We start from the raw sequence: 55,502 nt of genomic DNA, 5'->3' as shown, positions 1-55,502 counted from the left end.
AGGGATACGTGGCGCGCAACTGGGACGAAATCCGTCACTGCGTCGGCGGATATCAGCTTGAAGCCGAAGGCGTGCGGTTGTTTCACAGCATCGAAGGCGATTACTTCAACGTACTGGGCCTGCCCTTGTTGGAATTGTTGGCCTACCTTACTCTGCGCGGCGACATCGAAGGATAGCGGGCGATATAACTATGACTGCAAAAATACCTCTGGCCGGTGTTATCGGTTCTCCTATCGCGCATTCCAAATCCCCCCAGATCCACAAACACTGGCTGAAGACCTATGGGCTGGCGGGCGACTATGTTCCGATGGACGTGGCCCCGCAGGATCTGCGCGAGGTTCTGCGAACCTTGCCCAAGGCGGGGTTCGTCGGTGTGAACATCACCATCCCGCACAAAGAGGCCGCGTTAGAGATCGCTGATCTGGTCACCGACCGCGCCACGCTGATCGGGGCAGCGAATACGCTGATCTTCCGCAAGGATGGCAAAATTCACGCCGACAATACGGATGGATACGGCTTTATCGAAAACCTCAAAGCAGGCGCGCCGCAGTGGAAACCCTCTGCCGGACCGGCGGCGGTGCTGGGTGCGGGCGGTGCGGCCCGTGCGGTGATTGCGTCGCTTCTGGATGCGGGCGTGCCGGAGATATTGCTGTCCAACCGCACGCGGGTACGCGCCGAAAAACTGGCCGAAGATTTCGGCAACCGGCTTAGCGTCGTGGATTGGGTGCAAGCCGGCAATATGCTGGACGAGGCGCATCTGGTCGTGAACACCACATCCCTTGGCATGATCGGAAAGCCTGCGTTGCGCGTGCCATTAGACGGGTTGCGCAGCGGGTCGATTGTGACCGATCTGGTCTATGCCCCTCTCAAGACTGATCTGCTGGCCGCTGCCGAAGCGGCGGGATGCGCGACGGTCGACGGTTTGGGAATGTTGCTGCATCAGGCGGTGCCCGCCTTCGAACGTTGGTTCGGTGAACGCCCCGCCGTGGACAGCGCGACACGGGCTGCGGCCCTCAGATGAGCTTTAAGCTGGGCCTGACCGGTTCCATCGGGATGGGCAAATCGACAACCGCACAGATGTTTGTCGATCTCGGCTGCGCGCTGTGGGATGCAGATGCGGCGGTGCACCGGCTGTATGGTGTCGGCGGCGCGGCAGTTGCCCCGATGCAGGCCGCCTTTCCTGATGCCGTGCGCGATGGCGAAGTCAGCCGCAGTGCCCTGCGCGACGTGATATCGGCGGACTCTACGGCCCTTGGGCGCATCGAACAGATAGTGCATCCGCTGGTGGCGCAGGACCGCGCGGCGTTTATCGACAGCGCCACGGCGGATATTCTGGTGTTCGACATCCCCTTGCTGTTTGAAACCGGCGGCGACCGCTCCATGGATGCGACTGCGGTGGTTCACGTGCCCGACGAGGTGCAGCAGGCCCGCGTTCTGGATCGCGGCACGATGACCAAGGACCAGTTCCTGACCATCAAGGCCAAGCAGATGCCAAGCGCAGAAAAATGTGACAAAGCCGATTTTGTTATCCACACCGATACGGTTGAACACGCCCGCGCGCAGGTTCATCATATTGTCGAACAGATCAAAAAACGGATCGCACATGCGTGAAATCGTCCTTGATACCGAAACCACAGGTTTTGACCCGCAAAGCGGGGACCGCATCGTTGAAATCGGTGCGATTGAGCTGATCCGTCATATGCCGACCGACAATGTGTTCCACGAATATATCGACCCCGAACGGTCGATGCCGCAAGAGGCGTTCGAGGTGCATGGACTGGGTGATGATTTCCTGCGTGGTAAACCCAAGTTCAAGGATATCGGGCAGAAGTTTCTGGATTTCGTCGGTGACGCCAAGCTGGTGATCCACAACGCTGCGTTCGACATGAAATTCCTGAATGCCGAGTTGAAGTGGCTGGGCCTGCCGCAATTGCCCTATGATCGTGCGATTGATACGCTGGAAATTGCGCGCCGTCGCTTTCCAGGTTCGCCTGCGTCGCTGGATGCGCTGTGCCGTCGCTTCGGGATTGATAACGGGGCGCGGACCTTGCACGGCGCCTTGCTGGACAGTGAAATTCTGGCCGAGGTCTATCTGGAACTGATCGGCGGGCGTCAGCCTGACTTTGGCCTTTCCGGCAACGATCGGCAAAGCAACTCGGCCAGCGGCCCGTCGGATACGTGGACGCCCAAGCCACGGCCCGCCCCCCTGCCCCCGCGCATCAGTGACGCAGAACAACAGGCCCATGCCAAGTTCGTCGCGGGTCTGGGCGACAAAAGCCTTTGGCCAAACTGAAAACACCCGCCGCATCGCTGCGCCGGGTGTTTATTCATAATTTCTGTCAGACTTAGGCGTCTGCGGGCGCGGCCTCGTTCTGGCGGCGCGCGATTTCATTGCGGTAAAGCGAGATGAAATCGATGTTTTCAAGGTTCAGCGGCGGGAAGCCACCGTCGCGGGTGATGTCGCTGACCACGCGGCGCAGGAACGGGAAGATCATGCGCGGGCATTCGATCAGCAGGAACGGATGCATTTGTTCGTCTGGCACGTTTTCAATGTGGAACAGGCCGACATAGTCGATTTCCAGAACGAACAGGACGGTGTCGCCCTCTTTGGCCTTGGACGTGATTTTCAGCTTGATGGCAGATTCAAACTGGTTGTCCCCGCCGCGCTTTTTCGCATCAAGGTTCACCTGAACCTGAACGTCGGGCTGCACGTCAGGCGACGCACCTTTCTGGGCAACAATGTTTTCGAATGACATGTCACGGACAAATTGGCCCAACACACGCATTTGCGGTTGTACTGGCTGGGCTGCTTTTTCTTCGGCCATCAAAATTCTCCCGAGGGCAATTGGATTTCCTGTCTGGTAGCACCTTGGTGCGGTGGCCTCAATGCTTGGTCCATCCGGAGGGGCCGGATTGATCGTTTGCCGGTGGATCAACCTCGGCATATTCGCCTTCGATCACGTCGGAATAGCGTTGTTGTTGATGCGGCTGTTGCGGATGGGTGGTAAAACTCGCGACCTTGACCCGTGTACGCGCCCAACGGAACACGGCCAATCGGACTGCTGGGACGAGCAGGGCAAATCCAACCGCATCCGTAAAAAAGCCCGGCGTCAGCAGCAGCGCGCCGGAAAACAGGATCATCGCGCCGTGTGCCAATGCCTCGCTCGGGTTGCGCATTTCGGTGAATGACGATCTGACCTGCCCAAGCGCCTGTGCCCCCTGTGCACGCACCAGATAGGTGCCGATCACCGCCGTGACGATGACAATCAACAGGGTCATGCCCAGCCCGATTGCACCGCCCACCTGAATAAACAGAGCGATTTCAATCAGTGGCACCATCAGAAACGCCAAAAACAGCCACATGTGCGACATCCTTTCTTATGGCCTGTCAGGCCGTACAGTGGACTTGCCACCATTGGTCACCTACATAGTGACTGGAAGTGGCACTTGCCACCCGACCCCGCTGAACGAGGTATGAATGAACTCTCCTTTGATCCAGTTGCTTGTGCTTGCAGGCATCGCCGTATTCTTGATCCTGCGACTGAAAAACGTGCTGGGCACGCGCGACGGCTTTGAACAGCCCCCAGTGCCCAAGCCCGCCAGCAACCGCCCCGATCTGGAAGTGATCGAAGGTGGCCCCGATCTGGACATCACCGATCACGTGCCCGAAGACAGCGATGCGGCCAAAGCCCTTGCTGGCATGAAGCGTATCGAGCCGTCCTTTAACGTCGCGGACTTCCTGCAAGGCGCACGCGGGGCCTATGAAATGATTGTCATGGGCTACGAACGTGGCGATCTGGCTGAAATCCAGCCGTTCCTCTCCGAAGAAATCTATGAGTCATTCGTTGATGGCGTTGCCGCGCGCGAGGATCAGGGCCTGACAATCGAGGCCGAATTTATCGGCGTGCGTGAACTCAAGCTGGTGGATGCGACCTTGGACGACACCACCAAAGAGGCCGAACTGACCATCCGTTTTGTGGCGGAACTCACCTCGGCGGTGCGGGATCAGGGCGGCGACATTATCGAAGGCAGCCTGACAGACGCGAAACGGCAAAAAGACACATGGGTTTTTGCACGAACCATGGGGGCTGATGACCCGAATTGGCTGCTGGTTTCTACAGACGCTTGATCCGGCATTGTGTTGGTGCGTGTCTTGCGGCGGTTCTCTTGATGAGTGGTGCAGCCGCGGACGTGCGCTATACCGTGGTGGACTACGCCGCCCTTGATGGGTGGGAAAAAGACGACCATGCCGCCGCCTTGTCTGTGTTTCGCAGCACGTGCGGCGACATGCGCGACCCCGATTGGCGGTCGCTTTGTGCCGTTGCAGGCCAGATACCGGACGCCAAGGCGTTCTTTGAGTTGTTCTTTCGCCCAGTGCTGATCGAAGACGGCGCGCCTGCGCTGTTCACCGGATATTTCGAACCTGAATTGCGTGGATCCCGCACACGATCCGCCCGCTACCGCTTTCCCGTTTATGCCATGCCGCGTGAGGCGCGCGTTTCCCGCCCGTGGCACACCCGCCGCGATATCCTAGAAAGCGGCGTGATGGACGGGCGCGGGTTGGAAATTGCGTGGGTGGATGACCCTGTCGAGCTGTTCTTTCTGCAAATCCAAGGTTCGGGCCGGATCAGCCTGCCGAATGGCGACACGATCCGCGTCGGGTATTCCGGATCCAACGGCCACGAATACCGGTCCATCGGGCAGGAACTGGTGCGCCGTGGCACCTATGCCGCCCATCAGGTCAGCGCGCAGGTGATCAAGAACTGGGTGAAGCGGTACCCAGAACAGGGGGCCGAACTGCTCTATCACAACCCTTCTTACGTGTTTTTCCGCGAGGTGAGCGAGGTGCCGTCACATCTTGGCCCGCTTGGCGCGATGAACCGGTCGATCACGACAATGCGTACTGTGGCGGTTGATCCGGCCTTTGTGCCGCTGGGCGCGCCGGTCTGGATTGAAAAGGACGGTAAGAAACCGCTGCGTCAGTTGATGGTCGCGCAGGACACGGGGTCCGCCATCAAAGGCGCGCAACGGGCGGATGTGTTCTTTGGCACCGGTGACAAGGCGGGCCGCGCCGCTGGCCGTTTGCGCGATCCGGGTCGGATGGTTGTCCTGATGCCGATCCAGCGCGCCTATGCCCTGCTGCCCGAGGGCGCGATATGAAGCGCCGCAAGCTCCGCCCCGAAGAAGAAGAACTGTGGCGCAAGGTCGTGTCGAATGCCGAACGGTTGCACCCCGAACGCAAGCTGAAACCGCAGGACTTTGTCACAACACCCGCGCCCAAGCCGCGCAAAAAGGCCGTTTTTGACGGCGCACCGACAAAGATCGTGCCGCAACCGTCGCGCCCGACCACCACGGCCAATCTGACCCCTTCGATCATTGATCAGGTCCGCAGCCAGCCGGTGCAAATGGACCGCAAGGCCTTTGACCAGATGAAGCGCGGCAAGCTGCGCCCCGAGGGGAAGCTGGACCTGCACGGCATGACGCTGGACCGCGCGCACCCTGCCCTGACCCGTTTTATCCTGAACGCGCAATCCCACGGCAAACGGCTTGTTCTGGTGGTGACGGGCAAGGGCAAGCAACGCGACGATGGCGGCCCGATCCCTGTGCGCCACGGTGTTTTGCGCCATCAGGTGCCGCAATGGCTGTCGATGCCGCCGTTGTCCTCGGCCATTTTGCAGGTCAGTCAGGCGCATCTGCGCCATGGCGGGGGCGGCGCCTATTACGTCTATCTACGCAGAGGCCGCTAGGTCCGTCCGGTATTTCCGCACGCCGATCCACATGCACAGGCTCGCGGCCAGAAAATAGATCGAAATCCCGACATATTGCGTCATCAGACCGATCTGCAAATCAATCAGAACCCCCGTAATCCCTGGCCCGATGGCGGAGCCGAGTACCATGACCGCCGCGACCATCGCCTTGATGGACCCAATATGCCGTGTGCCATAGAACTCTGCCCAGAACGCATTCGGCAGGGTCGAATTCGCCCCCGTGGTCAGGGCAAAGAAGAAGAACCCGATCGCGGCATGCACAAGCGATTGCGACGCGGCAAAGATCAGAAAGGCGATAACCAACGGTAGTTGATACAGCGGGATCAGCCGTGCCGTGCCGAACCGGTCCAGCGCAATGCCAGAGGCTACCATCGCCCCAATGGCAACGGCTGTATAAAGCGGGAATAGTGCGACCAGTGACAGGTGGGTCCAACCCTTCAGCTCGGCGAAATAGACCTGATGGAAGAAAAAGGCGGTGTTGAACGCCGACGGCCCCAGCAACGCAGGCACCATGAACCAGAACAGCGGATGGCGCAGCGCCCCGCGCCGCGTCCAATGCGCGGTATTCATACCAAAGCTCTGGTTTTCGTCGGCCATGGATTGCGGCGTGCGTTCGCGTTGCAGCAACAGCAGAATGATCGGAATACCGCAGATCGCAATCAAAGCCGCCACCACCCACAGGGACCGCCAGTGGAACAGGGTCATCAGCGACACAAAGATCAGCGGCAACAGCGCCTCACCCGCGGCAAAGCCGAGCGATGCGATGGACAGCGCACGCCCCCGCGTCGCCACGAACCAGCGCGCCATCGACACCACGGCGATGTGGCTGCACATCCCCTGCCCCGTCAGCCGCAAGGCAAAGATCACCACAGGCAGCAGTACGACATAAGGATTGATCGCCATGGCAATGCACGCCGTTGCCAACAGCGCCAGCACGATGACCCCCAAGCGGCGCGCACGCATTGTGTCCGTCAGCCCACCCGCCCAGATCATGGTGGCCGCCGATGCCGTCGTGCCCAGCGAATAGATACCGCCCCACGCACCATGGCTTAGCCCGAAATCCAACCGGATTTCCGACGCAAAGATCGAGATAAAGTAGGTTTGCCCGAACGAGGACAGCAGCGACAAAAGTGCGCCCGCCGACAGCCAGTTCTTGTTATCGTTCAGAAACGCCCAAAGCCCGTGACGCTGCGCCAGTGCGGTCACTATCGGTCCCCTCCGGACACGCGCACGGGGCGCTTTCCGTTTGACGGGACGGTAATACGCCGCTGCCCCGGTATGACAAGAGAGGTACCATTCCGCCCTTTCATGAACTCAAGGTTCAGATCGGCAGACCGCCGCATCAACTGGATCAAGGCGGGCGATCCACCAGCGACAAAGTGGTTGCCCGATTTGCGGTCCGAGAACTCGCTGACATCGACAATGGTGATCGGCAGGTCGGACACTTCGCTTACGTTCGAGATATTACCAAGCTGCGTCTTCTGGCCCCGCAACCGCGAGGAAATGCGCAGTACCGCATCCTTGCGCGACACGATCACCACAAACGGATCGGGCATCTTCTTGATCCGGCTGATCTGGCTGCGGAACACGTCGACATTCAGATCGGGCGACATCAGGATCACGCCGCGAATGTTGTCTCCCACCCATCCCGGACGGGCGATTTCAAGCTGGCGAAAGGTCTCCATCACCAGCGCGCTGCCCATGGAATGCGCCACCACGATGATGTTCGGCTGACCGGCAGAGCGGACTGTTTCCAGCAGGGCCGCAAGGCCGTCGCGGGCAAACAGGGCGCTGTCGCGGTCATATTCATAGCCCAACGCATTGGCGCGGCTGGGCCAGGAATAGCTGACATGCGCGCCCGGAAGTTCGAGGTCATTGGCCAGTTGCGCCATGCGAAAGGCGGAATCCGCAAAGCTGTTGTTGAACCCGTGCACGAACACGGTGACTTCCTTGCGCTCGGACCCGCGTGCGCTGATTTCCTTTTGCAGATTGCGCGAAAACCCTGAGGGTGTGTCGAACTGGGTCATCGCGGCGATGGCGAAATCGCGGTCGGGGCGCGGCTTGTCATAGCCGTCCGAGACAGTGCCCAGTTCCCGATCCGGCGGGATGGACACAGTCGCCTCCAGCAGGCGCAGCGTTGTGGACCGTTCGATGCCGAATTCGCCCGCATCGTTGATGCCGCGGGTCGTGCCAATGAAGACTTTCTTATTCAGCCCGTAATCCAGCGCCTCTGGCACGATGGGCGCAGCGGTGCGGTCGCTGCACGCGGCCGTCACGAATATCAGCGCAAGTGTGACCCACCGCATAAGCGTTCTCCGTTCAAAACTACCTGCGTTTTAACGGAGAACGCGCGCGCCGACTACAGCACATAACGGCTGAGGTCGGTGGAACGTGAAAGTTCACCCAAATGCGTCTCTACAAAGGCGGCATCGACTGTAATTTCCTCGCCACCACGGTCCGGCGCGGTAAAGGACAACTCTTCGAATACACGCTCCATCACCGTATAAAGCCGCCGCGCGCCGATGTTTTCGACCGACTGGTTCACCTCGGCGGCGATACGGGCCAAGGCGCGGATGCCTTCGGGTTCAAAGGTCACGGTGACCTTTTCGGTCGCCATCAACGCCGAGTATTGCAGCGTCAGCGCGTTATCCGTTTCCTCAAGGATGCGGACAAAGTCGTCTTCGGTCAGGGGGCGCAATTCGACGCGGATCGGCAACCGCCCTTGCAGTTCGGGCAGCAGGTCCGACGGTTTGGCGATGTGGAACGCGCCCGACGCGATGAACAGGATATGATCGGTTTTGACAGGCCCATGCTTGGTACTGACGGTGGTGCCTTCGATCAGGGGCAGCAAATCGCGCTGTACCCCTTCGCGGCTGACATCGGCGCCGCGCGCGTCCGAACGGTCGCAGACCTTGTCGATCTCGTCCAGAAAGACGATGCCGTTTTCTTGTACCGCCTCAAGCGCGGCCTTGGTCACCTTTTCATCGTCCAGCAGCTTGTCTGCCTCTTCGCCGATCAGCACGTCATAGCTGGCCGCGACAGTCAGTTTCTTGCGCGTGGTGCGCCCACCCATGGCTTTGCCGAACAGGTCGCCAAGGTTCATCATGCCAGCGCCGCCACCGGGCTGGCCGGGGATATCCATCATCGGGAACGGGTTCGACGTGTCGGCCAGATCCAGTTCGATCTCGGTGTTGTCGAGTTCGCCGCTGCGCAGTTTCTTGCGGAACATCTCTCGTGTGCCGTCGCGCGCATCGGTGCCGGCAATCGCGGTGATTACGCGTTCTTCGGCGGCATGTTCGGCCTTGGCCTTCACGTCTTCGCGCATCAACTCGCGGGTTTGCGCGATCGAGGCATCGACCAGATCGCGGATGATCTGTTCCACGTCGCGCCCGACATAGCCGACCTCGGTAAACTTGGTCGCTTCGACCTTCAAAAACGGCGCGCGCGCCAGCTTGGCCAAGCGGCGGCTGATCTCGGTCTTGCCGACGCCGGTGGGGCCGATCATCAGGATGTTCTTGGGATAGACCTCGTCGCGCAGGTCATCGCCCAGCTGCTTGCGCCGCCAGCGGTTGCGCAGCGCCACGGCAACGGCGCGTTTCGCGTCCGCCTGCCCGATGATGAACCGGTCGAGTTCCGAGACGATTTCGCGTGGCGTCAGATCGGTCATTGAGCTTTTCCTTTGATCGTTTCCACGGTCAGATTGCCGTTGGTGTACACGCAGATGTCCGAGGCAATGGCCATCGCGTCCCGCGCCACCGCTTCGGCATTCCGGTCGCTATCGATAAGACCGCGTGCGGCGGCAAGGGCAAAGTTGCCCCCCGACCCGATGGCAGCCACGTTATGTTCGGGTTCCAGAACGTCACCCGCGCCGGTGATGACAAACATGTCGGTCCCGTCGGTGACGATCAGCATCGCCTCAAGCTTTTGCAGGTATTTGTCGGTGCGCCAGTCTTTAGCCAGTTCAACGCTTGCCCGCGCCAACTGTCCCGGGGTCGCCTCGAGCTTGGCCTCAAGCCGTTCAAGCAGGGTGAACGCATCCGCAGTCGATCCGGCAAAGCCCGCCACCACGTCAAAGCCGCCAGGGCTAAGGCGGCGCACCTTGCGGGCGGTGCCCTTGATCACGGTCTGGCCCAACGAGACCTGCCCGTCACCGGCAATCACAACCTCGCCGCCCTTTTTGACGCCGATAATGGTTGTCCCGTGCCAGCCGGGAAATTCGGAATTGGCCATGTGATGTCTCCTTGTCCGTTGCGGTCTATATGAGACCTATCGCTGGTGTCTTCAATCCGGCGGGCGCATGTGCTTGGGTATGGGTATGAAAATTATGGGTTCCGATCCGCGGCTGGACCGCGCCCTTGGCGAATGGGCACAGATTGCGCCGACGCTGGGATTTGACCCTGCCGCGTTCAAGGCACGCATCATCTGGCAAAAGGACGACGCACAGCGCAGCCATATCGTTGTGCGCCTTAGGGGCGTGCGCACGCTGATCCTGAAACGGGTGTTTCGCGCACCGGATGATGCGGGGCTTGCCGAGGCGGTGGCGGCCCAAGCGGCGGCGTATGCGCAACTGGCGGACAATCCCAAGGCCCACGCGCCCGAGGTTCTGTACACCGCAGATGACGGTCGCATCGTCGTGATGGCCGAGGCGTCTGGCAAAACACTGAACGATCACCTGAGCGCGGGGCGTCCCCATGCGCAAATGCTACGCCGGACGGGCAGGTGGCTGGCCCGTTTTCACGCATCCGGCCCGACGGAAACACGCACCTATCAGCCGAAATACATGGTCGGTCACGTGGCACGCATGGCGGATGAGGTGGCGGCCGGAAAGCTGCACATCGCGCAACCCGATCTGTTCACCGCCTGTTGTGCCAAAATCCCCGTCATCGCCGAAGGGATGATGCAGCAGCAGACCGTTTCCGCGACCAAGCACGGGGATTTCAACCTGCGCAACATTCTGCTGGGGCCGGACGGGGCGACGGGGCTGGATTTCAAACCTGTTAGCAGTGCGCCTGTCGGGTTCGATATTGCGCGGCTGCTGATGGATTACGCCGAACTGTTCCAGCCGGAAGGCGCGGCTCAGACCGGCGCTTTGCTGTCTGACGACACGCTTGATGCGTTCTTTGACGGGTATGATCAGGTGGGGCGCGATGACCCGTCCGTCAGGTTCGTGCCGTTCGTGCAACTGCTGAACGACTGGCGGCTGATCCCGCCGGACCCTGCGCGGCGCAGTTGGCGGCAGGTTGCGCGTATGGACCGGATCGCCGATCTGGCGCGCACGGGCTTTGGCCTGACATAAAAACGGCCCCCGCAAGCGGAGGCCGTTCTGAACTTCACAACATGGTCGCGCTTAGATGGATTCTTCGATCCAGCTTTGCAGAGCGGCCTTTGGTTTTGCGCCTGCCATGTTCGAAACAACTTCGCCGTTTTTGAAGATGAACAGCGCAGGAATGCCGCGCACACCCATCTGGGCGGGGGAGTTCGGGTTGGAGTCTACGTCGACTTTGACGATTTTGACTTTGCCTTCCATCTCGGCAGACAACTCTTCGAGCGCTGGGCCGATCTGTTTACAGGGGCCGCACCATTCGGCCCAGAAATCTACCACGACGGGCAGATCGGAGTTTTTGACTTCGGCGTCAAATGTTGCGTCGGTTACGGCTGTGGTCGCCATTTTGTGTCTCCTAGACAGGATCTATTTTAAGGCCGCAACCTAGGTACGCACCTCTGCATCGTCAAGATATGGCGTGCCATCCAATGCGCCTGTCACGACATCGTGCGGCAGATCCATCAATTCTCCGGTACGCGTCCACAGGATGCTAAGCTTTTGCGCGCGCTGGGGATAGATTTGTCCGATAGCGTGGGCATAGGCGCCCATTTGCAGCAACACGCCGTCAGGGCATTGTTCCGGCGATGTTGGCACGGTGCGGTTACTTTTGAAATCGATGATGTGCACCAGATCGGGCGTGACGATCAGCCGGTCGATGGTGCCATGCATGCGTCGCAGACCCAGTTGCGCGGTCACGGGCACCTCGGCCAGTGCGGCGGGGGCAAAGATAAAGGCCAGCGCGGGGTTGTTCAGAACCTCTTGGGCCTCTGCAATCGCCGCCTGACACAAGCCTGCCGATAGCTGCGCGGGCAGGTTGGCGGGTGCGGTCCCATGTTCCAGAACATGGTGCACAAGGGTGCCGTATGCCTTTCCCTTTTCCTCATCCAGCCCTTCACCCGGCAGCGCCTTGCTGCCGCCAAGGTCGGAAGGCGACAGGGTTTTGTCCGCCACCACAGGTGTCGGCGCGTCGGCAAAGAAGTGTGCGGGCAGGGGGGCGGGTGTTGGTTCATCTTCGGCACGGGAGTCCGTGCTTTCAAAGGTCCATGACCCATGCTCCAGACGCAGGCCCGGACCAACGGGCGTGTCCAGATTTGTGGCGCCGCCACTGGTCATCGCTGCCTCAACCCGCTGGTGCCAGTCGTCACCGTCTTTTTGCAATTCGCCCGAGGCCCCGACGATCAGCCACTTTTCCGCCCGCGTTAGAGCCACATAAAGCAGTCTTAGGGATTCGCGTTTCTGGGCGTCTTTCATCTCTTCCAGACGGGTCGCCATGGCGGCGGGCTGGTCAGCGGCGGACATCTTCCACACGGGCAAGCCGTCCATCTCGATCACTTCGTCGCGGATTGGCAGGTCGCGTTTGCCGCATTCTGGCAGGACAACAATCGGCGCTTCCAACCCTTTGGAGCCGTGTACCGTCATCACCCTGATCTGGTTTGACGCACTGTCGATCTGGCGCTTTACCTCCAGATCGTCGGTCTCCATCCATGTCAGAAAACCGGTCAGGCTGGGGACCGAGGCGCGTTCGTAAGCCAGCGCCTGCGCCAGCAAGGCGTTGATCCCGTCCTCGGCCTCGGCACCCAAGCGCGCCAGCAGGTTTTTGCGGCCCCCGTGGCGGGTCAAAATCCGCTCGATCAGGTCATAGGGCCGAAGGTAATCGATATGTGCGCGCAGATCGCGCAGCACCGTGATCGTGTCGGGGTATTCTTTCATCTTGTCGCGCAGCGTGGCCCACAGGTGCTCGGTGCTGCGATGATGGGCGAGGGTGAACAGGTCTTGTTCGGACCAGTCGAACAGGGGCGAACGCAGCGCGGTGGCGAGCGACAGACTGTCATCCGGTGTCGCAAGGAAAGATAGCAACGCCGCCAGATCGCGCACCGCCGTTTCCGCGCCGACCTTCAGACGGTCGGCACCGGCGATGGGCAGCTCGGCCTCTTTGCAGGCGCGGATGATGTCGGGGAAAATACCGCCGCGCCGCTGCACAAGGATCAGAAAATCGCGTGGCTGAACAGCGCGGGGCCCGTCGCTGTCCGGGATCATGACCTTGCTGTCGATCATCTGTTTGATCTGCCCCGCGATGGCTTGGGACAGCACGCGGTATTGGTGTTCGGAGTTCAGGCGATCCAGCGGATCAAACCAGTCCTGATCGGCCTCTTTCTCGGGTTTGGGGACAAGCGGCCACAAATCCACACGCCCGGGCATGTCGGAATTGAAGGCAATGTGCTTGCCCTGACCGAAACCGGCATCGGCCTCGTGTTCGAACACGCGGTCCACAAGTTGCAGGATCGCAGGCGAGGACCGGAACGAATAATCGAGCGTTAGAGGGCGCAAATTCTGACCCGATTCCGCCAGTTTAGAGCCGAATTCAGCCTCCATCCGGTCAAACTCGCGCGGGTCAGCCCCTTGGAAGGAATAGATCGACTGTTTCTTGTCGCCCACCACGAAGATCGTGCGCGTTACATCTGCCCGCGCACCTTCGCCGCTGGAAAATTCTTCGGCCAAACGGCGGATCACGTCCCATTGCGTCGGGCTGGTGTCCTGCGCCTCGTCCACCAGAATGTGGTCGATGCCGCCGTCGAGCCGGTAAAGCACCCACGCGGCAACGCGGTCATCAGTCAACAACTGACGTGCCTTCTGGATCAGGTCGTCGAAATCCAGCCACCCGCGGCGCTGTTTTGCGGCGGTATAGGCTCGCGCAAACCGGCGGGCGAATTGATGCAGGGTGACAGTACGTTGTGCGGCGTCTATCGCCAGCAGCGCCTCGCGTGCTTCCAACAGGCGTTCAATCAACGCCTCGATATCGTCCAGCAGATGCGCGGCGTCCTTTTGGGTGCCTTTGGTCGGGAACCGCGCTTTGCGCGTCCCCGATTTCGTCAGAAACGCGTCCATCAAATGGGGGATCGCCTCTGGCCCGTCAGAGGTAATGTTTTTCAGGATCTCGCCGATACCCGCGTCCATCTTGGACTGCTTCAGCAGGATCGGGATCAACGCGTGCAACAGGTCCAGATCGCCCGCGTCCATAACCGAGGCCGCCACCGTATCGCGCGTGGTGCCCTTGGGCTGGCCGAACACTTCCAGCACCTGATCAAGGTCTACATCGTCAAACCCGTCGGACATGCCGACGATGGCCTTGGTCAGTTTCAGAAAATCCTCGCCCGAATACTGGCGGGCCAAGGCGGCAAGGATGTGCCCGTCAGGGCCGTCCGCGATTTGGTCCACAAGCTCGGCGCGCAGCAGGTCGGCGGCGCGGTCCTCGATCTCGGTAAACTGGGGGCTGACACCTGCCTCAAGCGGGAAGCGTCGCAGCAGCGAGGCACAGAACGAGTGGATCGTCTGGATTTTCAAGCCACCCGGCGTTTCGATTGCACGGGCGAACAGGGTGCGGGCGCGGCGCAAATCCTCGGCATCGGGGGTGCGGTCAAGGCCCAGATCGGCCAGCGCGCTGCGCAGGTCCGCATCGTCCAGCATCGACCACGCGCCCAGACGTTTGAACAAGCGGTTCTGCATCTCGGATGCGGCGGCTTTGGTGTAGGTCAGGCACAGGATGTGCTGTGGTTCGACTTCTTCCAGCAGCAGGCGCGCCACACGGTCGGTTAGGACCCGCGTCTTGCCCGACCCCGCATTGGCCGACAACCATGTGGAGGCCATCGGTTCGGCCGCGCTGTGCTGACGGCGGGTGGCTTCGTCCATCGCCGTCATGTCAAAACCTCCGGATTGGGCTCTGCCGTGACATCCCATTCGCCAAGGCGGGCAAGTTGGTCATAGTCACGCTCGTCTGCGTCCTTTTCCATGGCGCGGCGCGAGGTATAGCCCTTGTCGCCCTCAAGATAGGCGGACAGCAGGCTGACCAGTTCGGGCAGGATTTTCGTTGCCGGTTCATCGTCAATCGGGGCATCCTCGGTCTGGGGATTCGACCCTAACCCGATGAATTGAGCCGCTCTGACGGTGCGCGGCCCCAACTTTTCGAACGCCCCCTGTTCCAACATCGCGGCCTCGATCAGCAACTGTTTGTCGAAATGCTTCTGCTTGTCTTTGGTAGGCGGTTTGCCGGTCTTGTAGTCATAGATGATCACGTCGCCCGCGCTGTCCACGTCGATCCGGTCGGCGCGCCCTTCAAGGGTGGTACCGATGGCGGGCAGGACAAGGCGACCAACGGCGTCATTCTCGAACAGGGTCGGCTGGGCCAGCGACTGGCGGATTTCCTCGGTCTCGACAATCCACGCGGCCGCCCGTTCAAACCGTGCAATCCACAGCATCCGGGCGGCAGGCCACGGCACGTTATGTGCCAGAACCTGATGTGCGTGCTCCATCAACGCTTCGACGCATAGCGCATTGGGGTCGGCCAGCGTCGCCTTTACAAAATCCTCCATCACCTCGTGGGACAGGATACCGCGCAGCAAGGCATCGGGGGTCTGTACCAGCGGTTTCAGCGCGCGCAGACGCAAGCAATGTTTGGCATAAATCGCATAAGGGTCTCGGATCAGGGTCTGGATTTCTGTCACTGTGAACCGGCGCGGGCGGGCAGAAACGGGCGGGCAGGGCGACGGGCGCTGTGCCTTTTCCACCTCGGGCGCGGCATCGAGTTGGCGTGCGCGGGCCAGCCAGATATCGCCCCGCGCCCGCATGTCGGACCAGACATCCGGCTTTCCCTGCGCGGCAAGGCCGGACAGCAGGTTTTGCAAACGGTTGATCCAGCGCGACGGCACGGTTTCGGCCTCGTCCGAGCGGATGGCGCGGGTCAGCCAGACCTTGGGCGCGGCGATGGCTTGTTGGAAATCGTGAGCCGACAGGCCGATGCGCCGTTCGGGAAGCAACAATCCCGCATCGGCGCGCATCTTACGGTTCAGCCACGGGTCGGGTTTGGGCGCTTCGGGCCATGTGCCATCGTTCAACCCCGCCAGAATGACCAGATCGGCACCCTGAACCCGCGCCTCCAGCGTTCCCCAAATCATGATGCCCGCATAGGGCGCGTCGCGATCGCGCACCTCGCCCTGAGACAAAACGCTGCCGACCAGCGTCGCGTAGTCAGAGGCGGTCATGGGCGCGCCATGTTCAGCCTCAGCGATCAGCGTATCCATCGCGGCGCGCGCGGCCTCACCCGAGGTTCGCTGCCACAGCAAGCCGCTGTCCGCACCGTTTGGCCCCCCCGAGATCCGTTCGGCAAGGTCGATATGGCGCGCAACCCAGTCCGCAAGCGGCAGTTGCGCGGGAACGGTTTGGGCGCAAATCAGGTTCCCCAGCCATTCGGCCCACGTTTGCATGCCGTCCGCATCGTTCTTGTCGGCATGCCGCGCGCAATCCACGAGGCTGTCTACCTCGGGATAGGGTAGTCCCTGCCGCCGCATCCGCAGTTCCAGCTTTTGAGTCTTGAGGATATGCGTGTTCCGGTCGTGGCCCGAATGGGTCAGCGGATGTTTCAGCAGCGTCAGCAGCGCCTCGGCATCCAGCGTCCGATCAAAAAGCCCCGCAACATGGCGCAGGAACCGTCCGGGCGGGGACAGGTGCAGCGGCATGCCCGCACTGTCATCCGGCAGGATGTTCCAGCGGTCCAGCGCGGCGGTTACCTGTCGGGTCAACATCCGGTCAGGTGTGATCAGCGCGGCGCGCTGGCCATCTTCTGCCGCTTGTCGCAGACGCATGGCGATAGCAATCGCCTCGGCGCGGGGGGTGTCCGCCTCGACCAATGTTATTTCTTGAGTAGCAGGCTCTAACTCGGACAAATCAGGGCCTTCGCGCCGCCATGCATCCGTTACAGGGGCAGGGCGCAGGGCAAGGGATACGATCCTGTTTCGGGCTTGCGATACGGGTATTGAATTAGACCACGACGGGATGGTCGTGGGATCAATACCTAACTGTTCGGCCAGTTTCAGAAAGCGGAACTGGGGATGATCCTCTGCCGTTTTGTGCAGCGCCATCTGACCCCAGACATCGGGCATTTCAAAGTCGAAACCTGGCAGGATGACACAGCCTTGCGGCAAGGCGGCGACGGCCTTCATCAGCAGTTGCGTGGTGCCGCGTGATCCGGTGGAGCCGACCACGATCACCGGATGTTCCAGCGGTTTTTCTGCCCATTGTGCCGCCAGTCGCAGTACGGTTTCGCGCCGCCGTCCTTCGCCGTCGGGTGCACTGCTCGACATGTCGATAAAGGCCTGCGCGATGGCGATGAATTCCTGCGCGCGCGCCCAGTGGCCCGACTGGTCCGACACGTCCAGTTGCGCGATGTCGTCGGCGCTGACGCCTTCGCCCTGCATCTCGTCCATCAGGGTGGCGAGGCTGTCGGCCATATCAAAGCCGGCTGTGTCGGGGGCAAACCCCCTTTGCTGTTCGATCAGCTTATTTGTCAGCGGCACCAGTTCCAACCGCCGTCGCAGGGGCGAGATCGCGGCAGGCAAAGGACCGTCATCCAGCAGATCGTCGAGGTCGGTGATCATGCGGATGCGCGGCAACAGGCGGGGCGGGCCCGCGTCGAACATATCGCGCAACCGGCGGGCCATCCGTTTGGTGTTCACCATCAACGTGATGCGCGCCCAGTCCTCGGGGGCGGCGTTCTGCATGCGTTGCTCAAGGCCGCGCAGCACTGCCTCGGGGAAGTCGACGCCGACCGAACAGCCAAAGACGCGGGGGGTGTCGGACGGTTCAAACACGGTGTTTGACCAGCATATCTTCGGCCTCGGCGATGCCATCCGGATGGCCCACATCGCACCAATGCCCGTCATAAGGCAGGCCGAACAGGCGGTCGTCTTTGGCCATTTCGTTCCAGACAAGGTTCAGAGAAAAGGCGCGCTCGGCTACGTCGTGCAGCCGCTCGGTCTTGATGATTTGCGCCCCGCCATAGACCAGATCGCCGCCCCGCGATAATCGCCCCGCGCTGTCCATGCCAAAGTCCCCCGCGCCGGAGCGCCCATGCGCCTGCGCGGTCGGGATGCAGATCAACAGCGCGTCCATGCGGTCAGGATCCCACGCGTCGATCAGCAGACGCAGCGGGTTCTCCCCAGCCCAGATCGCATCGGTGTTCAGCGTCGCAACAGGGTCGGGGCCAAGCATCGGCAGTGCATGACGCAAGCCGCCGCCGGTCTCAAGAATTTCGGGCTCCTCGCGGATCGTTTTGACGCCGGTGCCTTCCAAATGCGTCTCCAACATGTGCGGATGGTAGTGCAGGTTCGCCACAATGGGCATGGTGCGTGCATCACGCCCCAAGTCGATGGCGTGGTCGATCAACGCCTTCCCCGCCACACGCACCAGCGGTTTAGGCTGATGCGCGGTCAGGTGTTTCATCCGCGTGCCAAAGCCGGCGGCGAACAACATCAGGGCAGGGGGACTGTGGCGCATTGGTCTTTGAGGCTTTGCAATATTTCAGGGGTCGGCGCGGGCAGAGTACCGTTGATCAGGGGTTTGATGTCGGACAGCGCGGGGTGGTTCAGGTTGGTCTGGATATGATTCCAGACGCGTGGGATCAGATCGACGTAATGCGGCTTGCCATAGGCCATGGAAAGCCGCGCAAACACCCCCAGAATGCGCATATTGCGCTGCACGCCCAGCAGGGCATAGGCGGTGGTAAACGCCTCTTCATCCAGCCGCGTGGCCTTGAGATAGCGGTCAGTCATCATGTGGGCCACGTCGCTTGGTACGTCACGGCGCGCATCTTGGGCGATCGACACAAGATCATAGGCGGGATGGCCCAACATCGCGTCCTGATAATCCAGCAGCCCGACCTTTTTCGCGCCATTGCGATCCGGCAGCCAGATCAGGTTTTCGGCGTGATAGTCGCGTTGGATAAGGACCATTGGGGCCGCGTCCAATGGTGCGAGTGCGTCGTAAAAGGCCGCTGAAAACGCCGCTTTTGCTTCTTCGTCCACGCCACCGGTTGCGCCGCGTTGATACCAGTCGAAGGCCAGCGCGGCGAGTGGCGTCATTGTGTCGGCGTCATAGGCGGGCAGGATCGGCGGCATCGCGCGGTGCAAGTGGACCAACACGTCAACCGACGCCTCATAAAGAGGTTGCTCGAGCGCGGGCGTCTTTGCCATGACCCGCGCAAAAAGCGCATCGCCCAGATCCTCGATCAGCAGAAAGCCGTGTTCGACGTCGCGGGCAAAGATGCGGGGCGCGGAAAGGCCGATATTCACCAGATAGTCGGTGATGGCGATGAACGGACGCACGTCTTCGCCTTTCTCCGGTGGGGCGTCCATCAGAATGGCGGTGTCTTGTGCGCCGCGTGTCAGCCGTTCGTATTTGCGGTTTGACGCGTCACCGGCCACGAGGGTGCGCGGTATGCCGCCCCATCCGGCCTGCGTCAGGAATGTTTCGATCTGTGCCGATCTGTCAGACATGCTGCATCACCTTTTTCAGACGCGTGTCCCATTTGTCATCCGACCAGCTAAGTGCCGCGATGCGACCGTCACCGTGCGGGGATATATCGATAGAAAGCGCATCAGCAGGCCGTAACGGGCCCAGACGGTCGGGCCATTCGATCAGGCAAATGCTGTCTTCGAAAGCCTCCACAAGTCCGAGTTCGTCAATCTCGGTATCCGATGTGATGCGATAAAGGTCCGCGTGCCAGATCGCACCGGCCTGCGTGTCATAGGTTTGCACCAGCGTGAACGTGGGGGACGGCACATCTTCGGGCGTGATCAGCAGCGACTGGATCAGTGCGCGTGCGAAATGGGTCTTGCCCGCGCCGACCGATCCGCTCAGCAGGATAACATCGCCCGTTTGCAACGCACTGCCCAACGCCACCGCGTCTTTGGCAGTGGTGTCCGCATCCGGCCATTCAAGGGTAAGCGCGCTTTGGGTCATGCGCCCAAACTATCTGCCCCGCTGGGCGCTGCAAGCACAATGAGATGCCGCAACGCAGTTGGCAAAGTGGCGCGGCGGTCAGGTTTTCAGAAGCAGTGGTTTACGCGCGGGCCGACGCACCAAAGCAAAGCGCACAAGGGTGGAGCCGGACGCGATGGGTGACAGGCGCACGTTGCACACGCCGTCCTCTCGGTGGACCACATCGGCGTTCCACGGGGTGCGGTCCCCGATCTTCATCACGAAGTTGCGCATCCTGCACCACGCTGCATTGTGGGCCGTCTGGTTGCGCCATGATTTCACGGCATCGGTGATGGTGATGTCGGCAAAGGTGCTGTCAGGATCCATCTTCCACATCTTGCGGTAGGCCGCGTTGCAAAAGGTCAGTACCCCCGCCGAAGAGAACACGGCAAGCGCGTCCTCGAACGTGTCCATCAGCGACTGGCCCAGTTCTAGTTCGGCGCGGAAATTGCGGGTTAGCGAGATTTCGGCGGTGATATCTTCGATCAGAAAGGCGACTGCGCCGTCAGGATGGGGGCGACCGTTGATGCGGAATGTGTGTCCGGTGTCCAGCGTCCACGTCTCTTGATAGCTGGCATGGCTTGCGGCGGCGATCATATCAGTGATCTCCTGACGCCATGTGCTGTAATTTTTCGGCTCTGGCATGACGCGATTGTCGCGCAGTCGATCAAAGAAGGACAAAAGGCTGGGCCGCCCGCTTAGAAATTCGACCGGTAGCGAGGTCAGATCGACCATCGCGGGGTTGAACAGGGCCAATTGCCCGTTGCGGTCAAAGATCGCGAGGCCGATGGACAGGTGGGCAAAGGTTTTGGCGAGGGTCTGGACGAAATTGCGCTGGGCGACCTCGGCCTGAATGACCGCGTTTATATCGACGGCGTGATAGATCGTGTTGTCACCCGCACGGGTCGCCGTCACGCTGTACCATTCGGTGGTGACGCTGTCGTTTGTTTTGATCGGGACGCGTGCGGTGCGTTTGTCGCGCAGGTCGTCCGCGTCCAGTTCGAACAGGGGCTGTGTTTTTGTATCCTCATCGGGCAGGGAAATCGCGGCAAGGGCGGCATAGGCTGTGTTGTGCCAGCGCACGGTGCCATCCGGATTGGCCAGCCAGATGGGGTAGGGCGCGTCGGTCGCGGCCAGCCGCAATGTATCCACTTCGGCCTCAAGCGATCTGATCTCATGCACGGCACTGGCGTTTGTCTGGCCGTCATCCTGAATGACAACGCGCGTCATCTCTTCTTCCCGTTCGATGCGCAGCACGGCGGGATCGTCCTTGGCCACAGCGCGCAAGGTCAGCGTCGTGATGCCCCGCAGGCCATCGCCATCGGGCAAGCCGGGAAAGCGGGCGGAAAGCGCGGCGCAAAGCGATTGCCAGTCGGTTTCGCCCTGTTCGCGGATCAGAAGGGTGCGCGCCTGTACCGATGCATGGTTGAGGTCCAGATCGCAGAACAGAAAGTGCAATCCTTGCGCCTGTTGCGTGACGGATGACTTTGCCGGATCGGAGGAATAGCCAAGATAGACCAGTCCGGCGATGACAGCGACAGATGCACATAGAAATACGATGGAAATGTCGATGATGGGCACGAAACTCTTCCTTCCTGAACGCCGGTACCCTGCGATACCAAGGTTAACAGAGGGTTAAGAATCTGCGCCCGCTGGCGAATTACACCTGAATATGACGGTTGTGGCCGTGCATCTCGGGGGCTTCGATCTTTGCGCGTGGCCAGACCACTTTGACGATGGCGCCACGGTGCAACTCGACTCCGGGGGCGTGGGTGTTCGGGTCGGCCCCGTTGGCAAAGGTCAGTTCCGCACCCGTCCTTTCCAGCAAAGTTTTGGCGATGAACAAGCCCAGACCCATGCCCATGTATTCTGGCCGCTGGGTGCTGGTCGTCTTGCGGCGTCGGACAAAAGGATCGCCAATGCGGCCAAGCACCTGCGGCGGAAAACCCTGCCCGTCATCCATGATGCGCAGGGTGATCTGGTCTTCGGACCAATGCGCCTCGACCCAGACGGTGGAATGCGCGAAATCGACAGCATTCTGGATCAGGTTTCTGAGGCCGTGAATGATCTCGGGCTTGCGCAGGATCGAGGGCTGGTTGATCTCGTCGCCCGCGTCGGGATCGTGAGTGTATTGCACGTCTTTGCCACGGTTGGCGTGGGGTTCTGCGGCCTCTTGCACAACGGACATAAGGGGCGCCTGACGCAGATGCAGGTCGTCCTTTCCCGCGCGGCCCATGTCCCGCAGGATATCTCGGCAGCGGTCTGCCTGTTCGCGGATCAGGGCGGCGTCCTCTTGCAAATGCGGCGTGTCCGAAAGTTCGTCCATCAACTCTGCACTGGCCAGTTTGATCGTCGCTAGGGGCGTGCCAAGCTCGTGCGCGGCGGCGGCGACCACGCCGCCCAGATCGGTCAGTTTTTGTTCGCGGGACAGGGCCAGTTGCGTCGCGGCGAGGGCGTCGGACATTGAACTGATCTCGGACGTGACGCGGTGGGAATAGAGCCCGATAAAGCAAATGGCGATCACCAGCCCGATCCAGTTGCCAAAAATGAACAGGGCCGGCACCTCAAGAACCGCGCCCGATCCGGTGCGCAAGGGAATGTAGAATTCGGATAACAGCGTGACGATCACGATGGCCGTGGCCCCGACCAGTACCGTGGACCGCGTCGTCAGCACCGCCGCCGAAATCGTCACCGGCCCCAACATCAGCAGCGCAAACGGGTTGTTCAGCCCGCCCGTCAACGCCAGCAGAAAGCCGAGTTGCAGCAGGTCAAACAGCACCATCAGCAGGTTCTCGGATTCCGCCAGCCGTTTGTTTTCGGGAAAGACAAAGATGGAGACCAGGTTGCCGATGACGGACACGCCCACCACCAGATAGCAAAGCCCCAATTCCAGTTGCAGGCCGAACAGGCGCTGCGCCACGGTCAGTGCGACCAACTGACCCATGATGGCCACCCATCGCAGCAGGATCATCGTGCGCAGCCGTATCCAGTTGGACCGTTTCTGCCCTGCCAGCAGACCGAAGTCGGGTTGCGCCATGTTCTGTCACCATTTCGTTGGTTGCACTGCACCATGATGTTGATAGCAAAGGGCCGGAAGTCAAAGCCCCGAGGAACAACATGACCCGCATCATCGCACCCGTTGCCGCCCTTGTCGCCGCCCTTTTCATGGGTGGCTTGTGGTACATCACCCAATACGGAAGTGCGTCGGGGCCGCAGCAATGTTCGGCCACGAAGATCGCGGGGGACGACAACGGCATTGGTGGCCCGTTCGAACTAGTGAATGCCGAAGGGCAAACCGTCACTGACAAAGATGTGATCACCGAGCCGAGCCTTGTCTATTTCGGCTATACGTTCTGCCCCGATGTCTGCCCATTGGACACGGCGCGCAACGCCGAGGCAACGGACCTTCTGGCCGAGCGCGGCATGTCGGTCACGCCCGTGTTCATCACCATCGACCCCGAACGTGACACACCGGAAGTCGTGGGTGATTTTGCCTATAACCTCCATGAAAAGATGATCGGATTGACCGGTTCGCCCGCGCAGGTCGATGCCGCATCCAAGGCCTATCGCACCTATTACAAAGCGCAGGACAAATCGGACGAGTTCTATCTGGTGGACCATTCCACCTTTACCTACCTCGTCATGCCCGAGACCGGATTTGTCGAATTTTTCCGGCGCGACACATCGGCCGAACAGATGGCCGACCGTGTCGCGTGCTTTATCGAGAACACCTGAACAGCCGGAATGATTTGACCGCACCCATGGTGCGCCCCATATTCAATCCCAGCCGTTTTTGACTGCAAAGCGAACTGGAGCACCTGATGGTTGACGCCGCGCTGCCTGCCATGGGCGAAGACAAGACGTTACTTCTGGTTGATGATGATGAACCGTTTCTGCGCCGGTTGGGCAAGGCGATGGAAAAGCGCGGTTTCGAGATCGAGACTGCCGACAGCGTCGCCGGTGGCAAGGCCATCGCAACGGCCCGCCCCCCTGCCTATGCCGTGATCGACCTGCGGCTTGAGGACGGCAACGGTTTGGACGTGGTCGAAGTGCTGCGCGAAAAGCGCCCCGATGCGCGGGTTGTCGTGCTGACCGGATACGGGGCAATCGCGACTGCCGTGGCGGCGGTGAAGATCGGTGCGACCGATTACCTGTCCAAACCCGCCGATGCCAACGACATCACTAACGCGCTGCTAGCCACGGGCGACGACCTGCCACCGCCGCCGGAAAACCCGATGAGCGCGGACCGTGTGCGTTGGGAGCATATCCAGCGGGTATACGAGCTGTGTGATCGCAATGTGTCGGAAACGGCGCGTCGGCTGAACATGCACAGGCGGACATTGCAGCGCATTCTGGCCAAACGTTCCCCGCGCTGAGAGGGCGGACGGGGGTTTTCCACCCCCGAACCCCCGAGGATTTTTTCAGAACAGAGAAGAGGGACGCGGCGTTAGAGGTCGTAGCGTTTGAGGATCTTGTCGACCTTTTGGCCGTTTGCCATTTCGTAGTTGTCGATCCGCCCGTAATCCTGAAACCCGCGTGATTGGTAGTAGATCAGCCCGCCTTCGTTATCGGCGCGGATATTGGCGTTGATCCACGTGTAACCGAGTGCTTTTGCGGCGGTTCGGGTGGCGTCGAACAGTTTGGAGCCGATCCCCAGACCCGTTTGCCCGATCCGCACGAAGGTTGCGATTTCGGCAGCTTCCGGGGGGAGGTAGTCGGCGGCGTCGATCCATTGAAAACCCATGACGGTTTCCGCCTCGTTCAACGCGACATGCCATGCGGCGCGTCCGTCATTGGCGGCCATCCGGTCCGCGATATCCTTGCCCGTGACGGGGGTGGTGAGCGCGGTGGTGCCACCCTGAGAAATGATCTCGTTCAACAAGCGGGCCATGGAAGGCGCATCGAGGGCGATGGCAGGGCGTACAATCATCATGTGCATTCTGCCAGCAAAGAGGCGTGGCGTGCGGTGAAGTCGCGGCGTGTGTCGAGCGGCGGGCGCAGAACGATAGTGAGGTCGCCAATCATGTCGGCGGGCGGTTCACCGAAGAATTTTGTCGCCTCTTCGCGGGTAAAGCCGGCGATTTGGGTTGCCTCCATCCATGCGCTGATCTTGTCGGCCTTCTTGATCTGTTTCTTTACCGAGGCGGGCACTTTGGCGGGCAGGCCGAACCGGATGTGAATTGCGGCCTCGAGCCTTTCGTCCAGTGCGCCATATCCGGGACCAACTGCGGCTTTTACCGGAGAGATCATATCGCCGATCACGTATTCCGGTGCGTCGTGGAGCAGGGCGGCCAGCCGCCATTTTGGTGGCGCTTTGGGGGCGATCCGCCCGAACAGGGTTTCCACTAGCAGCGAATGTTCGGCCACTGAATATGCGTAGTCGCCCAAGGTCTGCCCGTTCCAGCGCGCCACAAAGGCGAGGCCGTGCGCGATGTCCTCAATCTCCACATCCATCGGCGTGGGATCAAGAAGGTCAAGCCGACGGCCCGACAGCATGCGTTGCCATGCCCGTGGTTGTTTGGCCATGCGGCTTCTCCTGATCTGTGTGGAACCTTTTGTGCCTTGTCGTGTTTTTTCCACGAAGGAGATCTTTATGAAACCCGTTTTCTACGCCGCTATGATGTCGATCATGACCCCGCTTGCCGCTGCTGCTGCGGATGTGTGTATGCCCGTGACCGAGATGGAGGCCGGTTTGGTTGACTGGTACGGTGAAACGCCAGTGGAAACCGATCAGGAAGAATCCGCCCGTATCTGGGCATCCAAGCAGACAGGGACGTGGACCTTGGTGAAATACTTGGTGGACGGAAACGCCTGTGTGATGGCGCAGGGCGAGAACTGGATGCCACAGCGCAACGAGATGCTGTTGTCGCAACTGTCCGAGTGATCCCCGCCATTCGTCTGCGCATCCCTCAAGCGTAGCTTTACCACAAACAAACAGCCGGCCTTCCCAAGGTCGGCTTTTGTTTTACATAGACGTCCATTGTTTCGCGTTGGTGCGACTGATATGCGCTGCGGGAATTTTTTCTCAATCGAAGGCTGGACTCATGGCACACGATTACATCGTAAAAGACATCGCACTGGCTGAATTCGGCCGTAAAGAGTTGGATATCGCAGAAACTGAAATGCCCGGACTGATGGCATGCCGCGCCGAGTATGGCGAAAGCAAGCCGCTGAAGGGCGCGCGGATTGTTGGGTCGCTGCACATGACGATCCAGACGGCGGTTCTGATCGAAACGCTGGTCGAACTTGGCGCCGACGTGCGCTGGGCATCGTGCAACATCTTCTCGACGCAGGACCACGCGGCGGCAGCGATTGCCCAAGGTGGCACGCCTGTGTTCGCGATCAAGGGTCAAAGCCTTGAAGAGCATTGGGATTATCTGGACAAATCGTTCCAGTTTGCCGATGGCCCGAACATGATTTTGGACGATGGTGGCGATGCGACCCTGTATGTCCTGCTGGGCGCGCGTGCCGAAGCGGGCGAGGATATTATCCCCGTGCCACAGTCCGAAGAAGAGGTCGCGATCAAGGCGCAGATCCTCAAGCGGATGGAACAAAGCCCCGGCTGGTTCACCAAAGTGCGCGATCAGATCAAGGGCGTGTCCGAGGAAACCACAACAGGAGTACACCGCCTGTATGAACTGGTGCGCGAAGGTCAACTGCCGTTCCCTGCAATCAACGTGAACGATTCCGTCACCAAGTCGAAATTCGACAACAAATACGGCTGCAAGGAATCGCTGGTGGACGGGATCCGCCGCGCCACAGACACAATGATGGCGGGCAAGGTCGCTGTTGTTCTGGGCTATGGCGATGTGGGCAAAGGCTCTGCCGCGTCTCTGCGTGGCGCCGGTGCCCGTGTGAAAGTGACCGAAGTCGATCCGATCTGCGCCCTTCAGGCTGCGATGGACGGGTTCGAAGTTGTCCTGATCGAAGACGTGCTGGACAGCGCCGACATCTTCATCACGACCACAGGCAACAAAGACGTCATCCGGATCGAGCATATGCGCGAGATGAAGGACATGGCGATCGTCGGCAATATCGGCCACTTCGACAACGAAATTCAGGTTGCCGCGCTGAAGAACCACAAATGGACCAACATTAAGGAACAGGTCGACATGATCGAGATGCCGAATGGCAATCGTTTGATCCTGCTGTCCGAAGGTCGTCTGCTGAACCTTGGCAACGCTACGGGCCACCCGTCGTTCGTGATGTCCGCCAGCTTTACCAACCAAGTGCTGGCGCAAATCGAACTGTGGCAGAACACAGACCAGTACAAGAACGAGGTCTATATCCTGCCCAAGCATCTGGATGAAAAAGTTGCGCGTCTGCACCTCGACCGGATCGGCGTAAAACTGACCGAGCTGAACAGCGAACAAGCGGCTTATATCGGTGTGAAGCCCGAAGGTCCGTTCAAACCGGAACACTACCGGTATTGATCACCACCGGCGCGTTGCCCCGGTTGCATGATTGATTGAGGCCTCGCGAGGAAAATCGCGGGGCCTTTTTTGTTTTTCCATGTCTGCGACGGTCAGACTGCAAGACATGCCGCTATTGGGGCCGTGTGTGGCGAAAAATACTGCCAAGTTTCCGATCAGCGCCGCAAAAAGCGGATTATGCCCGCATGTTCGCGCAGCGAAGCATTTGCGGGGTGTCCATTCGCTTGACGGTGCACAGCGAAATGCGGATGAGACGGAACCAGTAACGATGAAATTAAAGGCCCGAATGGTGCCTTGGAACGAAGGCAGTTCTATCATGCTCAAAGTTGGACTTCTTGGCGCGGGCCGTATCGGTGGCGTGCACGCAAAGGCGATCACCGCCCACCCCGCCAGCACGCTGGTGGCGGTTTCCGATTTCCTGCCCGAAGCGGCGCAGAACCTTGCCGCCCAATACGGGGCAGAAGCGCGCAGCACGGACGAGATTATTGCCGACGCAAACATCGACGCGGTTCTGATCGCCTCCCCCACGGACACGCATTCCGACCTGATCGAGGCAGCGACCGCAGCGGGCAAGGCGGTTTTGTGTGAAAAGCCGGTGGACCTGAGCCTTGAGCGCGCGCGCGCCTGCCTGAAAGTCGCCGCGAAGAACGGCAAACCGGTGATGATCGGGTTCAACCGCCGTTTCGATCCCAGCTTTGGCGCATTGAAATCTGCCCTCGACGCGGGCGAGATCGGCAAGGCGGAACTGCTGTCGTTGACATCCTTCGATCCCGCGCCGCCGCCCGTAAGCTACATCAAGGTATCGGGCGGTCTGTTCCGCGATATGATGATCCACGACTTCGATATGGCGAATTTCATCATGGGTGCCGCCCCTGTTTCGGTGTCCGCCTCGGCATCGTCGATCGTGAACCCCGAAATCGGCGAAGCCGGTGACGTGGATACGGCCGTTGTCACTCTGACCTATGCGGACGGTCGTTTGGCCGTGATCAAGAACTCGCGCCGTGCAGTCTATGGCTATGATCAGCGGCTCGAGGTTCTCGGCTCTGACGGGTTGTTGCAGGCGCAGAACATGCTGGAAAACACTGTGGTGAAATCCACCGTCGATGGCGTAACGGGGGCCAAGCCGACCTATTTCTTCCTCGAACGCTACATGCCCGCCTACACCGCCGAATGGGCTGCGTTTGTGGATGCCGTCACCAATGGCACACCGATGCCCGTCACCCTCGAAGACGGGGTTGCCGCGCTTGCTATGGCCGAAGCCGCAACGCAGTCCTTCAAAACGGGCGCACCGGTGAAACTCGACGCCATCTGACCCATATCTGTGCCGCAACGCCTTGGCACACCTTCGTGAAAGTAGACCGACCTATGACCAACTTCGCCCTTCGTGTTCAGTGCAACAGCTGCCGCGGCATCGTCGCCGCAATCTCTGCCTTTCTGGCGGAACAAGGCTGCAATATTACCGATTCCGCGCAGTTCGATGATGGGGAAACCGGTAACTTCTTCATGCGGATCAGCTTCCGCTCCGAGCAGGGCAAAACCCTTGAGGCGCTTTCGGAAAGCTTCGAGGCGGTCGCGGACCAGTTCGGCATGGACGCAGAGTTCTTTGACGAGGCCCGCAAGCGCAAAGTGGTGGTTATGGTCTCGCGCTTTGGCCACTGCCTGAACGATCTGTTGTACCGTGCCCGCATCGGCGCGTTGCCGGTCGAGATTGTCGGCGTCATCTCGAACCACATGGATTACCAGAAGGTTGTGGTGAACAACGACATCCCGTTCCATTGCATCAAGGTCACCAAAGAGAACAAGCCAGATGCCGAGGCGCAGATCATGGCCGTGGTCGAGGAAACCGGCGCGGAACTGATCGTGTTGGCGCGCTATATGCAGATCCTGTCGGACGCTATGTGCGAAAAGATGTCGGGCCGCATCATCAACATCCACCACTCGTTCCTGCCGTCATTCAAGGGGGCAAACCCCTACAAGCAGGCGTTTGAACGGGGCGTGAAGCTGATCGGGGCGACCTCGCATTATGTGACCGCCGATCTGGACGAAGGTCCGATCATCGAACAGGACATTGTGCGCGTTACCCACGCCCAATCGCCCGAGGATTATGTGTCGCTGGGCCGCGATGTGGAGGCGCAAGTGTTCGCCCGCGCTATCCATGCCCACGCAAATGGGCGCGTTTTTATTAACGGTAACAAGACAGTGGTTTTCCCGCCCTCGCCAGGTTCCTACGCGTCCGAGCGTATGGGCTAAGCGACTTGGGTAAACGACGGCGGGGCAGATAAACTCTAAACGTTCCGCCTAATAGTCCTGACGCGCAATCTCGATGATCAGCACATCCAGTATCTGATCGCCCATATGCTTTTGCGCCGTTTCCCGAAGTGCAGCGCGCAGCACAGCAAGGTTATTTGACTCGGTGAATGCGCCGTTGAATCCGCCGATATTGGCGTGGTCGAACAGCACGCGCAGAAAGGAATCCCGCAGCTTCGGCTCTTGCGCATAGACCGCGTCTTTCTGCCCCGCAGGCACCTCCAAGCTAAGGGACAAAACGGCCAAGGCGGCGACGGATGATCCGTTCACGATGGGAATGACGAACTGGTTGCTCATCTTAACGTATTCGCGGGTCAAATCCGGCGTTTCGTCGACCAGTTCAAGGGCGACTTCCTCTGCCTGTTCAGCAGCGATTTCTTCGGGTTCAGGTTCGGGGCGCAGGAAAATGCCCGCGCCAACGCCCGCACCCAGACCAATCAATAACAGCACCAGAGGAAGCAGTTTTTTCACCTTACGGCACTCCTAAAACGGTAGAACAACATCAAGCACTTGTTGGCCGATGCGCGGTTGCTGCACGTCCGTGATCTGGCCGCGACCGCCATATGAAACCCGCGCGGACGCGATCTTGTCATATGTAATCTCGTTCTGGCGCGAGATGTCCTCGGGGCGGACATAGCCGGTGACCAGCAGCTCCCTAAGTTCGAAATTCACCCGCAACTCCTGCGATCCGGCGATGGACAGAACCCCGTTGGGCAGCACATCGACCACCGTCGCCGCTACGCGCAGGGTCAGTTTTTCGTTTCGCTTGACCGAACCGTCTCCGCTCGAACTGCTGGACGAGTTGATCGAGATAAGCTCCGAACTCGACGCACCGTCGGGCAGCTTTTCATCCAGCCGCTGCGGCAACCCGCCGAACTGGGGAATACCCATGGATTCCGATCCATTGCGGGACCGATCCGTTTCGTTCGAAATCTCCGCACCCTCATCAATCTCGATCACAACGGTCATGATGTCGCCGCGCTGCACTGCACGCCGGTCGCCCAGAAGCGATCCGCGCTGACGGCTCCACAGCGATGCGCGGTCCAGCGCAGACGGTTCTTCGATTATCGTTGGCAAGGCTGCGGTGATCATCGCGGAATGTTCCTGCGTCGTCATCGGGTTCGAGAAAGACGGCGCCTTGCCAAGGTGATCCCCGCGCCCGCAGGCCGTCGCGCCGATCAGACACATCACGGCGAAGACGATACGCGGCGCTGATGGGATTGCTGTGTTGTTCATTCTGTCACCTTGATTGAGCCGTCGGATTGGACAAATCCGAAAAGGGTGGCGCGCGAGCTAAGGTTCATGATCCTGACCCTGTCACCCACACCGCCCCGTTCCAGCGCACGGCCTTCGGTGCTGATGACGATGCCGGCGGTCTGGAACCGCAGGGGCACGATCTGGTTCCGGTTGATCAGCGCGGGGGGCCCAATGGCGTCAAATGGAATGGGCCGTCCGGCATATAGAGCGACACGCGCCTCTTGCCCCGCAACATCCGAAATCCGGTCGAATGCCCCCTGCGCCAAACCGCCCTTGATCGTAAGGTCGGACGGTCCGATCAATGCACCGGGTCGCAATGTCCGCGTCGGCGTGACGATGTCCGCATAGGCCGAGGTGCCAAACAGCATCAGGATTAGGAAAATTCTCATCATCTTACCTGAGTCATCGCCCCCATCATCTGGTCGGCAGCGGAGATCACCTTGGAGTTCATCTCATACCCACGCTGCGCGGCGATCAGTTCGGTGATTTCTCGCACCGCATCTACCGAGCTGTCCTCAAGGTAGCCCTGCCGCAAGGTGCCAAGACCGTCGAGGCCGGGCGTGGTGGTGATCGGCGGGCCCGAGGCCTCGGTTTCGGCGAACAGATTGCTGCCCAGTGCCTCAAGACCCTTGGCGTTCGTGAACCCCGTCAGGTTGAACTGGCCGATCAACTGTCCGGCTGCGGTATCGTTGAAATACGCGTAAACCTCGCCATCGCCATTGATCGAGATGCTGCGTGCGTCGGCAGGGATGACAATTTCGGGGGCCACGGGATAGCCGTCGGAGGTCACGATCAAGCCCTCGCCCGTACGTTTCAGCCCGCCATCGCGCGTATAGGCCGTGACACCGGAGGGCAGAGTGACCTCAAGGAACCCCTTGCCGTCGATGGCCACATCAAGGTCGCCCCCTGTGGCGGCCAATGACCCTTGGGACAGTTGGACCGACACGGCCGCAGGTCGCGCGCCAAGGCCCAGTTGCACACCCGTCGGCACGACTGTGCCGTCAGAGGCGTTGATCGATCCGGGGCGGGTCATTTGCTGATAGTGCAGGTCGGCAAACTCGGCCCGCCGTGCGTTGTATCCGGTGGTGCTCATGTTCGCGAGGTTGTTCGAGATCGTCTCGACTCGCATCTGTTGTGCAAGCATCCCAGAGGCTGCGATTTTCAGGGCGCGCATCGACGTCTCCTCAGTTGGATTTCAACATGGCGTCCATCGCACGGCGAACGCGTTCATCTTCGGAGTCGAGAAAACTCTGACCCATTTCATAAGCTCGCTGGATTTCGATCATGCGGGCCAACTGGCCAATCGGATCGACATTCGATTCCTCGACAAAACCTTGCAGCATTTTGGCTGTTTCAGACGGTTCGAACCCTTCCTGCGCATCAAACAACACACCAGTCTGGCGAGTCATGGCATCAGTATTGACCGGCGCAACAAGGCCGATCTGCCCGACAAGGTTCCCGTCCGCGCTGATCGTGCCGTCCGGTGAAACGGCGATGGAACGCGCATCTGGTGGAATAAAGACAGGCGCCCCGCCCGCGTCCAGAACGCGGTTCCCGTCATGGGTCACTAGGTCGCCTTCGCCATTCGGGGTGAAGCTGCCCGCGCGGGTCAAACGCTCCCCCTCAGGTGTTTCAATCAGGAAATACCCGTCCCCCTCAATCGCGAAGTCATAGGTGCCGCCGGTCTGGGTCAGGCTTCCCTGTTCGTAAGAGGTGTTGCGCACGTTGCCCTGACCCATCGACAATGATGCGCCGCCCCGAACCCCGCGCACATATTCGGAAAACCCGAGGCCTTCTTGCCTGAAACCGGTAGTGGCCGCGTTTGCGATGTTGTTTGCGACGACCTGCATTTCCCGCATCAGGCCGGACTGTCGTGTGAGCGTTATGTACCCTGTGCTGTCCAATTTAACCTCCTATAATCAGTGGGATAATGCGGTCGTGAAAGAACGAAACCATCGTCTGGGTCATGAAACCCATCGACATCCAGAACACCGTCACGATGGCCGCCAGTTTCGGCACAAAGGTTAACGTCATTTCCTGGATGGAGGTCAGCGCCTGAACCAAGCCAATCGAGACACCTGCGACCAGCGCCACCAGCAGGATGGGGATCGAGACGATGACCGCCACCCACAGCCCTTGCCGCATTGTGTCGAAAAAGATGATTTCGTTCAGCATGCTAGACCGGCATCCGCAGGATTTCCTGATATGCTTCAACCACCTTGTTGCGCACAGTAACGGCGGTCTCGACGGCCAGTTCAGTTTGCGCCAGCGCCTGTACCAGGGCGTGCGGGTCCACTTCGCTGATCATGGATTGCTGCGCGACTTGTTCGCCCGCGGCGAGGGTCTGTGCAAAGTCCATCGCGACCCGACCGAACAGGGAATCGCCAGATCCCTTGCCCGGCTGTGTGGCCGCCCGCGATGCGGAATAGTTCTGAACGGCGGAAAGTGCTGCTGAATCCATTCTGGATCTCCTTCTTCAAGCGCCGTTTAACGGCGCAACAGTTGCAAAAGCCCCGAAGACATCTGGCGGGCTTGCTCGAACATTTTCAGGTTCGCTTCGTAGCTGCGCTGCGCCTCGCGCGCGTCGGCGAGTTCGATCAGCAGATCGACGTTGGATCCGTCATAGAACCCGCCTTCGTCCGCCATCGGATGGGCGGGATCGAACACCCGTTCCAATTCGCGATCATCCAGTGACAAGCGACCGACCTCGACTTTGGACACGCCGCTACTAGCGTCGAATTCGGTACGGAACGGCACGGTCTTGCGCCGGTATCCAGGCGTGTCGGCGTTCGAAATATTCTCTGACAAGTGGCGCAAGCGGGAAGATTGCGCTTTCAAACCGCTTGTCGACACGCTCAATGCTTTGGCAAATTCGTTCATTTTCTACCCTCCTTACTGGCGGCCAAGACTGGCGCGCAGGATGGTCAGCGCAGATTTGTAGATGGCGAGGGACCGGTCATGCTGCCGCTTGGCATCGGTTGCGCGCATCATTTCGGTTTCAATAGAGACTGTATTCCCATCAGGTGACGCGAAAGAGCGGTCTTCTATGGCCATGCCGTCCACGCTGGCACTTGCAGCACCATGCAGATGCCCGGCCCGCGTCGCGCGCTGCATCGACACGCCTGCCTCTGCGGGGGCGTATACATCCTGAAACTTCGGCAAATCCCGCGCCACATATCCGGGCGTGTCGGCATTCGCCACATTCTGGGCAATCACGGCTTGCCGCTGTCCAGCATGGACTGCCATAGCATGTGCCGTTTCAAAAACGGTGAGGTTCTGGAACATCGGGGCTTCTCCCTCGGTGATTTCAACCAAGGCTTAACCGTGATTCCTTTAAAAACAGTTTGCAGCCATCAGGAGGATCCGATGCAGCAAGCCGCGCACCTGAAATCTTTTCACAACCGTCTGTCGAAAATCCGCGTCGCGCGCACTGTCGGGCGGGTTCGGCAGGTGCACGGGGGCATTATCCTTGTGACCGGACTGGCGGACGAGGCGCGCATTGGCGACCGTGCAGAGATCATGCGGCGGGATGGATCGTCGCTGCGCGGTGAGGTTGTCCAGTTGACGAGTCAGGGAATTATCGTGCTCCCCGACGCGCCGGTCGAAGGTATCGCGTTGAGTGATCGCGTCATTCTGGACCGCAACAGCGGGATCGCGCCGCACATGTCGTGGATCGGGCGCATCATTGATCCTGATGGTGCGCCGCTGGATGGCAAACCGCTGATAAGTGGCGCCTATCCCCGCCCGCTACAGTCGAGCCCGCCCCCTGCGGCCACGCGGCGTCCGTTGGGCCGTCGTCTGGATACAGGACATATCGTTTTTGACACGATGTTGCCGGTCGTCGGCGGGCAACGGATCGGACTGTTCGCGGGGTCCGGCGTTGGAAAATCAAGCCTTCTGGGACAGATGGCCAAGGTGATGACTGCCGATATTGTGGTCATTGCCATGATTGGTGAGCGTGGTCGCGAAGTGCGCCATTTCGTTGATGACGTGTTGGGCCCTAAGGGGCGTGCGCGCGCAATCGTTGTGGCGGCCACATCGGATCAGGCGGCGCTTGTGCGGCGCAGATGTGCGTGGTCCGCCATGGCCATCGCCGAGCACTTCCGCGATCAGGGTATGTCGGTCCTGCTGCTGGCCGATTCCATCACCCGTTTTGCCGAAGCGCATCGCGAGGTCGCTGTGGCTGCTGGCGAGGCACCGGTTCTGCGTGGTTTTCCACCTTCTACCTCGCACCTGATCATGTCGCTTTGTGAACGCGCAGGGCCGGGAGCGGGGGATCAGGGTGATATCACGGCGGTGTTCAGCGTTCTGGTGGCAGGCTCGGACATGGACGAACCGATTGCGGACATCCTGCGCGGGGTTCTGGACGGACACGTCGTGCTTGACCGTACCATTGCCGAGCGTGGCCGTTTTCCGGCGGTTGATGTACTGCGCTCTGTCTCACGCAGCCTGCCAGCGGCAGCTTCAGACGAGGAAAACAAGATCATCGCCGATGTGCGCAAATACCTAAGCATCTACGCCCAGAACCAGACGATGATCACTGCGGGCCTGTATACCCAAGGGACCGATCCGCAGATCGACACTGCAATTCAGCTTTGGCCGCACCTTGATGAGGCTATTGGCGGGCTGCACGATCAGGGCTGTGCGCATAGCTTTGATCGGCTGCGGTTGATCCTGCGGCGTGCAGGCAAAGCAGGGGGCGGTCGGAAGTAAGCGTAACGAGGCGGGCGCTACGCCCTTCGATCAAGCGCCGACAAGTATTAAACCCGTTTCATCAACCACAGTTTGATTGCATTCGCTAATTGGGCATCACGCTTTTTCTGCTGCCGCATCTTGGCGTCGTCTTCTACCAGCGTTTCCGAAACGATCTTGCGACCATGCGCGCGGACATGCTGCTGCATCAGCCCCTCTTTTTGCGCCAGAACCTGCGCCAGTTCGATATTCAACCGGCGCTGCTCTTTCTCCAGCCACTGCAGCCAGATCACATCACCGCCGATCCCCCGCAATTCCGCCTGTTCGGGTGGTTGAGACTGGGTCTCGTGCGTGAGCGCTCGCAAACGGGCAAGCTCGGCCCGCAAGGCTTGTTCCCGAGACAGGATCGCGGACATAGCCTGTTCGCTGTGGCGGAATTTCAGTGCGGACAGCATCTGCAACTGTGCCAGATCACGGGTCATGGCATTGCTTTCGCTTTGATCCGCATCTCGTCCGCGAAACGGATCGCGGCGGCAACAGCCTCGTAATGATCGGGGGAGATTTCATCCCCGATTTTGGTCACAGCGTGCAAGGCGCGGGCGGTCGGCGGGTTGCTGTGGATCGGAACGGCGGCTTCTTGCGCCACTTCGCGGATACGCAGCGCGATTTCGTCGACACCTTTGGCAATACATACCGGAGCGGTCCCTGCTGACCGCGTCCATCTCAGCGCGACGGCATAGTGCGTGGGGTTAACGATGATCACATCAGCCTCGGGCACCTGCGCCATCATTTGCTGTGTCGCGATGGCCTGACCCCGCGCGCGACGTTCTTGTTTCAGATGCGGATCACCCTCCGCGTTTTTGGTTTCGTCCATGACCTCCTTCCGCGACATCCGGTTTTTGCGGATATGTTCTTGATGCTGCCACAAGGCATCAACCCCGCCCAAAGATGCCGACACCAGAACGACGATCAGCAGGAATGAAGTGCACAACTCGGCCAGCATCATCACCACCGCACCGGGGGCACTGTGGATGACTGAAATCATCTCGGGCATGCGGGCATTCAGGAAGATGGCGAGGCAGGTGGAGTAGATCACCAGTTTCACAAAACTTTTGGCGAATTCAAACAACCCGCCGCGCCCAAATTTCTGCTTTGCATTCTGGAGCAGCGAGATACGCGACAGTTTTGGCTGCAACTTGGTTGGCGCGACCACGAATGCGCGTTGGGCCAGAATGGCACCCAGAACCGCCAAGCCCGGCGATAGAAAGATCGGCGCCAGTGACAATGCGACATTCCAAAAAATACCGCCCATGATCGGTGACGAACCCCCTGCAAAAAGAACGTCCGCCAGTTCCGAAGACCGATCCAGAATCGCCTGTAGGTGCGAAGCAAAAGACGTCACGACCTGCCCACCAACTGCCAGAAAGGCTAGCGTTAGACCCGCATAGCCCGCTGCAGTCTGCAAATCCGTCGATTTCGCAATTTCGCCCTTTTTGCGCGCATCCAAGAGCTTTTGCGGCGTCGGGTCAAAGCTCTTGTCGCTGTCGTCGTCCTGCCCGCTCATCTATGACTTCCCAGCGGGTCCGCCACGAAATGATCAAGCGACGACAGCCAGACCCCCAGCATCGTCGGTGCGGCCAGAAACAGCAAAAACAAGCCGCCGAATGTGATGACCGGCGCACCAACAAAGGCCACCATAAGCTGCGGCATCGCTTTGTTGATGACGCCAAGCGCCAGATTGTACAGCACTGACATCAGCACAAACGGCGCCGCGAGTATAAAGGCTAGGTCGAAGGCATAGGTGATCTGGCTTACCCCCCAATCTGCAACGTCACTGCCAGCGGACAGGAACCCCATCGGGAACAGAGTGTAGGAATGGATCAACAGCGCGGCCGCCTTGGCGTGAAGCCCTGCCATCACCGCTAAGGCAATCGCGCCCACCGTTAACACATAGCCCATCGCGGGCAGAGGTTCTGTGGCGGCACCGCCAAGGATCTGAGATAGGGATGTGGATTGCGCGGCAATCGCGCCAGCGGTTTGCAACGCCAGCATCAGCAACCGTATGCCGATGCCGATCAGAACGCCGGAGAGCGTCTCGGTAACCGCCAACAGGGCGAGTGTGCTGAGCGAGAAGGGTTCCGGCGAGACAGACAGGGCTGGCGCCACGATCATGGTAAACGCGATGGAGATCGCCAGCTTGATACGCATCGGAACCGATTGTTCACCAAAGCCAGGAAGTAATGCGACTGCTGCCGCGACGCGCAAGAAGACGACAAAGCCCAGCCAGAGTTGGGCTTGGCCAAGGGCAATGATCTCGGCTGAAAAGGTCACGCGGCAACGACCCCGACAAGGGCAGGGCGCGCATCCACGCCGATTTCCTCAAAAGACAGCACCGGATTTGTGATCCCCTTGGCCCGCATCAGTGTTTTCACGAAACGCCTGCGCCGCGTGTTTGTCACCACGGCGGGGAAAATGCCTTGCGCGCTTGCGTCTTGCAGCTTGTCCGACATGTTTTCCGCCAACCGGTTGAACAGTTCAGGCGGCAGGGCAACGTCCAGCCCACGGTCGGCATCGACCTGATAGCTGGCAAAGGTATCTTCCCATTCAGGCGCAAGCTGGACCAGCGGTAGGGTTCCGTCCGGCCTGCGCATCTCGGCTACAAGCTGGAAGCCAAGGCGCTGACGCACGATCTCGCAAATCGCCTCAGGTTGTGCGTTGCGCCCCCTCGCCTCGGCCGTCGCCTCAAGAATCAGGGACAGGTTGCGGATCGACACCTGTTCATCCAGCAGTAGACGCAGCACGGAATGCAGGATGTCGATGGGCACCTTGTCCGGTATCAACTCGTCCAGCATTTTGCGATTTGCCTCGGCCCGCGCGGGATCAGAAATGTTTGTCATCTCCTGCAGCAAACGCCGCAGGGATTTCAGCGTCAGCAAGCGCCTGAAGTTACGCTTTATGACCTCAAGGAGGTGCGTCGCCAGAATCTCGGTCGGCGTCACAAGGGTCACACCGGCCAAAGCGGCGGTCTCCTGATCCCTGTCTGAAATCCAACGGGCAGGCGCGCCATAGACCGGTTCGGTTGTGTCCTCGCCTGCTGGCAGTTTGCTGGCATCATCTGGCGTCAGTGCAAGGATATCCCGTGCGTGCAACGTGCCGCGCGCCTGTTCGACCCCTTGGATGCGCAGGATGTAGGATCCGGCCTTCAGCGCAGGGTTATCGGTCAGGCGGATTTCCGGCAGGATCAGGCCAAAGACAGTCGCCACATGGGTGCGCATATTGGCAATGCGTGCGTCCAGACCCGTTCCAGGATCAAGGACCATGTTCACAAGGTCGGGGGCGAATTCCACATGGATGTCGTCAAGCTCAAGCACATCGCCCATAGATTTTTCGGCCTGGATAACGGGGGCCTCATCGGACTGCGCCGTCTTCAGGCTTACCTCCTTCAGATGGCGGTTGATCAGGAACGCGGCAACGAACAGGCCGATACCGCCCAGCATGAACGGGGCCAGCGGCAAACCGGGTACCAGCCCGAACATCGCCATCAGAACTCCGACGGTTGTCAGCGCGGCAGGATGTTTGCCAAGCTGGCTGAACACGGCGAGGTCGGTCGCTCCCTTGGCCCCGCCCCGCGCCAGCAGCAGGGCAGAGGCGATGGAAATCACAACAGCGGGAATTTGAGACACAAGGCCATCGCCCACGGTCAGGATCGCGTAAGTTTCAAAGGCGCTGCCAAGGGGCATCCCGTGCACAACGACGCCCATCACCAACCCCGCGACAAGGTTCAAAAGTGTGATCAGCAATCCCGCGACGGCGTCCCCTTTTACAAACTTCGACGCCCCGTCTAGTGATCCGAAAAAGGTGGTTTCCGCCTGTTCAAGCTCGCGCCGCGTCTTCGCTTCTTGATGGGTGATCGCGCCTGCGGACATGTCGCTGTCGATGGCCAGCTGCTTGCCAGGCATCCCGTCCAGAGCAAACCGCGCGCCGACTTCCGCCATGCGCGTCGCACCCTTGGTGATCACCATGAAGTTGACGATCAGCAGCACGCAAAACACGACAAGCCCAAGGAACACGCTGCCGCCCATGACGAACTGCGCAAAGCCTTGGATCACATCCCCCGCCGCCTGCGTACCGGTATGACCCTGACCGATAATCAGCTTGGTGGACGAAACGTTCAGCGACAGTCGCAGCATCAGGGATGCCAGCAGGATCGTCGGAAAGGCCGAAAAATCCAGCGGTCGTTCAATAAACAGGGTGATGGTGAAGATAAGGATCGCCAACGCAAAGGAGCTTGCCAGACCCACATCAAGCACCCAAGCGGGCATCGGCAGGACCATCATGACAATGACCGCCATGAGGGCAACGGCCAACAATACAGTCGGGTTGAACAATGTCTTGGCGCTGAATTCCAATAGATCCTCCGATCTCGATACGCCGATCAACCCAAAGGCATGGCCACAGAATGCGTCGCGCATTCACGCACCCGATCGCTCTTCCTAAATGATCCAATTTTCCTAATGTTTGGTTTATTAAGCATCTTTGCCGCGCTGGAATTCGCCCGAATGGAACCCGCGTGGCGGCGGATACAAAAAACCCCGCCAGTCAGGCGGGGTTTCAGTTGGTGTGTGGCCCGCAGTCCTGCGGGCCATTTTGTGGTTAATGCGCTGCGATCAATGCACCACCGCGTCGTCAGGGCGCGGCCGGTTACTGCCGCCGACACGGTCCCCGATGATCAGACCATCGGCCCCTGCCGAGACCGAGATGTCATCGCCGTCCTTCACGTCGCCTGCCAGCAGCATCTCGGCCAGCGGGTTCTGCAGCGCAGACTGGATCACCCGTTTCAGCGGGCGCGCCCCGAACACAGGATCGTACCCTTCGTCGGCCAGCCATTTGCGCGCGCCATCGTCCAGCGACAGCGTGATCTTGCGCGCCGCCAACCGCTTGAGAAGGCGGGCCATCTGGATGGTCACAATGCCATCCATATCCGCACGGGCCAGCCGGTCGAACACGATGGTTTCGTCCAGACGGTTCAGGAACTCGGGCCGGAAATGAGCGCGTACCGCATCCATCACGTCCCGCCGCGCATCAGCGGCATCCGCCCCATCGGGCAACTGGCTCAGCGCCTGCGCACCAAGGTTCGACGTCAGGATGATCAGCGTCTGCTTGAAATCAACCGTCCGGCCCTGACCATCGGTCAGCACACCATCATCCAGAACCTGCAACAGCACGTTAAAGACATCCGGATGCGCCTTTTCGACCTCGTCAAACAGCACGACCTGATAGGGCCGACGCCGCACTGCCTCGGTCAGCACGCCGCCTTCGTCATAGCCGACATAGCCCGGAGGCGCGCCGATCAGACGGGCGACGGCGTGTTTCTCCATGAACTCGGACATGTCGATCCGCACCATCGCGCTGTCGTCATCGAACAGGAATTCGGCCACGGCCTTGGTCAACTCGGTCTTACCGACGCCCGTTGGCCCAAGGAACAGGAACGACCCGAGGGGACGGTTTTCATCGTTCAGCCCCGCCCGCGCACGGCGCACGGCGTTTGCAACAGCACGTACAGCACTGTTCTGGCCGATGACCCGCGCATGCAACTGGTCTTCCATCCGCAGCAGCTTGTCCCGTTCACCTTCCAGCATCTTGGCCACCGGAATTCCGGTCCAGCGTTCGACGACTGACGCGATCTGCTCGGGGCGCACAGCCTCAGACACCATCGTGTCTGAATCCTGCCCTTCGGCTTCGGCCAGCTTGCGCTCAAGCTCGGGGATCACGCCGTAGGACAACTCCCCCGCTTTCGCGAGGTTGCCCTCGCGCTTGGCGATGTCCAATGCGGCCCGCGCATGGTCCAGTTCTTCCTTCACGTTGCGCGCCGACGCCAGCTTGTCGCGTTCACCTTGCCATTGGGCGGTCATCTCGGCGCTACGTTCTTGCAGATCGGCCAAGTCCTTTTCCAACGTATCAAGCCGGTCTTTGCTAGCCTGATCATCCTCTAGGCGCAGTGCCTCCACCTCGATCTGCATTTGCAGGATCTGACGGTCCAGCGCGTCCAGCTCTTCGGGTTTGGAGTCGACCTCCATCCGCAGACGGCTGGCCGCTTCGTCCATCAGGTCGATGGCCTTGTCCGGCAGAAAACGGTCGGTGATATAGCGATGGCTCAGCGTCGCCGCAGTGACCAAGGCGCTGTCCGAAATCCGCACACCGTGGTGCAGTTCGTACTTTTCCTTGATACCGCGCAGGATACTAATTGTGTCCTCGACAGTGGGTTCCTCGACGATGACCGGCTGGAAACGACGGGCTAGGGCCGCGTCTTTCTCAACATATTTGCGGTACTCGTTCAGGGTTGTGGCCCCGACACAGTGCAGCTCCCCACGCGCCAGCGCGGGTTTGATCAGGTTCGCCGCATCCATCGCCCCTTCGGACGCGCCTGCACCGACCAGCGTGTGCATTTCGTCGATAAACAGGATGATCTCGCCCGCCGCATCTGTGACTTCGTTCAGAACCGCCTTCAGACGTTCCTCGAACTCGCCGCGATATTTGGCACCGGCAATCAACGCCCCCATGTCGAGCGCGAGCAGACGTTTGTTGCGCAGGGATTCCGGCACGTCACCGTTCACGATGCGCAGCGCCAGCCCTTCGGCAATGGCTGTCTTACCCACACCAGGTTCACCGATCAGGACTGGGTTGTTTTTGGTCCGGCGGCTCAGCACCTGCATCGCGCGACGAATTTCTTCGTCCCGTCCGATGATCGGGTCGATCTTGCCCTCTTCGGCGCGGGCGGTCAGGTCCATCGCGTATTTCTTCAATGCATCATAACCATCCTCGGCGCTTGCCGTGTCGGCGGTACGCCCTTTGCGCACGTCATTGATGGCGGTGTTCAGGGCTTGGGGTGTGACCTTGCCAGCTTCCAGCGCGTCTTTGGCACCGGATTTCACCATGCCAAGCGCCATCAGCACCCGTTCGACCGGAACAAAGCTGTCGCCAGCCTTTTTTGCCAGCGCTTCGGCTTCGGCCAGAACCTTTGCCGTGGCCTGATCCAGATACACCTGCGCGGCGTCGCCTGTGACTTTGGGTTGTTTGGCCAACGTCTGGTCCACATGGGACCGCACCCGCCCCGCATCCCCGCCCGCGGCAGTGATAAGGTTTGCGGCCAGCCCCTGTTCGTCGTCCAGAAGCGCCTTCAGCAGATGGTCAGCGGTCAGCCGTTGGTGGCTTTCGCGTGTTGCGATTGTTTGTGCGGCTTGCACGAATCCGCGCGACCGCTCCGTGAACTTGCTCAAGTCCATGGGTCTTTCTCCTTTTGCAGCGCCCGAATTCGCCGCGCCCTAATTAGGCACGCGGTCAGTATGGGCCTTATGCGTGAAAGATGGGTGCGTCTTGCCGCCTCTGCAAGAGCTTTGGGTGCGCAAAATGCAGGGCGATTTAATCATATCAAAGGCGACGGTTGTCCGGGGGTGCCACCGGCCTGTCCACATGGCCGGATCGTGATTTTCCTTGGACGCTCAACCAATTACGGCAAATTTCCGCCTAATTCGGATCGCGGTGAGCGGGCGTTCCATTTTTGGGTCAAAATGGGAAAATATAACTATTTCAATAATTTAAATGAATTCTTGTGCCTGCCTCACGGTCAGGTACCAAACCTGTGATTTGGTTCCATTAATATTCCCCCTTTTTTTCAAAAGAAATCAATCCACATACTTATCCACAAGAGCAGAAATAAAAATTAGGTGTCAAAATGCAGACTGTACCGTTGCAATTGAACGACGTGATCTACAACGCGGCCACCCAGTCTTTTGAAGCGCTGGTGACCGTACACGATACATCCGGATCCCGCCGTTACGCATGTTCCATCAATGCCCCGATCACAATGGAATTCGAAGAAGCGTCCAAAGGTCTGTCGACCCAAGCGCTGCGCCGCCACAAACACGGGCCGGCCGATTCCACATTCAAACCAGCGGTTGCGCCACAGCGCGCTGGCCGCCTTCAGGAACTGCGGTCGCGTATTCGTGCCCAATTCGCGTTTGAACGTCCGCACGCGGCCTGAACATAGAATACTTTGACGCGGCAGACCGAGCATCCTTTCTGTCCCCGATGCTGCGGAACCGCTTCGAAGTACCCCAGAGACAGGTGCCTGCCTGCTATCGTCTCTGATCACTGGCCCGGATGCTTCGTGCATCCGGGTTTTTTCGTTGATGGATTTCGCACGCAACCTGTCTTATGACCGCGCAGGGACAGTGAAAGAGGGCGCGCAAATGGCAGATGACAGATTGATCGTAGCAATGGACGTGCCGAACGCCGTTGCAGGGCTGGAACTGGCGACCGCGTTGGGAAACAGCGTCAGCTTTTACAAGATCGGTCTGGGCATGCTGACTGGTGGCGGTCTGGCGCTGGCCAACGAGCTTAAGCAGGAACATGGCAAGCGCATCTTTCTGGATATGAAACTGTTCGACATCGGTGCCACGGTCGAGGCCGCAGTGCGCGGGTTGGCCCAGTTCGATCTGGATTTCCTGACCGTTCACGGCGATCCCCATGTGATCCGCGCCGCCAAGGAAGGCGCGGCAGGTTCGTCTCTCAAGATTTTGGCCGTCACAATCCTAACCTCTCTGGACCGTAGCGACCTTGATGACTGCATGATCCAGTCAGGCGATGTCGCGGACCTTGTGCAGGAACGGGCCGGACGGGCGTTCATGGCGGGTGCCGACGGTGTTATCGCATCGCCGCACGAGGCGGCGGCGATCCGCGCCTTGCCCGAAGCGGCCAACCGGTTGATCGTAACACCAGGTGTGCGGCCTGTTGGCGCGGCCTCTGGCGATCAGAAACGCATCGCGACACCGGCAAATGCGATCGCCAACGGGGTGGATCACATCGTTGTCGGGCGTCCGATCTGGCGCGCAACCGATCCGAAGGGTGCGGCGGACTCGATCCTTTCAGAGATGGCGGCCGTCTAAGCGGTCGAACCAAAGCGCTGAAAACGCATGCAAAAGTGACAAAGTGGCGCAATATAGCGCCAAATAAGGCACTCGTTGATAGATCAACAGTTTGTGCCATCTCGGCAACAAGGCCACCGTATATTGCAAAGTATGGTATTCCTGACTGTGCGAAAACACGTCTGGGTGGTACTTTGGTGACAGGTGATACTCCCCGACGAACCGCATCTTCCTGAGGTTCGTCACCTCCCCCCGCTCGCTTTGCGGGGGGGCCTTTTATAAAGGCCCTGCTTTCCCGTCCCACTGAAAATTGACCGATGCGACGCCCGCCAGATAGTCGCCCAAACGCGGCTTGAACTGCGGCACCACGGTGTCGTGCGCCATGAACGCCTCGACCGACATCAGGGCCCATTGTTGCCCTTCGTCGCCAAGGGCAATCGCATCCGCAACTTCCGCCCCGACATGGGCCGCAAAGAACCACGAGATATCCATGCTCGACGTGCCATAGTCGCGGCCCCAGATGACAGCCGCCGGATCAAGTGTCAGGCTTAGTTCTTCTTGCGTTTCGCGCAGCACACACTCAAGCGGCGTCTCGCCCGCCTCGATCCCGCCACCGGGCAGATCCCAGAACCCCGGCCATAGCAATCCGGGTCGGTCGTCGCGCTGCAACGTGGCTAGCTGGTCCCCCACAAACAGCGCCAGCTTTGCACCGATCACCCGACCTGCCATGTTCAAATCCCCGCACGCACTTTACATTGGCCAGCAGTAGCCACAATTCAGACCCATGCCCAGTCTTTGCCGCGAATGCCTGACCCAGTTCGATTCCGCACGGCGCTGCCCCGCCTGTGCCAGTCCGCGTATCGTCAGCCACCCCGAACTGTTCGACCTGAACATCGCCCATATGGATTGCGATGCCTTTTATGCGTCGGTGGAAAAGCGCGACGACCCAAGCCTTGAGGGCAAGCCGGTGATCATCGGTGGCGGGCGGCGCGGCGTGGTGTCCACCGCGTGCTATGTGGCGCGCATCCGTGGCGTCCGCTCGGCCATGCCGATGTTCCAAGCGCTCAAGCTGTGCCCCGAAGCGGTGATCATCAAGCCGCGCATGGACGCCTATGTCGAGGCGAGCAAAGCCATTCGCGCCATGATGGAAGAATTGACCCCCGCAATCGAACCCCTCTCGCTGGACGAAGCATTCATGGACCTGTCCGGCACCACACGCCTGCACGGGGCACCCCCTGCGGTGATGCTGGCCCGTATGATCAAACGGATGCGGGATGAGCTGGGTCTCACCGGCTCCATCGGCCTGTCCCACAACAAGTTTCTGGCCAAGGTCGCCTCGGACCTCGAAAAGCCGCACGGGTTTTCCGTGATCGGCGAAGCGGACACAGCCAGCTTCCTGCGCGACAAACCCGTGCGCCTGATCTGGGGTATCGGGCCGTCGGCGCAGGCGTCGCTGGACAAGGCGGGCATTCGCACCTTTGCCGATCTTCTGCGGTGGGAACGGACGGACCTTGTGGCGCGGTTCGGCTCTATGGGGGACCGCCTGTGGCATCTGGCGCGCGGGCAGGACATGCGGCGGGTGTCGCGGGATTCCCCGATGAAATCCATCAGCAACGAAACCACTTTCCACGACGATACAAACGATCCCGATATTCTGGACGGTCACCTGTGGCGGATGGCGGAAAAAGTGTCGGACAGGGCCAAGGCCAAAGGCCTCGCAGGGCGTGTTGTGACGCTCAAGCTCAAGCGCCACAACCACACCTCGCTGACGCGGCGGGTGTCTTTGCGCGATCCGGCGCAACTGGCAGACACGATCTATCGCACTGCCCGCGCCCTGTTCGATCAGGTCGGTGATGAAGGGCCCTATCGCCTTTTAGGATGCGGTATCAGCGATCTGTGTGCGGCAGATGCCGCCGAAGTGTCGGGCGACCTTCTTGACCCCGACGCCCGTAAACGCGGTCAGGCCGAACGTGCTGCCGACGCAATCCGCAACCGGTTCGGACATAAAGCTATTCTGAAAGGGCGTGCCTTGCGCTGATGCGCCGCTATTCCGCCGCCAGCGGAATACGCATCTGGCCGATCTTGGTGATCTGCGCCACCACATCGCGCAACCGTGCGCGCATGGCGTCAAAATCGCTGTTCGGTCGGATCAGCCGTTCGTCCATATACAGCGACCGGTCGATTTCTACCTGCACAGCGTGTTGATTGCGCAACGGTCGCCCATAGGCTTGCGTCACATAGGCGCCGGCAAAGGGCGCATTGCGCGCCACCTTGAAACCCGCCCCGACAAAGGCCGCCTCGACGCGGTCCATTACCTCGGCCGACGCAGCCGCACCGAACCTGTCGCCCAGAACCACGTTCGGGCGGACCATCCCGCTGCGCGCCACACCGTCCATCGCCTCGTGCGGCATGGAATGGCAGTCAATCAACACTGCCTGCCCGTGATCGCGACTCGCCTCATCCAGCAGCTTTTGCAGCGCCGCGTGATAGGGGCGCCAGTACCGTTCGATCCGCTGCTCGGCTTCGATCATCGACAGCTTGCCGCGGTAAATCGCACGCCCGTTGGCCACGACACGCGGAATAACGCCCAAACCGCTGGCAATGCGAGGATTGTGTCCCTGACGGCGCACCCCTTCGATCAGGGCGGGGTCAAGCTCGTCCGCGCTGCGGTTCAGGTCGACATAGGCGCGCGGTGCCCCCGCCAGCAGCAACGGCGCGCCATTCTGCGGCGCCGAGGCAAAGAGTTGATCGACAAAAGCATCTTCGGACGACCGGATCGTCATCTCGTCCAGAACCGTCCGGCGCAGGAAACTATCCGGATAGTCGCGCGCGGAATGGGGCGACGCAAACACCACGCAACTGGTGCGCCGTTCGGGGTGTATGACCTCGTAAGCGACTTTTGGCATAGGCGCTCCTCCTGACAATCAACATAGACCATGAAAAGACAAAGCCAAAAGCCCTTGATCCCGCTGACGACTCCTTTTATAGCACCCCTCACTTGGCGCGGAATTCCGCGCTCACTTTCTTTGTGGGCGGGACAAGTGTCAGGGCAATGTGCGGGATTAGCTCAGCGGTAGAGCACTTCGTTGACATCGAAGGGGTCACAAGTTCGATCCTTGTATCTCGCACCACCGCATTCCGCCAACGGGCCTTCGTGCCCCGCGGCACCTACACCGGCACAAGGTGCCAAAACGCAACCCGGCGCTGCTTCGCGCCATGAAACATGAGGAAGAAGCGCCATGAAGGTTCGCAACTCGCTCCGCTCGCTGAAAAACCGGCACCGTGATTGCCGCGTTGTGCGTCGCAAAGGCCGCGTATACGTCATCAACAAGACGCAGCGCCGGTTCAAAGCACGTCAGGGTTAAGCCCTAAAAGCACCGCAAAAGTTTACAGGCCGTCCTCTCGCAGGGCGGCCTGATTCGTTTCCGGGCCCCGCTGTTGCACCAGTTGGCCACGGCAGGCGCACACCGGCCCCTTCGTCAAAGCACAATGATCGCCTTGCACCGGCCCGCCGACAGGCTAGGATTTGCGCCAACCCGTCCCAATACCGAAAGGCCAACCGATGAGTGATCCAACCTACACCCCGCCCGCCAAATGGACATGGGACGCAGGATCGGGCGGCAAGTTCGCGTCGATCAACCGCCCCATTGCCGGCCCGACCGCGGACAAGGATCTGCCAATCGGCGACCACCCGTTCCAGCTTTACTCGCTCGCCACGCCAAACGGCGTCAAAGTGACCCTGATGTTCGAGGAACTGCTTGAAGCGGGCCATACAGACGCGGAATATGACGCCTGGCTGATCAATATCGGCGAAGGTGATCAATTCGGCTCCGGCTTTGTAGACATCAACCCGAACTCGAAAATCCCCGCCCTTTTGGACCGCTCCGGCGACACGCCTGTGCGCGTTTTCGAATCCGGCTCGATCCTGATCCATCTGGCCGAAAAATTCGGTGCCTTCCTGCCGACAAGCGGGGCAGGGCGCACCGAGGTCATGAACTGGCTGATGTGGCAAATGGGCTCCGCGCCCTTCCTCGGCGGTGGCTTCGGCCACTTCTATGCCTACGCGCCAGAAAAATACGAATACCCGATCAACCGCTACGCGATGGAAAGTAAACGCCAACTCGACGTGCTCGACCGCGAGCTCGCGAACAAACCCTTTATCGCGGGCGACGACTACTCAATCGCGGACATGGCGATTTGGCCTTGGTATGGCCAACTCTGCCTTGGCCGCCTCTACGACGCGGCAGAATTCCTCGACGTGGAAAGCTATACCAACGTGATGGCATGGGCGAAAAAGATCGACGCACGCCCCGCGACGCTGCGTGGCCGCATGGTCAACCGCGCCTTTGGCGAACCCGAACTGCAACTGCACGAACGCCACGCGGCATCGGATTTCGACACCAAGACCCAAGACAAGATCGGCACGTCCGAAGACAGCTAAAACACCAGCCATCGGGCGCACGTTTATGCCCGCCCGATGGCACACCTCACCCTGTGAACTACACGTCTCATCATTGTTCCAAAAATATGCTGGGGGGAGGGTGCGCAAGCACACGGGGGGCAACGCCCCCGAACCACGCTCAGTGCCGCCCGACCTGACGACAGATCAGGATCACGGGCAACAACCCGACCGCCACAATGACCAGACTGGGCACCGCCGCCCCGTCCAGCCGCTCATCTGCCGCAAGGCGATGCGCTTGTACCGCCAATGTATCGAAGTTGAACGGGCGCATGATCAGCGTCGCGGGCAACTCCTTCATCACATCGACAAACACGATTAACAGTGCTGTCAAAAGGCTCGGCGTCAGGATCGGCAGGTGTACGCGCCGCAAAGTGGCAAAGGGCCCCTTGCCCAGCGACCGGCTCGCCGCATCCATATTCGCATGGACCCGCGCCTGACCGCCCTCGTATGCACCTAGGGCCGCTGCCAGAAACCGCACAACATAGGCAAAGACCAGCAACCAGATTGACCCTGAAATCAGCAATCCAGTCGAGATGTCAAAGGTCGCGCGCATCCATGCATCCAGCGCGTTGTCAAAGGCGGCAAAAGGCACCAGCAGACCCACCGCGATCACCCCACCCGGCACGGCATAGCCCAGCCGCGCCACATAGGTCGCACCGGCAGACAATCGCCCGCCCTCGGTGCGCCGGAAATAACCCAGCAAGATCGCAGCCCCCAGTGTCAGCACCGCCGCCAGCGTGGCCAGCGTCAGCGAATGCCGCAAAAACCCGAGGTAACGCGCACTCAGCAAATCCTGCCCCGACCCCAGCCCTAGGGCCAGCAGCGCAAACACCGGAATGATCGCGCCAAACAGAACGGGCAGACCACACAGCACCGCCGCCGTAACCCCTTGCCATCCGGTCAGGGTGATCGGCGCAAGCTCCCTCTGACCCCTACTGGGATCATGATATCGCGCCTGCCCCCGCTGCTTGCGCTCAAGCACCGCCAACATCAGCGCAAAGGCCAGCAGACACAGCGCCAGTTGCGCTGCCCCCGCCCTGTCCGCCAAGGAAAACCAACTTGTGTAAATACCGGTGGCAAAGGTCTGGACCCCGAAATAGGCCACCGTGCCGAAATCCGCGATCGTCTCCATCACGGCCAGCAGGACGCCGGCGGCAATCGCTGGGCGCGCCAATGGCAAGCTGACCCGCCAGAATGCGGCTAAGGGGCGCGACCCCAATGCCCGCGCGGCCATAAAGGTCGATCCGCTTTGCTGAATGAACGACGCCCGCGCCAGCAGATAGACATAAGGATATAGCACCAGCACCAGCATCAGCGCGGCACCGCCAAGGCTGCGGATTTCGGGAAACCAGTAATCCCGCGGCCCCCATCCCATGGCCGCGCGCAGGGAGGTTTGCGCAATGCCTGGATGGTCCAGAATATGGGTATAGGCATAGGCTAGGACATAGGCCGGAAAGGCCAGCGGCAGGACCAGTGCAATCTCAAGCACCCGCGCAAACGGGAACCGCGTCATAGTGACCAGCCACGCGGTCCCGACGCCGACGAAAAACGTCCCCAAGGATACCAGCACAACCAGCAACCCAGTGTTGGCCGCATACCGCCCCAACACGGTGCCCATCAGATGCGAAATGGCTGATGTTCCACCCAGCATTGCGGCCAGCGTCACCGCAACCATGGGCAGCAAACAGATCGCCGCCACCAGCAGCGCCGACCATGTCAGCACGCGCGGCGACTTGCCCGTGGGCGCAGATGTGGAAATCAATGACAAGCGATCAGTCCCGAACCGTAACGCGCCGCTTATCTTACGTTTTCGCTCGGGTTTCCAGCCCCGCTGCGGCACGTCCCCTGCGACCTATTCGTAGCTGCGCTGGTCCTCGATCACCAACCCGTCTTTGGGCAGCGTGTCAGGCGCATGCACCTCGACCGCCCCCTTCAGCTTGAGCGTATCCGCGACCGACTGGCTGAAATCCTGCGCCGACCCGCTGGTGCACTCCAGTTGAACCACCATCGCATCCTGTTGCCCCTCACGGCGCGCAATAACGCGGGCGCGCAGCACTTCTGGATGTTTGTCGACCAAGGCCGCAACCTGTTCGGGGCGCACAAACATCCCCTTGATCTTGGTCGTCTGGTCGGCGCGCCCCATCCAGCCCTTGATGCGCATATTGGTCCGCCCGCAGGGGCTTTGACCGGACAGAACGGCGCTCATGTCCCCCGTGGCAAACCGGATCAGCGGGTAATCGGGGTTCAGCGTGGTCACAACCACCTCACCCACTTCGCCTTCGGGCACCGGATTGCCTGTACCCGGGGTGACGATCTCGACGATCACACCTTCGTCTACCACCATGCCCTCAAGGCTTGGCGTCTCATAGGCGATGTTGCCCAGATCCGCCGTGGCATAGGACTGCATGCAGGTGATCCCGCGATCCGCATATTCCTGCCGCAGGCTGGGGAACAACGCGCCCCCTCCAACAGCGGCCTTGGTGAAGGACAATGTCACGCCCATCTCGTCCGCCTTATCAAGGATCACCTTCAGATAATCCGGTGTCCCCGCATAAGCTGTCGTGCCGATGTCGCGCGCCGCCGTGACCTGCAACTCGGTCTGCCCCGTACCCGCAGGTAAAACGGCAGCGCCTACCGCCCGTGCACCGGATTCGAATATCATGCCCGCAGGCGTCAGATGGTACCCGAAACAGTTTTGCACGATATCGCCCGCGCCGATGCCGACCGCATGCAGGAACCGCCCCATGCGCCACCAGTCGTGGCTGATCCCGCCGGGCTCATAGATCGGCCCGGGCGATTGAAAGACATGCGCCAGACCTGTCACGGGTATCCCGCCAAACGGCGGCTTTGCCGCCTGCCACTTGGCCAGTTCGGACTTCCGCAATACAGGCAAACGGCGCAACTCAGCCAGATCCTGCAACGTGCCAACCTCTGGCAGGCAACTGTCAGACGCTGCCGCAACACGCGCAATCTGTGCGTTGACCGCCGCCAACTGGTCGCTGGCGCGCGCATCGGCACTGCGGGTTTCCAATGCGTCGTAAAAAGGCGTCGTCGGCATAGCGGGTCTCATCTCGTCCAAGGAAAACGGTCGGCAATGGTGGCGTCAGCTTAGCCAGCGCTTGCGCCGGCGATAGCTGCGCACATCCCGAAACGATTTGCGCCCCTCATCCGACATGCCCAGATAGAACTCTTTCACATCGGGGTTCTCGCGCAGTTCGGCGGCAGGGCCATCCATCACGACGCGACCCGATTCCAGAATGTATCCGTAATGCGCAAACCGCAGCGCGACGTTGGTGTTCTGCTCGGCCAGCAAAAAAGTCACGCCCTCATTCTCGTTCACCGATTTCACGATCTCGAAAATCTGCTCTACCAACTGCGGCGCAAGGCCCATGCTCGGTTCGTCCAGCAGGATCGTCTCGGGGCGGGACATCAGCGCGCGGCCAATCGCCGTCATCTGCTGCTCACCCCCGGACGTATAGCCCGCCTGCGACTTGCGACGTTCGCGCAAGCGCGGAAAATAGTTATAGACCATCTCGAGATCGGCCGCGATCGCGCCCTTGCCATCGGCACGGGTATAAGCGCCGGTCATCAGGTTTTCCTCGACCGTAAGGTGCTCGAAACAGTGACGGCCTTCCATCACCTGCACCACGCCGTGCTTCACAAGGTCCGCAGGGTCCGCATGGGCTGTGTTCACACCGCGATACATGATCGACCCTTTGGTCACCTCGCCGCGCTCGGATGCAAGCAACCCCGAAATCGCCTTCAGCGTCGTGGTCTTGCCTGCCCCGTTGCCCCCCAACAGGGCCGTGATACCGCCCTTGGGCACACTGAGGCTCACACCCTTCAACACGAGGATCACGTGGTTATAAATCACCTCGATATTGTTGACCTCTAGTACGGTCTCGGTCTTGGTCTCGGCGTCCAGCATGGATCACACCTTCATTGTTCCGATAAATATGCAAATCCCCCGGCGGCAACAGGCGCCACCGCCGGGGAAGAAGGGTTTAGTTGCAGCCTGGCGTGATGCCGTTCTCGGCTGCATAGGCACCGCTGTCCTCGTCGATCAGCGGCTGGATGATCCCCATGTCCGATTCAGAGAAATCGGAAACCAGCGTCCATTCTTTCGCTGTCGCATCCCACTGCGTCATGCCCACAAGGCCGGGGCCACCGTGGTTCTCGCAGGACACTTTGAACGATGGACCAAAGCCTGGAAGACCAAGGGCCGCCATCTTCTCTTCGGTGATTTCCAGTGCTTCCATACCATCGCGCATCATGGCTGCTGTGATGTCCGGTGTGCCGTGGATTTCCTGCGCAGTTTTGGCAGCTTCGGCGGCCAGCATCGCGGCATAGAGGCCACGGTTATACAGGACCGTACCAATCTGGTCGCCCGATCCGGCAGCCAGCCCCTTATCTACAACATGTGTCTGGATGTCGTCGAAGACGGGGAAATCGCTACCCACACCGTGGAACGTCAGCGACTTATAGCCGTCTGCCGCCGCACCTGCTGGCAACACGTCATTTTCGGAACCCGACCACCAGATACCGATGAAGTTTTCCATCGGGAAACGGATGTTCGCAGCTTCCTGAACCGCAACCTGGTTCATTACGCCCCAGCCGTACATGATCACATAATCAGGACGCTCACGACGGATTTGCAGCCATTGCGACTTTTGTTCCTGACCGGGGTGGTCAACGGCGACCTGCATCAGTTCGAAACCATGCTTGGCCGACAGTTCTTCCAGCGTGCGGATCGGTTCCTTGCCATAAGCCGAGTTGTGATAAACCAGTGCGATTTTCTTGCCGGAAATATCGCCGTCCTGCATTAGATAGTTGATCGCACCGGACGCGCCGCTCCAGTAGTTCGCAGGGTAGTTGAACACGTGGCTGAACACCGCGCCATTGGCCGCAGATGTACGCCCGTACCCCATCGAGTGGACCGGAATGCCGTCAGCCGTCGCTTTGGGGATCAGCTGGTAGGTGATGCCTGTGGACAGCGGCTGATACACCAGCGCGCCCGACCCTTTGGTCGACTCATAGCATTCCACACCCTTCTCGGTGTTGTAGCCGGTCTCGCATTCCGGAACAGAGACTTTCACCCCGCCGATGCCGCCGTCACGTTCGTTCAGCAGCGTGAAATAGTCGGCATAGCCATCCGCAAAGGGGATGCCGCTCGCCGCATAGGGGCCGGTGCGATAGCTTAGGCTTGGGAACACAAGGTCCGCCAAGGCCGGACTTGCCGCCATGACGGCTGCCGCAACATAGGTTGCCAGTTTCGTAGTCATCGGTTTTTCCTCCCGTTGGTCGTATCCGATATGTGGCCCGTTTCGGACCGTTCGCGCGGCGGTGTTTTTCCCGCCATTTTTGGTGGCTACCCGCGTCAGTGCGGGAAGGGCCACAGTCTCAATTTCTCTTTTGCGACGCGCCACAGTTGCGCGATCCCGTGTGGTTCAAGGATCAGGAACACGATGATCAGCGCCCCGACGACCACCAGCTGCACATGCGCCACAATGTCCGTGGGCCAGCCCAGCAGGTCCACACCCACCAGTTTCAAAAGCACGGGCAGAACCACCAAGAACGCAGCCCCCGCAAAGGCTCCGAAGATGGACCCCAAGCCGCCGATGATGATCATGAACAGCACCAGAAACGATTTCTGGATGCCGAATACTTCGCCCACTTCGACCGCGCCAAGGTAGACCGAAAAGAACAGCGCCCCCGAGATTCCGACAAAGAACGAACTGACCGCAAAGGCCGTCAACTTGGATTTCAGCGGGTTCACCCCGATGATCTCGGCGGCGATGTCCATGTCGCGGATCGCCATCCACTGCCGTCCCACGGACCCGCGTGTCAGGTTGCGCGCGATCAGGGCCGACCCGATGGTGAAGACCAGACAGAACAGATAGGTGGCCCACGCCTCGGTATTGGGGCCGGTAACTTCGATGCCGAAAACGGACCGTTCGGGCGCGTTGATCTGCCCCGAGGCGGAGTAGTTGTAAAACCACGCCACCTTGTTGAACAACCAAACCAGAAAGAACTGCGCGGCCAGCGTTGCAACGGCCAGATAGAACCCCTTGATCCGCAGTGATGGCAGGCCAAATGCCGTCCCGACCAGCGCCGTCACGCCCCCCGCGAGAATGACGTGGAAAAAGATGTTCACATCCGGAAAGGCGGTCATCAGCTTGTAGCAGGAATAGGCCCCCACAGCCATGAACCCGCCCGTCCCCAGCGACACCTGACCGCAATATCCCGTCAGGATGTTCAGCCCGATTGCCGCGATGGCGTAGATCAAAAACGGCAGAAAGATAGAATTGACCAGATAATCATTCATTACGAAGGGCAGGACAAACACCGCCACTGCCAGCACGAAGTAATAGCGATAGCGGTCGAACCTGATCGGGAACGTTTGACTATCTTCCTGATATGTCGTCGAAAAATCGCCTGCTTCACGATAAAGCATATGCACCTCTTTCCGCGCCGCTCATGTCGAACGCGCCGTTAACCACCCAATCGGGTTTTCCAGTTTCGCCACAT

58 protein-coding genes and 1 tRNA gene (1 of these 59 cut by a window edge) are annotated in these 55,502 nt (G+C 60.2%); 22 read left to right on the top strand and 37 right to left on the bottom strand.

What is annotated here, in order from left to right:
• The 4 genes in view from AC6GQJ_RS11040 to dnaQ are tightly spaced (at most 14 nt apart) and all read left to right on the top strand, a layout consistent with a single transcriptional unit that may run on beyond the window.
• Positions 1 to 176 carry the end of a Maf family protein gene (locus AC6GQJ_RS11040; RefSeq protein WP_500768146.1) on the top strand. Its footprint begins 424 nt before the window's first position, so 176 of the gene's 600 nt are visible here — the last part of the coding sequence; its start codon lies beyond the left edge, outside the window; its stop codon occupies positions 174 to 176.
• Between the two features lie 14 nt (positions 177 to 190).
• Positions 191 to 1,021, top strand: a complete 831-nt coding sequence (locus AC6GQJ_RS11035) for a shikimate dehydrogenase (RefSeq protein WP_500768144.1) — start codon at positions 191 to 193, stop codon at positions 1,019 to 1,021.
• A complete protein-coding gene (coaE, locus tag AC6GQJ_RS11030; protein WP_500768142.1) occupies positions 1,018 to 1,611 on the top strand; it encodes a dephospho-CoA kinase in 594 nt (197 codons plus the stop codon). The genes AC6GQJ_RS11035 and coaE overlap by 4 nt, the downstream gene beginning before the upstream one ends.
• Positions 1,604 to 2,293 carry a DNA polymerase III subunit epsilon gene (dnaQ, locus tag AC6GQJ_RS11025; protein ID WP_500768140.1) on the top strand — a complete coding sequence of 230 codons (690 nt, stop codon included), beginning with the start codon at positions 1,604 to 1,606 and terminating at the stop codon, positions 2,291 to 2,293. Before coaE ends, dnaQ begins: the two co-directional genes overlap by 8 nt.
• A gap of 52 nt (positions 2,294 to 2,345) precedes the next feature.
• Here the strand turns inward: dnaQ and secB are convergent, their stop codons facing one another.
• Entirely contained in the window at positions 2,346 to 2,825 is a 480-nt protein-coding gene (secB, locus tag AC6GQJ_RS11020) for a protein-export chaperone SecB (protein ID WP_500768138.1), read from the bottom strand.
• Positions 2,826 to 2,883: 58 nt separating this feature from the next.
• Positions 2,884 to 3,363, bottom strand: a complete 480-nt coding sequence (locus AC6GQJ_RS11015) for an FxsA family protein (RefSeq protein ID WP_500768136.1) — start codon at positions 3,361 to 3,363, stop codon at positions 2,884 to 2,886.
• 115 nt (positions 3,364 to 3,478) lie between these two features.
• Here AC6GQJ_RS11015 and AC6GQJ_RS11010 point away from each other — a divergent pair, with 115 nt between their 5' ends.
• The 3 genes from AC6GQJ_RS11010 to AC6GQJ_RS11000 are packed head-to-tail and all read left to right on the top strand — an operon-like array spanning position 3,479 to position 5,747.
• Positions 3,479 to 4,129 carry a Tim44/TimA family putative adaptor protein gene (locus tag AC6GQJ_RS11010; protein WP_500768134.1) on the top strand — a complete coding sequence of 217 codons (651 nt, stop codon included), beginning with the start codon at positions 3,479 to 3,481 and terminating at the stop codon, positions 4,127 to 4,129.
• A 41-nt stretch (positions 4,130 to 4,170) separates the two neighbouring features.
• On the top strand, positions 4,171 to 5,160 hold the full coding sequence (gene mltA / locus AC6GQJ_RS11005; RefSeq protein WP_500768132.1) for a murein transglycosylase A: 990 nt from the start codon (positions 4,171 to 4,173) through the stop codon (positions 5,158 to 5,160).
• Entirely contained in the window at positions 5,157 to 5,747 is a 591-nt protein-coding gene (locus tag AC6GQJ_RS11000) for a Smr/MutS family protein (protein ID WP_500768130.1), read from the top strand. Before mltA ends, AC6GQJ_RS11000 begins: the two co-directional genes overlap by 4 nt.
• Here AC6GQJ_RS11000 and AC6GQJ_RS10995 read toward each other — a convergent pair.
• From AC6GQJ_RS10995 to hslV, 4 genes are read right to left on the bottom strand one after another with little or no spacing between them, the layout of a single operon-like run.
• Entirely contained in the window at positions 5,730 to 6,974 is a 1,245-nt protein-coding gene (locus AC6GQJ_RS10995) for an MFS transporter (RefSeq protein ID WP_500768128.1), read from the bottom strand. The two genes, AC6GQJ_RS11000 and AC6GQJ_RS10995, sit on opposite strands and share 18 nt — an antisense overlap.
• Positions 6,974 to 8,074, bottom strand: coding sequence for an alpha/beta hydrolase (locus AC6GQJ_RS10990; protein ID WP_500768126.1), 1,101 nt, complete (start codon positions 8,072 to 8,074; stop codon positions 6,974 to 6,976). Before AC6GQJ_RS10990 ends, AC6GQJ_RS10995 begins: the two co-directional genes overlap by 1 nt.
• A 53-nt stretch (positions 8,075 to 8,127) precedes the next feature.
• Positions 8,128 to 9,435, bottom strand: coding sequence for an ATP-dependent protease ATPase subunit HslU (gene hslU / locus AC6GQJ_RS10985; protein ID WP_500768124.1), 1,308 nt, complete (start codon positions 9,433 to 9,435; stop codon positions 8,128 to 8,130).
• Positions 9,432 to 9,998, bottom strand: a complete 567-nt coding sequence (gene hslV, locus AC6GQJ_RS10980) for an ATP-dependent protease subunit HslV (RefSeq protein WP_500768122.1) — start codon at positions 9,996 to 9,998, stop codon at positions 9,432 to 9,434. Before hslV ends, hslU begins: the two co-directional genes overlap by 4 nt.
• A 94-nt stretch (positions 9,999 to 10,092) precedes the next feature.
• On the opposite strand from hslV, the gene AC6GQJ_RS10975 reads away from it, so the two are divergent.
• Positions 10,093 to 11,064, top strand: coding sequence for a phosphotransferase (locus tag AC6GQJ_RS10975; RefSeq protein WP_500768120.1), 972 nt, complete (start codon positions 10,093 to 10,095; stop codon positions 11,062 to 11,064).
• 51 nt (positions 11,065 to 11,115) lie between these two features.
• Here AC6GQJ_RS10975 and trxA read toward each other — a convergent pair whose 3' ends face one another.
• The 8 genes from trxA to regB all read right to left on the bottom strand — a co-directional run bounded on the left by trxA (position 11,116) and on the right by regB (position 22,936).
• A complete protein-coding gene (gene trxA, locus AC6GQJ_RS10970) occupies positions 11,116 to 11,436 on the bottom strand; it encodes a thioredoxin (RefSeq protein ID WP_500768118.1) in 321 nt (106 codons plus the stop codon).
• A gap of 39 nt (positions 11,437 to 11,475) precedes the next feature.
• Positions 11,476 to 14,787 carry a double-strand break repair helicase AddA gene (gene addA, locus AC6GQJ_RS10965; RefSeq protein ID WP_500768116.1) on the bottom strand — a complete coding sequence of 1,104 codons (3,312 nt, stop codon included), beginning with the start codon at positions 14,785 to 14,787 and terminating at the stop codon, positions 11,476 to 11,478.
• Complete coding sequence (addB, locus tag AC6GQJ_RS10960) at positions 14,784 to 17,732, bottom strand: double-strand break repair protein AddB (protein ID WP_500768114.1); 2,949 nt, start codon at positions 17,730 to 17,732, stop codon at positions 14,784 to 14,786. The genes addA and addB overlap by 4 nt, the downstream gene beginning before the upstream one ends.
• On the bottom strand, positions 17,725 to 18,417 hold the full coding sequence (locus AC6GQJ_RS10955) for a nucleotidyltransferase family protein (protein ID WP_500768112.1): 693 nt from the start codon (positions 18,415 to 18,417) through the stop codon (positions 17,725 to 17,727). Before AC6GQJ_RS10955 ends, addB begins: the two co-directional genes overlap by 8 nt.
• The gene (locus AC6GQJ_RS10950) at positions 18,393 to 19,415 is read right to left on the bottom strand and encodes an aminoglycoside phosphotransferase family protein (protein ID WP_500768110.1); all 1,023 of its coding nucleotides are present in this window, start codon (positions 19,413 to 19,415) and stop codon (positions 18,393 to 18,395) included. The genes AC6GQJ_RS10955 and AC6GQJ_RS10950 overlap by 25 nt, the downstream gene beginning before the upstream one ends.
• Entirely contained in the window at positions 19,408 to 19,881 is a 474-nt protein-coding gene (gene tsaE / locus AC6GQJ_RS10945) for a tRNA (adenosine(37)-N6)-threonylcarbamoyltransferase complex ATPase subunit type 1 TsaE (protein WP_500768108.1), read from the bottom strand. The genes AC6GQJ_RS10950 and tsaE overlap by 8 nt, the downstream gene beginning before the upstream one ends.
• Before the next feature lie 78 nt (positions 19,882 to 19,959).
• Entirely contained in the window at positions 19,960 to 21,480 is a 1,521-nt protein-coding gene (locus AC6GQJ_RS10940) for a PAS-domain containing protein (protein ID WP_500768106.1), read from the bottom strand.
• A gap of 79 nt (positions 21,481 to 21,559) precedes the next feature.
• A complete protein-coding gene (gene regB, locus AC6GQJ_RS10935) occupies positions 21,560 to 22,936 on the bottom strand; it encodes a sensor histidine kinase RegB (RefSeq protein ID WP_500768104.1) in 1,377 nt (458 codons plus the stop codon).
• A gap of 80 nt (positions 22,937 to 23,016) precedes the next feature.
• On the opposite strand from regB, the gene AC6GQJ_RS10930 reads away from it, so the two are divergent.
• Together AC6GQJ_RS10930 and AC6GQJ_RS10925 are read left to right on the top strand one after the other, a co-directional pair.
• A complete protein-coding gene (locus AC6GQJ_RS10930) occupies positions 23,017 to 23,634 on the top strand; it encodes an SCO family protein (protein ID WP_500768102.1) in 618 nt (205 codons plus the stop codon).
• A gap of 86 nt (positions 23,635 to 23,720) precedes the next feature.
• Positions 23,721 to 24,275, top strand: a complete 555-nt coding sequence (locus AC6GQJ_RS10925; protein WP_500768100.1) for an ActR/PrrA/RegA family redox response regulator transcription factor — start codon at positions 23,721 to 23,723, stop codon at positions 24,273 to 24,275.
• Between the two features lie 71 nt (positions 24,276 to 24,346).
• Here the strand turns inward: AC6GQJ_RS10925 and AC6GQJ_RS10920 are convergent, their stop codons facing one another.
• Both AC6GQJ_RS10920 and AC6GQJ_RS10915 read right to left on the bottom strand, forming a co-directional pair.
• Positions 24,347 to 24,832: a GNAT family N-acetyltransferase gene (locus AC6GQJ_RS10920; RefSeq protein WP_500768098.1), complete on the bottom strand. Its 486-nt coding sequence runs from the start codon at positions 24,830 to 24,832 to the stop codon at positions 24,347 to 24,349.
• A complete protein-coding gene (locus AC6GQJ_RS10915; protein WP_500768096.1) occupies positions 24,829 to 25,425 on the bottom strand; it encodes an HD domain-containing protein in 597 nt (198 codons plus the stop codon). The genes AC6GQJ_RS10920 and AC6GQJ_RS10915 overlap by 4 nt, the downstream gene beginning before the upstream one ends.
• 67 nt (positions 25,426 to 25,492) lie before the next feature.
• Between AC6GQJ_RS10915 and AC6GQJ_RS10910 the strand changes: the two genes are divergently transcribed.
• The 4 genes from AC6GQJ_RS10910 (at position 25,493) to purU (ending at position 29,582) form a co-directional block, all read left to right on the top strand.
• Positions 25,493 to 25,783 carry an S-adenosyl-L-homocysteine hydrolase gene (locus AC6GQJ_RS10910; protein WP_500768094.1) on the top strand — a complete coding sequence of 97 codons (291 nt, stop codon included), beginning with the start codon at positions 25,493 to 25,495 and terminating at the stop codon, positions 25,781 to 25,783.
• A gap of 160 nt (positions 25,784 to 25,943) precedes the next feature.
• Complete coding sequence (ahcY, locus tag AC6GQJ_RS10905) at positions 25,944 to 27,332, top strand: adenosylhomocysteinase (protein WP_500768092.1); 1,389 nt, start codon at positions 25,944 to 25,946, stop codon at positions 27,330 to 27,332.
• A gap of 316 nt (positions 27,333 to 27,648) precedes the next feature.
• Positions 27,649 to 28,644 (top strand): inositol 2-dehydrogenase, encoded by a 996-nt coding sequence (iolG, locus tag AC6GQJ_RS10900; RefSeq protein ID WP_500768090.1) that lies wholly within the window; start codon positions 27,649 to 27,651, stop codon positions 28,642 to 28,644.
• Positions 28,645 to 28,697: 53 nt separating this feature from the next.
• A complete protein-coding gene (gene purU / locus AC6GQJ_RS10895; RefSeq protein WP_500768088.1) occupies positions 28,698 to 29,582 on the top strand; it encodes a formyltetrahydrofolate deformylase in 885 nt (294 codons plus the stop codon).
• A gap of 48 nt (positions 29,583 to 29,630) precedes the next feature.
• Here purU and AC6GQJ_RS10890 read toward each other — a convergent pair whose 3' ends face one another.
• The 9 genes from AC6GQJ_RS10890 to AC6GQJ_RS10850 are packed head-to-tail and all read right to left on the bottom strand — an operon-like array spanning position 29,631 to position 34,142.
• Positions 29,631 to 30,110 carry a flagellar basal body-associated protein FliL gene (locus AC6GQJ_RS10890; protein WP_500768086.1) on the bottom strand — a complete coding sequence of 160 codons (480 nt, stop codon included), beginning with the start codon at positions 30,108 to 30,110 and terminating at the stop codon, positions 29,631 to 29,633.
• 12 nt (positions 30,111 to 30,122) lie between these two features.
• Positions 30,123 to 30,827 (bottom strand): flagellar basal body L-ring protein FlgH, encoded by a 705-nt coding sequence (flgH, locus tag AC6GQJ_RS10885; protein WP_500773897.1) that lies wholly within the window; start codon positions 30,825 to 30,827, stop codon positions 30,123 to 30,125.
• Between the two features lie 44 nt (positions 30,828 to 30,871).
• Positions 30,872 to 31,288 carry a flagellar basal body P-ring formation chaperone FlgA gene (flgA, locus tag AC6GQJ_RS10880; RefSeq protein WP_500768084.1) on the bottom strand — a complete coding sequence of 139 codons (417 nt, stop codon included), beginning with the start codon at positions 31,286 to 31,288 and terminating at the stop codon, positions 30,872 to 30,874.
• On the bottom strand, positions 31,285 to 32,070 hold the full coding sequence (gene flgG / locus AC6GQJ_RS10875; protein WP_500768082.1) for a flagellar basal-body rod protein FlgG: 786 nt from the start codon (positions 32,068 to 32,070) through the stop codon (positions 31,285 to 31,287). Before flgG ends, flgA begins: the two co-directional genes overlap by 4 nt.
• Positions 32,071 to 32,080: 10 nt before the next feature.
• A complete protein-coding gene (locus AC6GQJ_RS10870; protein ID WP_500768080.1) occupies positions 32,081 to 32,800 on the bottom strand; it encodes a flagellar hook-basal body complex protein in 720 nt (239 codons plus the stop codon).
• Position 32,801: 1 nt separating this feature from the next.
• A complete protein-coding gene (locus tag AC6GQJ_RS10865; protein ID WP_500768078.1) occupies positions 32,802 to 33,071 on the bottom strand; it encodes a flagellar biosynthetic protein FliQ in 270 nt (89 codons plus the stop codon).
• 1 nt (position 33,072) lies between these two features.
• Complete coding sequence (fliE, locus tag AC6GQJ_RS10860) at positions 33,073 to 33,357, bottom strand: flagellar hook-basal body complex protein FliE (protein WP_500768076.1); 285 nt, start codon at positions 33,355 to 33,357, stop codon at positions 33,073 to 33,075.
• 26 nt (positions 33,358 to 33,383) lie between these two features.
• Positions 33,384 to 33,776: a flagellar basal body rod protein FlgC gene (gene flgC, locus AC6GQJ_RS10855; protein WP_500768074.1), complete on the bottom strand. Its 393-nt coding sequence runs from the start codon at positions 33,774 to 33,776 to the stop codon at positions 33,384 to 33,386.
• 12 nt (positions 33,777 to 33,788) lie between these two features.
• The gene (locus tag AC6GQJ_RS10850; RefSeq protein WP_500768072.1) at positions 33,789 to 34,142 is read right to left on the bottom strand and encodes a FlgB family protein; all 354 of its coding nucleotides are present in this window, start codon (positions 34,140 to 34,142) and stop codon (positions 33,789 to 33,791) included.
• Between the two features lie 120 nt (positions 34,143 to 34,262).
• On the opposite strand from AC6GQJ_RS10850, the gene AC6GQJ_RS10845 reads away from it, so the two are divergent.
• A complete protein-coding gene (locus tag AC6GQJ_RS10845) occupies positions 34,263 to 35,609 on the top strand; it encodes a FliI/YscN family ATPase (protein ID WP_500768070.1) in 1,347 nt (448 codons plus the stop codon).
• 47 nt (positions 35,610 to 35,656) lie between these two features.
• Here the strand turns inward: AC6GQJ_RS10845 and AC6GQJ_RS10840 are convergent, their stop codons facing one another.
• The 5 genes from AC6GQJ_RS10840 to clpB all read right to left on the bottom strand — a co-directional run bounded on the left by AC6GQJ_RS10840 (position 35,657) and on the right by clpB (position 42,871).
• On the bottom strand, positions 35,657 to 36,070 hold the full coding sequence (locus AC6GQJ_RS10840) for a hypothetical protein (protein WP_500768067.1): 414 nt from the start codon (positions 36,068 to 36,070) through the stop codon (positions 35,657 to 35,659).
• The gene (locus AC6GQJ_RS10835; protein ID WP_500768065.1) at positions 36,067 to 37,152 is read right to left on the bottom strand and encodes an EscU/YscU/HrcU family type III secretion system export apparatus switch protein; all 1,086 of its coding nucleotides are present in this window, start codon (positions 37,150 to 37,152) and stop codon (positions 36,067 to 36,069) included. The genes AC6GQJ_RS10840 and AC6GQJ_RS10835 overlap by 4 nt, the downstream gene beginning before the upstream one ends.
• Positions 37,149 to 37,919: a flagellar biosynthetic protein FliR gene (locus tag AC6GQJ_RS10830; protein WP_500768063.1), complete on the bottom strand. Its 771-nt coding sequence runs from the start codon at positions 37,917 to 37,919 to the stop codon at positions 37,149 to 37,151. The genes AC6GQJ_RS10835 and AC6GQJ_RS10830 overlap by 4 nt, the downstream gene beginning before the upstream one ends.
• Positions 37,916 to 39,940, bottom strand: a complete 2,025-nt coding sequence (gene flhA, locus AC6GQJ_RS10825) for a flagellar biosynthesis protein FlhA (protein ID WP_500773895.1) — start codon at positions 39,938 to 39,940, stop codon at positions 37,916 to 37,918. The genes AC6GQJ_RS10830 and flhA overlap by 4 nt, the downstream gene beginning before the upstream one ends.
• A gap of 315 nt (positions 39,941 to 40,255) precedes the next feature.
• Complete coding sequence (gene clpB / locus AC6GQJ_RS10820) at positions 40,256 to 42,871, bottom strand: ATP-dependent chaperone ClpB (RefSeq protein WP_500768061.1); 2,616 nt, start codon at positions 42,869 to 42,871, stop codon at positions 40,256 to 40,258.
• Between the two features lie 69 nt (positions 42,872 to 42,940).
• Between clpB and AC6GQJ_RS10815 the strand changes: the two genes are divergently transcribed.
• The 3 genes from AC6GQJ_RS10815 to pyrF all read left to right on the top strand — a co-directional run bounded on the left by AC6GQJ_RS10815 (position 42,941) and on the right by pyrF (position 44,533).
• Positions 42,941 to 43,231 carry a hypothetical protein gene (locus tag AC6GQJ_RS10815; RefSeq protein WP_500768059.1) on the top strand — a complete coding sequence of 97 codons (291 nt, stop codon included), beginning with the start codon at positions 42,941 to 42,943 and terminating at the stop codon, positions 43,229 to 43,231.
• An 89-nt stretch (positions 43,232 to 43,320) separates the two neighbouring features.
• A complete protein-coding gene (locus AC6GQJ_RS10810) occupies positions 43,321 to 43,629 on the top strand; it encodes an orotidine 5-phosphate decarboxylase (protein ID WP_500768057.1) in 309 nt (102 codons plus the stop codon).
• A gap of 208 nt (positions 43,630 to 43,837) precedes the next feature.
• The gene (gene pyrF, locus AC6GQJ_RS10805) at positions 43,838 to 44,533 is read left to right on the top strand and encodes an orotidine-5'-phosphate decarboxylase (protein ID WP_500768055.1); all 696 of its coding nucleotides are present in this window, start codon (positions 43,838 to 43,840) and stop codon (positions 44,531 to 44,533) included.
• 255 nt (positions 44,534 to 44,788) lie between these two features.
• Here pyrF and AC6GQJ_RS10800 read toward each other — a convergent pair whose 3' ends face one another.
• Positions 44,789 to 45,241 (bottom strand): NUDIX hydrolase, encoded by a 453-nt coding sequence (locus AC6GQJ_RS10800; RefSeq protein WP_500768053.1) that lies wholly within the window; start codon positions 45,239 to 45,241, stop codon positions 44,789 to 44,791.
• Positions 45,242 to 45,296: 55 nt separating this feature from the next.
• Here AC6GQJ_RS10800 and AC6GQJ_RS10795 point away from each other — a divergent pair, with 55 nt between their 5' ends.
• The gene (locus AC6GQJ_RS10795) at positions 45,297 to 46,550 is read left to right on the top strand and encodes a DNA polymerase IV (RefSeq protein WP_500768051.1); all 1,254 of its coding nucleotides are present in this window, start codon (positions 45,297 to 45,299) and stop codon (positions 46,548 to 46,550) included.
• A 7-nt stretch (positions 46,551 to 46,557) separates the two neighbouring features.
• On the opposite strand, the gene AC6GQJ_RS10790 is transcribed toward AC6GQJ_RS10795, so the two are convergent.
• A complete protein-coding gene (locus AC6GQJ_RS10790) occupies positions 46,558 to 47,418 on the bottom strand; it encodes an N-formylglutamate amidohydrolase (RefSeq protein WP_500768049.1) in 861 nt (286 codons plus the stop codon).
• A 150-nt stretch (positions 47,419 to 47,568) separates the two neighbouring features.
• On the opposite strand from AC6GQJ_RS10790, the gene AC6GQJ_RS10785 reads away from it, so the two are divergent.
• From AC6GQJ_RS10785 to yghU, 3 genes are all read left to right on the top strand, one after another.
• Positions 47,569 to 47,643: transfer RNA gene (locus tag AC6GQJ_RS10785), tRNA-Val, on the top strand.
• A gap of 108 nt (positions 47,644 to 47,751) precedes the next feature.
• Positions 47,752 to 47,877, top strand: coding sequence for a type B 50S ribosomal protein L36 (ykgO, locus tag AC6GQJ_RS10780; RefSeq protein ID WP_005850168.1), 126 nt, complete (start codon positions 47,752 to 47,754; stop codon positions 47,875 to 47,877).
• A 197-nt stretch (positions 47,878 to 48,074) separates the two neighbouring features.
• Positions 48,075 to 48,953: a glutathione-dependent disulfide-bond oxidoreductase gene (yghU, locus tag AC6GQJ_RS10775; RefSeq protein ID WP_500768046.1), complete on the top strand. Its 879-nt coding sequence runs from the start codon at positions 48,075 to 48,077 to the stop codon at positions 48,951 to 48,953.
• A 139-nt stretch (positions 48,954 to 49,092) separates the two neighbouring features.
• On the opposite strand, the gene AC6GQJ_RS10770 is transcribed toward yghU, so the two are convergent.
• The 5 genes from AC6GQJ_RS10770 to AC6GQJ_RS10750 form a co-directional block, all read right to left on the bottom strand.
• Positions 49,093 to 50,733, bottom strand: a complete 1,641-nt coding sequence (locus AC6GQJ_RS10770; RefSeq protein WP_500773893.1) for an ABC transporter permease — start codon at positions 50,731 to 50,733, stop codon at positions 49,093 to 49,095.
• Positions 50,734 to 50,826: 93 nt separating this feature from the next.
• Positions 50,827 to 52,032 carry a phenylacetate--CoA ligase family protein gene (locus tag AC6GQJ_RS10765; protein WP_500768044.1) on the bottom strand — a complete coding sequence of 402 codons (1,206 nt, stop codon included), beginning with the start codon at positions 52,030 to 52,032 and terminating at the stop codon, positions 50,827 to 50,829.
• A 45-nt stretch (positions 52,033 to 52,077) separates the two neighbouring features.
• Entirely contained in the window at positions 52,078 to 52,902 is an 825-nt protein-coding gene (locus AC6GQJ_RS10760; RefSeq protein ID WP_500768042.1) for an ABC transporter ATP-binding protein, read from the bottom strand.
• A gap of 76 nt (positions 52,903 to 52,978) precedes the next feature.
• Positions 52,979 to 54,256: an ABC transporter substrate-binding protein gene (locus AC6GQJ_RS10755; protein ID WP_500768040.1), complete on the bottom strand. Its 1,278-nt coding sequence runs from the start codon at positions 54,254 to 54,256 to the stop codon at positions 52,979 to 52,981.
• Positions 54,257 to 54,351: 95 nt separating this feature from the next.
• Entirely contained in the window at positions 54,352 to 55,428 is a 1,077-nt protein-coding gene (locus tag AC6GQJ_RS10750) for a branched-chain amino acid ABC transporter permease (RefSeq protein WP_500768038.1), read from the bottom strand.
• Positions 55,429 to 55,502: the final 74 nt, after the last annotated feature.

The organism is Tateyamaria sp. 7Alg 36, from assembly GCF_059882455.1.
The sequence above is the reverse complement of the archived record's forward strand: the minus strand, read 5'-3'. Positions and strand labels throughout refer to the sequence as shown.

Coding starts and splice junctions, on each gene's coding strand:
- flhA (WP_500773895.1), bottom strand. CDS start 39,940: ATGGCGGTCATTGTCATGATGGTCCTGCCGATGCCCGCTTGGGTGCTT.
- regB (WP_500768104.1), bottom strand. CDS start 22,936: ATGGCGCAACCCGACTTCGGTCTGCTGGCAGGGCAGAAACGGTCCAAC.
- coaE (WP_500768142.1), top strand. CDS start 1,018: ATGAGCTTTAAGCTGGGCCTGACCGGTTCCATCGGGATGGGCAAATCG.
- AC6GQJ_RS10795 (WP_500768051.1), top strand. CDS start 45,297: ATGCCCAGTCTTTGCCGCGAATGCCTGACCCAGTTCGATTCCGCACGG.
- AC6GQJ_RS10845 (WP_500768070.1), top strand. CDS start 34,263: ATGCAGCAAGCCGCGCACCTGAAATCTTTTCACAACCGTCTGTCGAAA.
- secB (WP_500768138.1), bottom strand. CDS start 2,825: ATGGCCGAAGAAAAAGCAGCCCAGCCAGTACAACCGCAAATGCGTGTG.
- hslU (WP_500768124.1), bottom strand. CDS start 9,435: ATGACCGATCTGACGCCACGCGAAATCGTCTCGGAACTCGACCGGTTC.
- AC6GQJ_RS10955 (WP_500768112.1), bottom strand. CDS start 18,417: ATGCGCCACAGTCCCCCTGCCCTGATGTTGTTCGCCGCCGGCTTTGGC.
- flgA (WP_500768084.1), bottom strand. CDS start 31,288: ATGATGAGAATTTTCCTAATCCTGATGCTGTTTGGCACCTCGGCCTAT.
- trxA (WP_500768118.1), bottom strand. CDS start 11,436: ATGGCGACCACAGCCGTAACCGACGCAACATTTGACGCCGAAGTCAAA.
- AC6GQJ_RS10990 (WP_500768126.1), bottom strand. CDS start 8,074: ATGCGGTGGGTCACACTTGCGCTGATATTCGTGACGGCCGCGTGCAGC.
- AC6GQJ_RS10910 (WP_500768094.1), top strand. CDS start 25,493: ATGAAACCCGTTTTCTACGCCGCTATGATGTCGATCATGACCCCGCTT.
- flgH (WP_500773897.1), bottom strand. CDS start 30,827: ATGTGTCTGATCGGCGCGACGGCCTGCGGGCGCGGGGATCACCTTGGC.
- dnaQ (WP_500768140.1), top strand. CDS start 1,604: ATGCGTGAAATCGTCCTTGATACCGAAACCACAGGTTTTGACCCGCAA.
- AC6GQJ_RS10760 (WP_500768042.1), bottom strand. CDS start 52,902: ATGCTGGACGCCGAGACCAAGACCGAGACCGTACTAGAGGTCAACAAT.
- AC6GQJ_RS10920 (WP_500768098.1), bottom strand. CDS start 24,832: ATGATGATTGTACGCCCTGCCATCGCCCTCGATGCGCCTTCCATGGCC.
- AC6GQJ_RS10810 (WP_500768057.1), top strand. CDS start 43,321: ATGCAGACTGTACCGTTGCAATTGAACGACGTGATCTACAACGCGGCC.
- AC6GQJ_RS11010 (WP_500768134.1), top strand. CDS start 3,479: ATGAACTCTCCTTTGATCCAGTTGCTTGTGCTTGCAGGCATCGCCGTA.
- AC6GQJ_RS11035 (WP_500768144.1), top strand. CDS start 191: ATGACTGCAAAAATACCTCTGGCCGGTGTTATCGGTTCTCCTATCGCG.
- AC6GQJ_RS10975 (WP_500768120.1), top strand. CDS start 10,093: ATGGGTTCCGATCCGCGGCTGGACCGCGCCCTTGGCGAATGGGCACAG.
- AC6GQJ_RS11000 (WP_500768130.1), top strand. CDS start 5,157: ATGAAGCGCCGCAAGCTCCGCCCCGAAGAAGAAGAACTGTGGCGCAAG.
- mltA (WP_500768132.1), top strand. CDS start 4,171: ATGAGTGGTGCAGCCGCGGACGTGCGCTATACCGTGGTGGACTACGCC.
- iolG (WP_500768090.1), top strand. CDS start 27,649: ATGCTCAAAGTTGGACTTCTTGGCGCGGGCCGTATCGGTGGCGTGCAC.
- AC6GQJ_RS10750 (WP_500768038.1), bottom strand. CDS start 55,428: ATGCTTTATCGTGAAGCAGGCGATTTTTCGACGACATATCAGGAAGAT.
- ahcY (WP_500768092.1), top strand. CDS start 25,944: ATGGCACACGATTACATCGTAAAAGACATCGCACTGGCTGAATTCGGC.
- AC6GQJ_RS10815 (WP_500768059.1), top strand. CDS start 42,941: ATGCGTGAAAGATGGGTGCGTCTTGCCGCCTCTGCAAGAGCTTTGGGT.
- addA (WP_500768116.1), bottom strand. CDS start 14,787: ATGACGGCGATGGACGAAGCCACCCGCCGTCAGCACAGCGCGGCCGAA.
- AC6GQJ_RS10800 (WP_500768053.1), bottom strand. CDS start 45,241: ATGGCAGGTCGGGTGATCGGTGCAAAGCTGGCGCTGTTTGTGGGGGAC.
- AC6GQJ_RS10765 (WP_500768044.1), bottom strand. CDS start 52,032: ATGCCGACGACGCCTTTTTACGACGCATTGGAAACCCGCAGTGCCGAT.
- yghU (WP_500768046.1), top strand. CDS start 48,075: ATGAGTGATCCAACCTACACCCCGCCCGCCAAATGGACATGGGACGCA.
- purU (WP_500768088.1), top strand. CDS start 28,698: ATGACCAACTTCGCCCTTCGTGTTCAGTGCAACAGCTGCCGCGGCATC.
- fliE (WP_500768076.1), bottom strand. CDS start 33,357: ATGGATTCAGCAGCACTTTCCGCCGTTCAGAACTATTCCGCATCGCGG.
- AC6GQJ_RS10850 (WP_500768072.1), bottom strand. CDS start 34,142: ATGGCAGTCCATGCTGGACAGCGGCAAGCCGTGATTGCCCAGAATGTG.
- AC6GQJ_RS10930 (WP_500768102.1), top strand. CDS start 23,017: ATGACCCGCATCATCGCACCCGTTGCCGCCCTTGTCGCCGCCCTTTTC.
- tsaE (WP_500768108.1), bottom strand. CDS start 19,881: ATGACCCAAAGCGCGCTTACCCTTGAATGGCCGGATGCGGACACCACT.
- flgC (WP_500768074.1), bottom strand. CDS start 33,776: ATGAACGAATTTGCCAAAGCATTGAGCGTGTCGACAAGCGGTTTGAAA.
- AC6GQJ_RS10865 (WP_500768078.1), bottom strand. CDS start 33,071: ATGCTGAACGAAATCATCTTTTTCGACACAATGCGGCAAGGGCTGTGG.
- AC6GQJ_RS10915 (WP_500768096.1), bottom strand. CDS start 25,425: ATGGCCAAACAACCACGGGCATGGCAACGCATGCTGTCGGGCCGTCGG.
- pyrF (WP_500768055.1), top strand. CDS start 43,838: ATGGCAGATGACAGATTGATCGTAGCAATGGACGTGCCGAACGCCGTT.
- ykgO (WP_005850168.1), top strand. CDS start 47,752: ATGAAGGTTCGCAACTCGCTCCGCTCGCTGAAAAACCGGCACCGTGAT.
- AC6GQJ_RS10840 (WP_500768067.1), bottom strand. CDS start 36,070: ATGACCCGTGATCTGGCACAGTTGCAGATGCTGTCCGCACTGAAATTC.
- AC6GQJ_RS10790 (WP_500768049.1), bottom strand. CDS start 47,418: ATGCCAAAAGTCGCTTACGAGGTCATACACCCCGAACGGCGCACCAGT.
- AC6GQJ_RS10950 (WP_500768110.1), bottom strand. CDS start 19,415: ATGTCTGACAGATCGGCACAGATCGAAACATTCCTGACGCAGGCCGGA.
- hslV (WP_500768122.1), bottom strand. CDS start 9,998: ATGGCCAATTCCGAATTTCCCGGCTGGCACGGGACAACCATTATCGGC.
- AC6GQJ_RS10925 (WP_500768100.1), top strand. CDS start 23,721: ATGGTTGACGCCGCGCTGCCTGCCATGGGCGAAGACAAGACGTTACTT.
- flgG (WP_500768082.1), bottom strand. CDS start 32,070: ATGCGCGCCCTGAAAATCGCAGCCTCTGGGATGCTTGCACAACAGATG.
- AC6GQJ_RS10755 (WP_500768040.1), bottom strand. CDS start 54,256: ATGACTACGAAACTGGCAACCTATGTTGCGGCAGCCGTCATGGCGGCA.
- AC6GQJ_RS10835 (WP_500768065.1), bottom strand. CDS start 37,152: ATGAGCGGGCAGGACGACGACAGCGACAAGAGCTTTGACCCGACGCCG.
- clpB (WP_500768061.1), bottom strand. CDS start 42,871: ATGGACTTGAGCAAGTTCACGGAGCGGTCGCGCGGATTCGTGCAAGCC.
- AC6GQJ_RS11015 (WP_500768136.1), bottom strand. CDS start 3,363: ATGTGGCTGTTTTTGGCGTTTCTGATGGTGCCACTGATTGAAATCGCT.